Here is a 57671-nt window from a genome sequence, read left to right as displayed (position 1 = left end):
GTTTCGTCGCTGCGCTCAAGAGCGAGCACAGTGTTGGTGCGGGCGTCTACTATCCGATTCCGAACCATCGGTTGCCGTCGCTGGCGCCGTACGCTCCGGGCCTTGATCTGCCGGAGACGGAGCGCGCTGCACGTGAGGTCGCATCCTTGCCGGTGCATCCATCGCTGAGTCAGAACGACCTTGAGCGCATTGTCGCCGCGGTGAACACCGTCGCGAAGGCAGGCGCCTGATGGCTCTACGCGCGGGTCTTCTCGGCGTCGGCATGATGGGTCGCCACCATGCCCGTGTGCTACGTGAGGTTGAGGGCATTGACCTCGTTGCGATCGCCGATCCGGGCGGTGACCCGCACGGTGTCGCGGGTGATCTCGAGATTCTTCCTGACATCGAGGCGCTGATTGCTGCGGGCATCGATATCGCCGTGGTTGCGGTTCCGACGCGTTTCCATGAGGATGCGGCGTTGAAGCTCGCCGCCGCGGGTGTGCACACCCTCGTCGAGAAGCCGATCGCGCACACGCTCGAAGCCGGTCAGCGTATGGTCGATGCCTTCGCTGCGGCGGGCCTGGTCGGCGCGGTCGGACACATCGAGCGCTTCAATCCCGCCCTGCAGGAGTTGCGTCGCCGCATCGAGGCGGGAGAGCTCGGAGCCGTCTACCAGGTGGCCACCAGGCGTCAAGGGCCGTTTCCTGCGCGGATTGCGGATGTCGGGGTCGCCAAGGACCTCGCATCTCACGATGTCGATCTCACCGCCTGGGTGGTGCAGAGTGATTACGAGCGCATCTTCGCGCAGACCGCGTTTAAGAGCGGGCGTGACCACGAAGACATGATCACGATCACCGGACGGACAGCATCCGGTGTCATCGTGAACAACATCGTCAACTGGCTCAGCCCGATGAAGGAACGACTCACCGTGGTCACGGGGGAGAAGGGCGCATTCATCGCCGACACCTCCACCGGCGATCTCACGTTCTACGCCAACGGCACGATCCCGCTGGAATGGGAATCCGTATCCAGCTTCAGGGGAGTGTCAGAGGGCGACGTCACCCGCTACGCCTTCGCCAAGCGGGAGCCGCTGCGGGTCGAGCATGAGGCCTTCCGCGACGCCGTGCTCGGCATGGAGACGGACGTGGTCACCATGGAGCAGGGGCAGCGGACCCTTGTAGTCGTTGAGGCGGCGTTGGAATCTGCGCGCACCGGTGACTCTGTCACCTTCGTGCGCTGAAAAGGGGGAGCAATGCTTCCGGCAAAGGTCCGTCCGATCGTTCAGTGGGCGGTGGATCGGCTGCCAGAACCGATCGCCGACCGTGCGCTGCCCTGGAATCGCGCGGCGTTCCGCAACGCGGGCACGGCGCGCGTCCCAGAGGCGGAGCGGCGGCTGCTGATCGGTCCGGTGAACTCGGCCGGACAGGCGCATGCCTGGGCCGTGGCCGCGTCGCAGATCAGCGGCACTGAGGCCGCGAACGTGATGTTCCGCAACGCCGACGACACGTTTGCGTTCCCCGCGCACCAGTCCGTTCCGACCGTCTATGCAGTGCGCAACCGACGGTGGCAACGCGCCCAGAAGCGCGCGATCAATCGCGGCTTCACTCACGTTCTCATCGAATCGGGCCGACGAATGCTGGGGTCTGTGCAGCACACAGTCAACGATGAGATCGCTGGATTCGAGCGCCACGGGGTGAAGGTAGGGCTGCTGTGGCACGGCAGCGACATCCGCCGTCCCAGCGCGCATGCCCAGCTGGACGACGATTCCCCGTTCCGTAGTGGCCGATACATCGAGCAGGAAGTTCTCGAGGAGATCACCCTCCGCAATCAGGAGCTCATAGCTCAGACCGGGCTTCAGAACTTCGTGTCCACGCCGGATCTGCTCCACTTCGTGCCGGATGCCACGTGGCTGCCGGTCGTCGTCGACGTACGGCGATGGGCGGCCGCGGCCGCGAATCCCGTGCTGCAGCGCGCGCGTCCGGTGGTCGTGCATGCGCCGAGCCGTGCGGGGCTGAAGGGCACAGCGTTGATCGCTCCAACACTGCACAGACTGCATTCCGAGGGGCACATCGAGTATCGCGAGGTGAAGGATGTGCCAGCGGAGGAGATGCCTCGTGTATACGGCGAAGCCGACATCGTGCTCGATCAGTTTTCCCTCGGCATCTACGGCGTCGCCGTCTGTGAAGCCCTCGCCGGAGGCAGAATTGTCGTCAGTCATGTCTCCGATCAGGTTCGTGACATCGTCCGGAAGGAGACCGGGCGTGAGCTGCCGGTGATCGAAGCCAGAGCCGAAGACCTCGAGACCGTGCTGCGCGGTATCCTCGCCGATCCGGTCCGTGCCAAGGAGATCGCCGCTCAGGGGCCCGCATTCGTCGCCGATGTCCACGACGGCGCGCGCTCACGCGCAGCCCTCTCCGCATTCCTCGGCCGGTGATCAGCTTCGTCCGGGCGGGCATGGGACACTTGAGGGGTGTGTGAACTGAACAGGCAGGGACAGCGCGTATGAAGCTCGTCATGAAGTCCTACCGCGATCTCATGGGGTATCTCCCGGCGGATGCTCGCGCTTATCTCGTGCGGTACATCGTCATCTCCTGCCTGCTGACTGTGCTGGACATCGTCGCGATCATGCTGCTCGCGCTGAGCCTTGCGCCGATGATCGCCCGCTCGCCGATCGCGCTGCCCGTTATCGGCGTGATCGATGACGATATGTACATCTGGCTGATCGGTATCGTCGCAGTGCTGATCCTCATCAAATCGGTGCTGGCGCTGATGCAGCAGTGGTTCGCGACCCGCCGCTTCGCGGCGTTCGAGCTCGAGATCGGTCGGCAGCTGTTCGACGCGTACATCAAGGCGCCGTGGACCTATCGGCTCGGTCGGAACACCGCGCAGATCGTCCGTATCGCCGATGTCGGCATCGCGAATGCCGTCAGTGGCTTCCTCCTCCCGATCGTCCAACTGCCGAGCATGCTCGTGAGCTTCGTCCTGATCCTCGGCATCATCGTGGTCGCACAACCAGTCACCGCACTGATCACCGTCGTCTACCTCGGACTCATCATGGCGGTGCTGTACTGGGTCGTCTCCGGCCGTAGCGTCGAAGCCGGACGGGTGTCCAGAGACTATTCGTTCAAAGTCGCAACGCTCATGACCGAGATGATGCAGGCGCTGAAGGAGATCACGCTGCGGAACAAGACGGGCGAGGTCGCCGAGATCGTCCAGTACAACCGCGAGTTCAGCACCCGCGCACGCGCGAATCTGAACTTTCTCGGGGCGGTGCCCGGTTTCGTGCTCAATGCCGCGCTGGTCGGAGGCTTCGTCCTGGTCGGAGCGGTCGGATACATCGGCGGTGGCGGCGGCGAGAGCGGAATGCAGGAGGCGCTCGCTGGAGTGGCACTGTTCGCGGTCGCCGGCTTCCGCCTGGTTCCGTCGTTGACGGGCTTCCAGTCGATCGTCACCAGGACTACCGCGAACGTGCCTCACGTCGAGGCCGTCATCTTCGACCTCCAGGTCTCGGAGAAGTACCTGGAAGTGGCCGAGAACCTCGGTCAGGACCCGATCCAGGGATCACCGAAGGTGCTGAAGCTGGAGGGCGTGTCGTTCGGATACCCCAAGCACGAGAACACACCTGCTGTGCACGGGATCGATCTGCAGATCCCGATCGGAGGCTCGCTCGCTCTGGTCGGCTCATCGGGTGCAGGGAAGTCCACCCTTGTGGACATCCTGCTCGGGTTGCTCGTCCCGCAAGAGGGAACGATGACGCTCGACGGGCAGGATTTAAAGGACGTGCTCGCGGCGTGGCGCGAAAGCGTCGGCTACGTGCCGCAGGACGTCTCGCTGTTCGACGGCACCGTTGCGCAGAATGTCGCGCTCGCATGGGACGACAAGTCCATCGATTTCGACCGCGTGCGCTCTTCGCTCGAGCGCGCACAGCTGTGGGAGACCATCGAGAAGCGAGAGGGCGGAATGCACGGACGCATCGGCGAGCGAGGCATCTCACTCTCGGGCGGCCAGCGTCAGCGTCTCGGCATCGCGCGTGCGCTCTATGGGGATCCGCTCATCCTCGTCCTCGATGAAGCCACCAGTGCGCTCGACACCAAGACGGAGTCGAAGGTCACAGAAGCGATCCGAGGTCTGAAGGGGCAGGTCACGCTCATCTCGGTGGCCCACCGCCTGTCGACGATCCGCGACAGCGACCTTGTGTGCTTCATGCAGGACGGCACGATCGCCGATCGCGGCACATTCGATGAGCTCGTCGAACGTGTGCCGAACTTCGCCGAGCAGGCCCAGCTGGCAGGGCTGGCGTGACCAACCCCCTCGTCGAGATCGTTATCGCCTGCCATGACCAGCGTCGGCCGTTGGAGCGCGCCGTCACCTCGATCGTGCAGGATGCCGACGTCCGTGACCGCGTCCGAGTCACGGTAGTCGCGCACGGGATCGATCCGGAGCCGCTGAGCGAACGTCTGGCGGGCATCGCGGGCGACGTGCGCGTTCTTCCGTTCGCGGACGGCATCCGCAGCGCCGCGGGCCCCTTCAATCACGGCCTGGCGAATGTCGAGGCGGAGTACTGCGGTGTCATGGGCTCCGACGACTTCCTTGAGCCGGAGACGATGAGCCGCTGGGTGCAGCATGTCACCGCGGAACGGCCCGATGCGGCGATCGCGCAGATCCGCCTGCAGGGCGATCCCATCATGCCCAACCCTCTCGTCAGACTCGGTCGGCTTCGTCACCTCGATGCGGCGAAGGACCGGCTGTTCTACCGCACCGCTCCGCTCGGACTTATCCGCACGGCGCGCATGCGGGAGCTGGGGCTGCGGATGGCCGAGGGTGTCCGGGTCGGGGAGGACTTCGAGTTCGGCATCCGACTATGGGCGCAGGGCGGCAGGATCGACTTCCTCGGCGGGCTCGGATCGTACGTCATCGGTCAGGATTCCGACGAGCGCACCACGCTCGCGGTGATGACCATGGAGGAACGGTTAGAGCCGATCGTTCGGCTGTTGGACGATGGCGTGTTCGCGTCGCTCACCGCGGCGCAGCAGAGGGCACTGGCCGTCAAGCTCATCAGGGTGAGCATCGTCGGTAACGCGCAAGCGTTGGCGACAGAACTCTCCGACCTCGATGTGCAGCGTCTTGCTGCGCTGCTGCGACGTCTCCTGGAGGCGGTCCCTGCGGCAATCCGTCCGTTCAACCGGCAGGACAGGCTCGTGATCGATGCGCTCCGCTCCGATTCCACCGCTGCGGCCCTCGTATCGGCGGCGGCGCAGGGGCGGGGCACCGGCCGATCGCAGCGCTGGCTGACCCCCGATCTCATACACAGCTTCGATCGAGAGTCGACATTGCGCCGTTATGTGCTGTACTTCTGCAAACGTGAACGAGGGAGAACCACGTGACAAACCGACCGACCATGCTGATCCTGTCGTTCTCGCCGATCGCGGGTGACGCTCGGGTCCTGAAGCAAGTCGCTCGCTTCACGCGTGACTACGACGTCACCACGCTCGGATACGGACTCCCGCCCGAGGGCGTCGTCGAGCACATTTCGATGCCGCGGGACATCCGCTTCGACGATCGGGATGGCAGGCTCATCCTGCTCAAGCGGTACCGCTCCGTTTACTGGCGGCTGTCCGCCGTCCGCTGGTCGCGCGCGGCGCTGAAAGGGCGCACGTTCGATGTCATCATCGCGAACGACGTTGAAGCAGTGCCGGTCGCGATCAAGCTGAAGCCCCGGCACGGTGTTCTCGCCGATCTGCACGAGTACAGTCCGCGACTTCACGACGACAACCCGCAGTGGTTCGCCAAGATCACGCCGTGGTTCGAGTGGGTCGTTCGTCGTTACGTGACCAAGGCGGATGCTTGGACGACGGTGAGTAACGGCCTGGCTGCCGAGTACAAACGCAACTTCGGCTTTCACGCGGAGCTGGTCAGTAACGCGACGCCGTACCACGACCTTCACCCCACTCCGGTGCCGCGGCCGATCCGTCTCGTCCACAGCGGGGCCGGCCTCGTCAACAGGCAGTTGCACCTCATGGCGGAAGCCGTGGCGACAGCGGGTGTCGACGTCACTCTTGACTTCTACCTCACGCCCAACCACCCCGCCTATATGGAAGAGCTCAAGGAGTACGCGGCGACGACGGATCGAGTGCGCGTTCTGGACCCGGTTCCGTACTCCGATCTGATCCGCACGTTGAACGACTATGACGTCGGTGTGTTCATGCTGCCGCCGCGGACCTTCAACTACCGGCATGCGCTTCCTAACAAGCTGTTCGACTTCGTGCAGGCTCGGCTCGGGATCATCGTCGGCCCGTCGCCGGAGATGGCGGCGTACGTGCGCGACTACGGTGTCGGCGTCGTCTCCGACGATTTCACTGTTGACTCGCTCCGTACTGCGATCGAGAGCCTGACCGTCCAGAACGTCGAGGAGTTCAAGCGCAATGCGGATGCGGCCGCGAAAGGACTCGCCGGCGAGCTGCAGGTGGAGAAATGGGACCGCATCATCTCCGAACTCATGTCGAAGGAGCGCCGTTGACGCGTTCTCGTCTGCTCATCATCTCGTTCTCGACGATCGAGGCGGACGCGCGTGTGCTCAAGCAAGTGCGCAGACTCGGTGAGGAGTTCGAGGTACACACCGTAGGGTACGGCGCGGCACCTGTCGGAGTCGCTTCGCACGCCCGCATTCCCGATGAGTTCCCGATCTGGCGCTACGACCGTACGTTACTGATCTTGCGTCAGTTCCGCCGGGCTTACTGGGGGAACCGGGCGATCGCATTCGCCGTCGATGCACTGGCAGGAACCCGGTGGGACGCGATCATCGCGAACGACGTGGACGCGGTGGGTCTTGCCCTGGCCCAGGAATCTGCACACGGCGTGCATGCGGATCTGCATGAGTACGCGCCGCGCCAGAAGGAAGACGTGCTGCGCTGGCGTGTGTTCATAGCGCCGTTCGTGCGATGGATGTGCCGCGAGTTCGTCGCACAGGTGGATTCGGTGAGCACTCTCGGCCAGGGGATCGCCGACGAGTATCAGCGCGAGTGCGGAATCCGGGCCGAAGTCGTGACGAATGCGACTCCCTATCATCAGATCAGTCCTACGCCGGCGGGATCCACGATCCGCCTCGTACACAGCGGCGCGGGCCTTCGCGATCGGAACCTGCTGCTGATGGCGCAGGCAGCGGTCGACACCACCGCCGACGTGACTCTCGACTTCTATCTGACCGCGAATGATCCTGCGTACATCCAGGAGCTCCGCGCCTTCGCTGATACCTCGGCCGGGCGCGTGCGCGTGCTCGAACCGGTCGCATACAGCGAGCTGATCACAACGCTCAACGCCTATGACGTGGGCGTCTTCCTCCTGCCGCCGGTGAACTTCAACTACGCGTGGACGCTGCCCAACAAGCTGTTCGACTACGTTCAGGCCCGACTCGGAGTGCTCATCGGCCCCTCGCCGGAGATGGTGCGGGTCGTTGACGAGCACGGGCTCGGCGCAGTGACAGACGCGTTCACCACCGACGCACTCACCCGGGTGCTGGACGGTCTGTCCTCCGAGCGGGTCGCTCAGTGGAAGCAGGCGTCGGATGCCGCCGCACGCTCACTCTCAGGCGAAGTACAGGTCGAGATCTGGGTACGCGCAATCCGGCGCCTGCTCGACGCGCCGCCGGCGGAGAGCATGCGATGACCCGCCTGCTCCTGTTCACCAACGAGTATCCGTACCGCACCGGCGACGTCGTGTTCGTAGAGAAGGAGATCGCTGCGCTCCGTGAGCGCTTCGACGACATAGTCGTGTTCTGTCACGCGCGCGACACCTCTGCGGGCATGTTGGAGCTTCCCGAGGGGGTCCGGCTCGGCGGTAATCTGTTCGACCCAGCGCCGGAGGATGCTCCTCGCCAACTCGTGGAGTGGGGACCCATCGGGCTGTTCCTCGCCGCAGCGTGGCGTGAGCTGTGGAGCGGTCGTCTGCTGCGGCATCCGAAGCTGTTCGTGCTCGCTGCGAAAGTGGGGATCACGCAGGCGCATCGCCGTGCTGTGCGCGAAGCGATTGCCGGTGACTCCGACACTGTGGCGTACGGCTTCTGGGCAATGGGTGGCGGCCTCGGCGTGCCGTGGCTGCGGGGCGTGCGTGCCCGGGTCGTGCGCGTGCACCGCTACGACCTGTACGAGGAGCGCGCCCCACAGCAATACCTGCCCTTTCGGCCGTTCCTCTTCGCGCGAGCCGATCGGATCCTGGCCATTTCCTACGACGCCGAGAGATATCTGCAGCGCCGCCATCGCGAGACCCGCGGCAAGGTCGCGCTGAGCAGACTCGGGGCGTATGGCCCGAGCGAGACGCCTGACCGGCAGCCGGGATCCGTGCGCACGATTGTGTCGTGCTCCGCGGTGAGTGAGGTCAAGCGCGTGGAACGGATCGCCGAGACCGTGCGATTCCTTCCGGGCCTCGACACTGAGCATCCGCTCCGCTGGGTGCATTTCGGGGATGGTCCGCTGATGCCGCAGCTGCGTGCGGTCTGCGCGAACCCGCCGGCGGGGCTGGAGATCGAGCTGCGCGGCCAGGTGACGAACGAGGCGATCACCGAGTTCTACGCGACCGAAGGCGCCGATCTTCTCGTGAATCTCAGCTCTTCAGAAGGGGTGCCGGTCAGCATCATGGAGGCGATCGCTTTCGACATTCCGGTGCTCGCGACGGCTGTGGGAGGTACTCCGGAGATCGTCGGCAGGGCGCTGCGTACGGGCGAGTTGGTGGATGCCGACGCACCTGCGCAGCAGGTCGCAGAGACGATGCGCGCCATGCTCGACGCCCCGGTTGATGTCTACTCTCCGCGGGAGCTGTGGGAGCGCGACTACGACGCCAGGCGCACGGCGGCGATCGCCGCAGAACTCGTTTGGACGGCGGGACGATGAAGATCCTCGTCGTCACGACCTGGCTGCCGACCACCAGTCACCCGGAGACCGGGGTCTTCGTGGCGCGGGACATCGAGATGCTACGCGCCGATCACGACGTCCACGTCATCCACCTCTCGGCGAGCCCGGACGATACCACTGTCGACTTCCCGGTGACGCGGCTGCCGATGTCACCGTCGAATCCACTGAGCATCGCGCGCGCGGCGAAGGTGATCGCCGAACGCGCAGCGACGGTCGATCTCGTTCACTCGATGGCGGCATCCGCGCTGCTGCCGTTCCAGTCGCTGCGTCTGAGCCGCCCCTGGGTGCACACCGAGCACTGGTCGGCGCTGCTCGCGCCCTCGACGGCGCCGCTCGCCGCGCGTGCGGCGATTCCGCTCACCGCGCGGCTGCTCGCCCGCCCTGATGTGGTAATTTCCGTCGGCCATGACCTTGCCTCGGCCGTCGCCAAGCGGCGCAGTGGCCCGACCGTGGTGATCCCGAATGCGGTCATCCGGCCGGTAGTACTGCAAGAGCGGCCCGCGCACAGCAACGTCACGCTCGTCGGCGTCGGTGGGCTGGTCGCGCGCAAAGGGCCTGACATCGCAATCGGTGCGCTCGCAGAACTCGTCTCGCGCGGGGTCGACGCTCGGCTTGTCTGGGTCGGTGACGGCCCGATGCGCGAGGCGTTGGCGCGCCTGGCAGAATCGCTCGGCGTCGGCGACCGGTGGGAGTTGCGGGGCAGAGTGGCACCGGAGACGGTTCCCGAAGTCGTCGCCGAAGGCGATGTGTTCGTGCTGCCAACACAGATGGAGACGTTCGGCGTCGCGATCGCCGAAGCGCTCGTGGCCGGTCGACCGGTCGTCGTCGGTGCGGAGGGCGAACAGGCTTCCTTCGTCACAGAGCCGGATGGGGTGCTCGTCGCAGAGCGATCCGCAGCGGCCTACGCCGATGGCATCCAGCGCGTCATCGCCCTGAACGAGGGCCGCGCGGCGGCCGACATCGCCGAGCGGGCGACGCAGATCTTCGATCCCGAGGTGCGTCGTCGTGCGACAGCAGATGCCTACACGACCGCGCGCTGGCATGGAGTGACGGCCGACGTCGAAGTCGTCATCGCTGCGCACGACAGCCGCCGCCAGGTCGACCGCGCGGTATCTTCTGCGCTGAGCTCGATCGCGGTGGCGCGAGTGTTCGTGATCTGTCACAACGTGGACGTGCAAGAGATGGCGGCTTCTCTCGGCGCGGTAGCCGAGGACGAGCGGGTGGTGCTCGTCGCCTTCCGCGACAGCGTGCGCAGCCCAGCCGGTCCGTTTAACGCCGGTATCGAGCTGTGCACGGAAAGTTTCATCGCGGTGATGGGCTCCGATGACGAGCTGACGCCCGGAGCGATCGACGCCTGGCGGCGGACTGCCTCCGCGACAGGCGCAGACGTCGTCATCGCGCCTCTGCGGCACGCCGGTGGCGCAAGTGTGCCGACGCCTCCGACCCTGCGATATCGCGGCTTGCGTGGCGCACGGGATCGACTGTCCTACCGCACCGCTCCGCTGGGCATCTTCTCTCGCGCACGATTTGGCGGCCTGCGCTTCACCCCGGAACTCGCGACCGGCGAGGATCTCGCTTTCACGACGCGAATGTGGTTCTCCGGAGCATCCATCGTCCGACACCGCGGCGCCGGGGAATACCTGGTTCACGATGGCGAGGACCGGGTGACCTTCACCCCTCGTCCGATCGACGAAGAGCTGCGCGCCGTCGAGATGCTGCTGGCCGATGAGCGCACTCGCGCGCTGCCAGCGGCGGATCGGACCGCACTCGCCGCGAAGCTGTGGCGGATCTCCGTCTTCGGCGCTGTGCACTATCGCGCCGGACGCTGGACTCCTGAGGACCGTGCAGCGCTCGCCGGTCTCGTGCAGGAACTGCGCGTTTTCGCGCCGGCCGCTGTCGGGATGCTTTCGCGGGCGGATGCCGCCCTGATCGCGGCGTTGGCGGAACCTCAGACGGGAGACGAACGGGTCGATGAGCTGTCGCGTGCGCGGCGTCGCTTCCTGTCTCCGTCGGCGCTGCTTCCGCTACGGATCAGCTGCGTGTTCGCACGCGAAGCCCCGCTCAGGTTCGCCTTTGCGACCTGGTGGTCGCTGCGCTCCTGAGTCGCCCCGGATTCGACGTTCGGGAAGCATCCGTAGACTTGTGCCTCGTGAAGATCGTCAGCGTCGTGGGCGCACGCCCGCAGTTCGTCAAGCTCGCCCCCATTCATAAGGCCGCCGTCGCCGCTGGGGTGGAACACGTCATCGTCCACACCGGACAGCACTACGACCCGATGCTCTCGGACGTTTTCTTCGACGACCTCGGCATCGCCGCGCCTGACGTGCATCTCGGTGTGGGAAGCGGCTCGCACGGCGTGCAGACCGGCGCGATGCTGGCGGCGATGGATGCAGTGTTCGATGAGTACCGCCCGGACTGGGTACTCGTCTACGGAGACACCAACTCCACGATCGCTGCGGCACTGAGCGCAGTGAAGCTGCACATCCCCGTGGCGCACCTGGAGGCGGGCTTGCGCAGTTTCAACCGGCGGATGCCGGAGGAGCACAACCGTGTCATGACCGATCACGCGGCCGACCTGCTGCTCGCACCGACGCAGGTCGCCGTCGATCATCTCGCGAACGAGGGTCTCGCCGCGCGCACGGTGCTCGTCGGCGATGTCATGACCGACGTGCTCTTTGAAATCCGCGACGCAGTCTCCGATCGCCCCTCTGCGCTCGTCGAAGAGCTGGGGCTGACCCCGGGGGAGTACTACGTCGCCACGATCCATCGCGCGGAGAACACCGATGACCCTGAACGGCTGGCCGCCGTAGCCGCGGGGCTCGCGGGTCTTGACAAGCCGGTGATTCTGCTCGCTCACCCGCGCGTAGTCGCGAAGGCTGCCTCTCACGGGGTGGAACTCACGCAGGGCGCGCTGCTCGGTCACACACCACTGGCTTACCCGGACCTCATCGGGGCAGTGGCCGCCAGCGCTGGCGTGGTGACGGACTCCGGCGGTCTGCAGAAGGAAGCTTTCCTACTGCGCATCCCGTGCACCACGGTACGCCCGGAGACGGAGTGGGTGGAGACCGTGGAGATGGGCTGGAACGTCCTGGCGAACTCGGCGGGGGAGATCGCCAGGGGCGTCTCTCGCCCGCATCCCACTGCCACCGATGCCGCACCGTACGGCGACGGGCATGCCGCGGAGCGCGTGCTTGAAGTTCTGCAGGAGCGCGCACGGGGAGTACAGCAAAAGTGACGTCCGCTCGCACAGCCACCGCCCCGACCCGTCGCTGGTCGCTCGATCTGACGCGAGTGGTTTCGGTCGTCGGCGTCGTCGCGATCCACGTGTTCGGGGGGATGGTCGGCAACGCCGAGATCCGTGGTGGCTCCGGGTGGTGGGCGGCGGTGATCGTCGACATCGGATTCGTGTGGGTCGTGCCGGTGTTCGTGATGATCTCAGGCGCGCTCGTGCTGGAACCTCGGCAGTATGCAGCAGGGCCGGCGTCTTTCTACCGCAAGCGACTGCTCAGACTTGCCCCGGCATTGGTGTTCTGGTCGCTCTTTTATTTCATCGTGATTCGATCTGGGGTGTCGCAGGCGCCGGTCACGCGAACAGAACTGGCGTCTTTCGTGCTCGACGGACGCCCATACACTCATCTGTACTTCCTATGGCTGATCATCGGCATCTATGCCGTCGCTCCCGTGCTCGCGGCGTTTCTTCGTGAGGGTGGGAAGGCGCGCGCGCTGACCTTCGCGGCAGTCGTCCTGGCAGCCACCGTGATCACCGGTTCCTCGTCCAGCCTCCTCGGGATGCTCGGGTCCGAGCGACCACTCACGCTCATGGCGCTCACCCAGTGGGTGCCCTACGTCGGTTTCTTCCTGGCGGGCTGGGCGCTGCGCGATATCGTGCTCCGCGGTTGGGCGCTGACGGCGACGGTCGCCGGCACCGTCATCGCGCTCGTCATCCCGATCATTCAGTACGGAGTGCGTCCCGCATGGTCGCTGCTGGATGCCGTCGCGCCGGTCAGCTACTTCGGGCCCTTCGTCGCGGCGGCATCGATCGGGGTGTTCGTCTGCGCGAACAGCCTGCTCGCCAGCTGGCGACCAGCGGTCGGTGTGGGCAAGGTGCTGCGGGAGCTCTCCGACTCCGCGTTCGGCGTCTTCCTCGTCCACTTCGCGATCATGGTCATCCTGCGAGATCTCGGGCCAGTTTCCGGCGTGACGTCGTCCTTCGCACTGAGTGCTCTCCTATGGGCGGTCGTCGTCATCTTGTCGTTCCTCATCGTGATCGGGATGCGGCGCGTACCGTTCCTGCGTCGCCTTGTCTGACGCCAGACGACGTTCGGGCGGCGGTCTTCACACCCGCGCAGATCCTGTTACCGTGTGTGGGGTCCACGGACGCGCACAGCGCCCTGGCACGGAGGGGCGGAGATGTCGAAGGCTCGTGTATTCGCGCTTGTTCTGAGCGCGCTGATCATCGGCGGCGCGGTTTCGGTGGCACCATCGACGACGCCAGCATATGCAGCGCCCTCGGCCTCCCGTGTCTCCGGAATCGATCGCTACGGCACCGCTGCCGCGGTGTCACAGGCAGCATTCAACGATCCCTCGAAGGTCGATGTCGTATACATCTCGGCAGGCAACTCTTACCCCGACAGTCTGAGTGCGGGGCCAGTGGCGACGAAGCGAAACGCGCCAGTTTTGCTCACACACGAGAATGGTCTCCCACGGGCGACCATCAATGAGCTCCGACGCCTGGCGCCGGATGAGATCATCATCATCATCGGCGGATCGGGTGTGGTGCCAACGGCTGTGGGCGATCAGCTGAAGAAGTTCGCCCCGATCGTCACACGCACCGGCGGGATCGATCGTTATGAGACGTCGCGCAAGGCAGTGGAGCAAGGATTCCCCAACGGTGCGAGCACGGTGTACCTGACGACCGGTCGGTCCTTTGCCGATGCGGTCTCCGGTGGCGCGCTCGCAGCCGCAAAGGGAGCACCACTGCTCCTCGTGGAGCCGGGCCAGGAGCATCTGGACGAGGCGACCAAGAAAACCCTGTCGGAGCTAGGAGCATCCGAGCTGGTGGTGATCGGCGGTGAGGGTGCACTTCCGGCCCAGCTGATCGTGGAAGCCAAGTCTGTGACCGGGGCATCCGGAAAGCGTCTGGGCGGTGTCGATCGCTACGAGACGAGCGCGATCGTCGCAGCTCAGTTCGGGGCGACCTCGGAGGTGCTGCTGGCGACCGGAACTGACTTCCCTGATGCGATCGCAGCCATCCCGCTGGCGGCGAAACGTAGCGCACCGATCCTCCTCAGCGTCCCGTACTGCGTCTCGGCGACCACGGCGACGATCACGAAACGCTCGAACGTGCAGAATCTCACCCTCATCGGTGGGCCGGGCGCGCTACGTGGTCTGGTCGGTACTCAGCACGAATGCTTGAGCACGTCGGATCCGAACAGCAACTGGGTGTTCCTGAACAAGAGCCACCCGCTCACCAATCCGACTCACGTCCCAGGAGACATGCGGCGAGTCAATGTCGCCAACGTCGGCGGCGGATCGATGCGCAACGAAGCAGCCGGCGCGCTCGAGCAGCTGATCGGTGCCGCGAACGCCGAAGGTGCCGGTGCCATGGCCAACACCAGCGCGTACCGTTCGTATTCGACCCAGCAGTACCTGTATGACAACGCCATGCGTCGCGAGGGGCAGGCCCAGGCTGAGCTCGGCACCGCGCGCCCCGGCTACAGCGAACATCAGACGGGACTGGCCGTTGACGTCGTGGCATGCGGCAACGGGTGCACCGGACTTGACGGCTTCGGATACACGCCGCAGAGCCGCTGGGTCGTCGCGAATGCGCATCGCTTCGGCTTCATCGTTCGCTATGAGGCCCAGTACCAGCACATCACCGGTTACAAGAGTGAGCCGTGGCATCTGCGTTACGTCGGCGTCGCACTTGCGACGGACTACAAGGACGGCGGGTTCCACACGCTCGAACAGTACTTCGGATACGGTGCGGCTCCGGGCTACTGATCCCGACCGTAGACTGGAACCCATGCGCATTGCTGTCGTGGCCCTAGGCAAGATCGGGCTTCCCCTCGCCGTCCAGTTCGCCTCTTCGGGGCATGACGTGATCGGCGTCGATGTCAATCAGAAGGCTGTCGACACCATCAACGCGGGCCTTGAGCCGTTCCCAGGCGAAGCACACTTGCAGGAGAAGCTTTCCGAGCTCATCCCGGCCGGAACGTTGCGCGCCACCACCGATTACGCCGAGGCGATCCCCGGTGCCGACGTGGTCGTGCTCGTCGCCCCGGTGTTCGTCAACGACGAGACGTGGGAACCCGACTTCAAGTACATGGATGCTGCAACCGCGTCGCTGGCCGAGCACCTGACACCCGGCACCCTGGTCTCCTACGAGACGACCCTGCCGGTGGGTACCACCCGCAACCGCTGGAAGCCGATGATCGAAGCGGGCTCCGGGCTCACCGAGGGTGTCGACTTCCATCTCGCATATTCTCCGGAGCGCGTTCTCACTGGCCGTGTGTTCGCGGATCTGCGCAAGTACCCCAAGCTCATCGGTGCACTGTCCGATGAGGGCAACCGTCTTGCTCGCGAGTTCTACGAGGCCGTGTTGCAGTTCGATGAGCGCCCCGACCTGCCTCGCCCTAATGGTGTGTGGGATCTCGGTAGCACTGAGGCTTCCGAGATGGCGAAGCTTGCCGAAACCACTTACCGTGACGTGAACATTGGGCTGGCGAACCAGTTCGGTCTGTTTGCCGCGGCCAATGGCATCGACGTCTACAAGGTGATCGAGGCCTGCAACTCGCAGCCATACAGCCACATCCATCGTCCGGGAATCGCCGTCGGCGGTCACTGCATTCCGGTGTACCCGCGGCTGTATCTGTCGACCGATCCTGATGCCGACATCGTCCGCGTCGCCCGCCAGCTGAATGCATCGATGCCTGAGCGCCTGGTCGCGCAGGCTGCGGGCATCCTCGGCGACCTCACCGGTCAGCGTGCCGTCGTTCTCGGCGCTGCATACCGTGGGGGAGTGAAGGAGACTGCCTTCTCTGGCGTCTTCCCAACCGTCAAGGCGCTGAAGGACCGTGGCGCCGAGGTTGTCGTGCACGACCCGCTCTACACCGATGAAGAACTTCGTGGCTTGGGTCTTGAGCCATATGCGCTCGGCGGCAACGTCGACCTTGCTGTGCTGCAGACCGATCACGCCGACTACCGCACGCTGGGCCCGGCGCAGCTGCCCGGGGTGAAGCTGCTCGTCGACGGTCGCGCTACGACGGATGCTGCGCTCTGGGCAGGCACGCCGCGAATCGTCGTCGGCACGGCTGCCTGACATCGGGTTTGAACCGACGAAACCCCGCCGCGAATCGCGGCGGGGTTTCGTGCGTGTGGCGCGGGTTCAGACTTCGAGGTAGGCGGCCAGTGCCTCTGCACCGTCGCGGGGGACAAACCCGGCGGCGGTGATCTTCGTCAAACCCAACACGCTGTTCAGCGGGCGCGGAGAGACCGGGGAGGTCGCGTTCGCGAAGTACTCCGCGGTGGTGACGTCACTGACGCGTGCGGGCTCGCTGCCGGTGAGGCGGAACACCTCGCGGGCGATGTCTGCCCAGGAAAGAGCCGCGCCGCTGCTGGTGACGTTGTACGTGCCGTAGGCGGCATCCACATTGAGTAGATGCTGGATCGCGGCGGCGACGTCTTCAGTGAACGACAGCCGCCCGATCTGGTCGCTGACGACGCTCGGATCGATGCCGCGTTCGGCAAGAGAAGCCATTGTACGAACGAAGTTCTTGCCTTCGCCAATTACCCAGGAGGTGCGCACGATGTAGTGGCGTGCGGCGGTCTGCGCGGCGAGATCGCCTGCCGCTTTGGACTGTCCGTAGACGCCCAGCGGGCTGAACGCGGCGTCCTCCGTGTATGGCTCCGAGGAGGAACCGTCGAAGACATAGTCACTGGAGACGTGCACGAGCGTGATGCCGTGATCGTCAGCGACCCGAGCCAGCGCAGACACTGCGGTGGCGTTGGCCTGCCAGGCAGCCTGGCGGCCCTCGGCGGTCTCTGCCGTGTCGACGGCCGTGTAGGCGGCCGCGTTGATGATCGTGCCGTAGTCGCGCCAGTGGCGCGCCTGGGCAAGGCCGGGAGCGGTCACGTCGAGCTCTCCACGGGTGACGTATTCAATATGTGTGGCATCGCCCAGTCGGGCGTGCAGTGCGAGGCCGAGCTGTCCGGCCGCGCCGAGCACAAGCGTCTTGCGCGGCGCGATCGGTGTTACACCGGCAAGGCGCGGATGCACTTTGTCTTTGTCTGAGATCTCGACCTCAGACAGCGGGATCGGCCACTCGATGGCGGCCGTCTCGTCGGCGAGGTTGAGGAAGGCATACTCTGCGGCAGGCGACCAGTGGTCGTTGACGAGATACGCGTATGCGGTGTCCGGCTCCAGCGTCTGGTACGAGTTACCCACCCCGCGCGGCACGAAGATCGCCCGTGACGGATCGATCTCGGCGGTGAAAGCCACACCAAACGACGGGCCCTCACGCAGGTCTACCCATGCACCGAAGATGCGCCCCGTAGCGACAGAGACCCACTTGTCCCATGGTTCAGCATGAATGCCGCGCGTGGTGCCCACCGCGTCGTTGAAGGAGATGTTGTTTTGAACCGGACCGAAGTCCTCTAGGCCCAGCGCCGTCATCTTCTCGCGCTGCCAGTTCTCCTTGAACCAGCCGCGAGAGTCGCCGTGCACGGGCAGTTCGAAGAGCACCAGGCCGGGGATCGTCGTCTCGATCTGCTGCAGCTTCTTGCCGAAGATGTCGCTCACTGGCCTTTCCCTGCGTAGAAGGCTTCTGTGGCGTCTTTGCTCGGCGCCCACCAGCTCTCGTTCGAGCGGTACCAGTCGATCGTCGCGGCAAGGCCGCTTTCGAAGTCGCCGAACGAGGGTGTCCAGCCGAGTTCGGTGCGCAGCTTCGTCGAGTCGATCGCATAGCGCAGGTCGTGGCCGGCACGGTCGGTGACGTGGTCGTAGGCGTCTGCGGGTTGTCCCATGATCGTGAGGATCAGCTCGACGACGTCCTTGTTGTTCTTCTCGCCGTCGGCGCCGATGAGATACGTCTCGCCGTTCACACCCTTGTCGAGGATCGTCAGCACGGCGGAGGAATGGTCATCGGCGTGGATCCAGTCGCGCACGTTCTCACCCTTGCCATAAAGCTTCGGGCGGATGCCGCGGATCACGTTCGTGATCTGGCGGGGGATGAACTTTTCCACATGCTGGTACGGGCCGTAGTTGTTCGAGCAGTTCGAGATCGTCGCCCGCACCCCGAACGAACGCACCCAGGCACGCACCAAAAGGTCGCTGCCAGCCTTGGTCGACGAATACGGTGACGAAGGGTTGTACGGGGTTGACTCGGTGAACCGCTCCGGGTCGTTAAGCTCCAGATCCCCATACACCTCGTCGGTGGAGATGTGATGCAGGCGGGTGTCATGCTTGCGCGCTGCTTCGAGGAGCGTGTACGTGCCGACGATGTTCGTGTCCAGGAACGGACGTGGGTCATCCAACGAGTTGTCGTTGTGTGACTCGGCGGCGTAATGCACCACCGCATCCGCTTCCGCGAACAACTCATCCACCAGAGGTGCGTCGGTGATACTCCCGTGCACGAACGTGACCCGATCCTCGGGGAGCCCAGCGAGGGAGTCCCGGTTTCCGGCATACGTCAACGCATCCAACACCGTGACATGGTTGTCGGTGTTCTCGATCACATGGTGAACAAAGTTCGACCCGATGAATCCGGCCCCGCCGGTCACGAGCAGACGGCTCATGCGTGTCCTCTCTTCAACAGATCCAACAGGTATGTGCCATACCCAGACTTCACAAGCTTCTCCGCACGCTCACGCAACTCGTCATCGGTGAGATACCCCTGACGCCACGCGACTTCTTCCGGCACACCGATCTTCAACGCCGTGCGCCGCTCCATCGTGCGCACATAATCGGCGGCATCCGTCATCTGATCGAACGTTCCGGTGTCCAACCAGGCGGTTCCCCGCGGCAATACCTCGACCTGCAATTTGTCGCGCTCCAGATATGCCCGGTTAATATCCGTGATCTCATACTCGCCACGCGCGCTGGGCTTCAGTTCGCGAGCGATCTGCACCACATCGTTGTCATAGAAATAAAGGCCAGGGACGGCGAAATTGCTCTTGGGAACGGCGGGCTTCTCCTCCAGAGAGATCGCCCGGCCCGTGGAATCGAACTCGACGACACCGTACGCTTCTGGCTCCGCGACCCAATACGCGAACACCGCACCACCATCGATGTCAGCGAAACGCTGCAACTTACTGCCCAGCCCAGGCCCGTACAGCAGGTTGTCGCCAAGGACGAGGGCGACGTTGTCGTCACCGATGAAGTCCGCACCGATCGTGAACGCCTGCGCCAAACCATCCGGAGACGGCTGCTGCGCAAATGTCAGATTGATCCCGAACTGCGAACCATCACCCAACAACCGCTCGAAATGCTCCGCATCATGCGGCGTCGTGATCACCAGAATGTCCCGAATACCCGCCAACATCAACGTCGACAAGGGGTAATAGACCATCGGCTTGTCGTACACCGGAATCAGCTGCTTGGAAACGCCGAGAGTAATGGGGTGCAGCCGAGTACCCGAGCCGCCCGCAAGAATAATGCCCTTCACGAGTCCATCGTGCCACACGACTCGCAGCAGGCACGCGCGGATCCCCAGGCAGCACCGACTATTCTGGTTTTCTGATCAAGGTCTGAAGGGTGCATACCACGTGGAAATGCTCGGTTTGTTGTGGCCTGCGCTCGTCCTCCTCGGTGTATACGCAGTACTTGGGTGGTCGCTTGCGTTGTTGACGGGCCTGCGCGGCCTCTGGGCCGCGGCTACCGCCCCGGTCTTCGCCACCACGGTCATCGGGCTCGGATCCACGATCGCTGGCTGGCTCGGCATCGGCTGGTCAGTCCTGCCCGCACTTGCGACCGCGCTGGTGATCGCCGTCGGAATCGTCGTGGTCAGGCGGGCGACAGGGACGAAGGACACCGTCCGGTTCCCGCGGCGCTGGCGCTGGTGGACGGTCGGGGTGCTCGTAGTCACGGGGCTCGCAATCGCCCTGTTGGTCGTGCGGGTGCTGCAGACCCCGGACGCGATCTCCCAGTCGTTCGACAACATCTTCCACCTCAACGCCATCCGTTACATCGTCGACACCGGCATCGCGTCATCGCTGGAGATCGGTCAGATGACGAGCCCCGGCGGTGGACTGCCGTTCTACCCCTCGGCGTGGCACGCGACCGTCGCGATCGTCGTGCAGTTGTCGGGGGTGGCTATCCCGCTCGCCGTCAATGCTGCGGCGATCACGACCGCCGCAGTGACATGGCCGTTGGGCATTCTGGTGCTGTCCAGGACCCTGCTCGGATCGTCGCCCTCGGTGATGGTCGGAACGGGGATCGTCGCGGCCGCCGTGCCCGCCTTCCCTCTGCTGCCGATGGATTTCGGCGTGCTGTACCCGTACCAGCTCGCACTCGTGGCGCTGCCGGTGACGCTCGCGGCGACGGCGGGGCTTCTCGGTCTTGGACGATCAGCGCGGCAGCTTGCCCCAGGCTGGTGGGGCTTCATCATCATCGGCTCGTTGCCGGGTGTCGCGCTGGCGCATCCCGGTGGCTTTGTCGGCTGGCTCGCGCTGAGCGCACCCATGGTGATCGCGTTCGCCGTGCGTCTCTGGCTCGCCTCGACTCGCTCCAGCCGCCGCGTCTGGATCATCATCGGGGCGATCGGCTACGCAGTCCTAGGTATCGCACTTCTACGCGCGCTACGCCCCCCGTTGGCGACGCGGCAGTGGCCTACCGAATCGGGGCTCGGCGAGGCGCTATGGCGGGTTCTGTCGGTGACGCTGTTCTATCCCGCTGGCGCCTGGCTCGTCGGTATCTCGATTCTGGTTGGCCTGTACTGGGTGGTGCGTGAGCGCAGCGCCGAGTTGATCGTCGTGGCGTCCCTGTGGTTTGTCGGTGCACTGCTGTTCGTCGCGGCGCTCGCGTTCCCCTGGGGAAACCTCCGTGACGCCCTCACCGGCAGTTGGTACAACAACTGGCCGAGACTCGCCGCGCTGTTCGCTCTGGCGCTCGTCCCGCTCGCTGCCCTCGGGATCTCGCGAACGGCGGATGCCGTGGGCACTGTGCTCCGTCGCCGACGCGTCTCCGGTGCGCTGCAGCTCACCGCGGCGATCGTGGCGGCGCTGCTCGTGTTCGTCGCCTTCCACCTGCAAGTGACACCCAAGGCGCAGGAATGGGCGAGCGACGTGTATGGCTATGACAGCGGCTCATATCTGCTCACCGCTGATGAGCTGGCTTTGTTGGAGCGGGTGGACGACATCGTTCCAGAAGACGCAGTGATCGCCGGCAGCCCCTTTACCGGTGCCGGTCTCGCCTATGCACTGTCGGATCGACAGGTGCTTATGCCGCATGCGCTGATGGATATCTCGGAGGAACTCGAACTCGTCAACGAGCATCTCGCGGATGCGGCATCGATGCCCGAGGTGTGCGATGCGCTCGACGCTCTCGATGTCGATTTTGTGCTCGACTTCGGCAGCGACGAGGTGCATAGAAAAGACCTGAACCCGCTCCCAGGTGTGCAAGATCTCGGGGACTCACCTGCCGTGCGACTGGTCGACAGCGAAGGCGATGCCAGACTGTACGAGGTGATCGCCTGTGGGCGAGGTTGAACGAACAGAGGAGAACGAGCGGATGACGCAAGAGCACGATCGCGTCCTCGTTCTCGTCCCGGCGTGGAACGAGAGCCGCAACGTCGGCACCACAATTCGGGAGATTCGTGCGGCCTCAGCAGAATTCGACGTCGTCGTGATCGATGACGGCTCCACGGATGACACCGCGCATGTCGCGCGCGCAGCAGGAGCTGTCGTGCTCTCGCTACCGTTCAACCTCGGAGTCGGCGGTGCGATGCGCGCCGGGTACACCTACGCCGCCCGTCAGGGATATCGTCGCGCAATTCAGGTCGACGCAGACGGGCAACACGACCCCGCCGACATCTCGCGTGTTCTCGCGGGTCTCGAAGGCGCCGACATCTCGATCGGCGCGCGTTTCGCCGAGGTGGGGGAGTACACGGTGCGCGGACCACGCTGGTGGGCGATGCTCGTCCTTGCGCGCGCCGTCTCGCGGATCGCCAAGACACGCCTCACCGACGTCACCAGCGGGTTCCGCGCCGCGAACCGCCGGGCCATCGAACAGTACGTGAGCTACTACCCGGCCGAGTATCTCGGCGATACGGTGGACTCCCTGGTGGCTGCCGTCCACTCCGGACTCACTGTTGCGCAGGTGCCGGTGGCTATGCGCCCTCGCGTGCACGGCACGCCCAGCCAGCATCCGATCGGTGCCGCCGTTTACCTCTTCCGGTCGGCTTTCGCGCTGCTACTCGCCGTGATGCGTAATCCCGGCCATCACTCTGAGCCGAAGGTGAGCGCCACATGATCATCGTCGCCGGCATCGTGCTCGCCGTCGTCATCATCGCAGTCGTGCTGTGGATGCTGCTGACGCGCCGCCTCCGCGAGAAGTATGCCGTGCTGTGGCTGGTGATCGCGCTGGTCGTGTTGGTCGTGGGTATCTTCCCCGGAATGTGGGAAGGTCTCACCCAGCTGCTCGGAGTGCAGCTGCCATCGAATCTTCTGTTTGCCGCAGCCCTCCTGTTACTTCTCGGCGTGACGTTTCACCTGTCGTGGGAACTCAGCAGCGCCGAGGATGAGATCCGCCGGCTGGCAGAGGAATCCGCTCTGCTTCGTGCCGAGACCGAAGCACTGCACCTGCGGCTGCAACGGTTGGAAGGCCTATCGGAAGACGCTCAGCCCTCGGACTGAGCGACCGCACGGGTAGCGGCGCGTCGACCTCCGCTGACAGCGCCGGCGAGCCAGCTTGCGCGATACTCAGTCACGAAGCGTCGGGGTACGTCGCCAGAGCGCTCTGATGCCCGCAGGAGGCCGTTCAGTGCACTCCAGCGTCGTCCGCTGCCGAACAGTGTGTCCATCTCGCCGGCGGCGGTGCCACGACGGGCGCGGAGGGTGTCGACCATGATCTGACGCCAACCGACGTAGGTCCAGAACGTCATCCTCGCCAGCGCGCGAGGGGAGCGTGACCCTTCGTAGCGCTCGGCGAGGCCGAGAATGTTCCGCACGGAGGAAGCGATACCTGCCTTCTCCAATCGGCTCGGATCCCCGAAAACGTTCGCGGCATGCTGCACATAGTCCTGTACGACATCATCGACGACGCGGGTGCCGCGATGAGTGCCAGCGACGACGGCGAGCCAGTGATCATGTGTCGCCACGCGCGTCGACACTCGAGGGAACGGCAGCGCATCACCGAGGATCTCGCGGTCGAAGACGCACAGGGAGCCGGTGAACTGATTCGACAGCACAGTGAGCACTGCGCCTCGGTCTCGGCGATCGGTCACTCCGGTCACCTCGCCGGACGGATGCTGGACAAGCCGCGCCTGTCCGGAGACGAGGGAGACGTCGGTGAGATGAGGCAGCAGCGTCGCCAGTTTGTCTTCGTCCCAGCGGTCATCCTGGTCAGCAAGAGCAATCCATGCGGCATCCGCGGAGACAGCCTGCAGACCGTGCTCGAAGTTGAGATAGAAACCGCGGCGGGAGTCATCGCCGATCACCCGGAAGCGGGAATCGTCGCCGACGATCTCGGTGACCAGCGCCGCCACTGGTGCACGATCACCGTCGACGGAGATGATGCAGTCCCAGTCCCGCACGCTCTGGTTCTGCAGCGAGAGTAATTGCACACGGAACAGTTCGGGATCGGGGGAGTACGCGGCCAGCACGATGGTGCCGTGGGGGCGTTCGGTAGTCATCGAGCGCCTTCCTTGTCTGAGGTTCGCATCAGCGAATGAGGCTAGTCTAGGTGGGCGATGAAACCGAATCTCCAGCCCGTGTGGGCGGTCTTCTCAACCTATCGTCCCGGCGAATCTGCGGAGCGTGCGGTTGCCTCCGTAATCGATCAGGTCGAGGGCGTCGTCGTCGTCGACGATGGGACAGGTGCTGCCGCTGACGAGGTCTTCGATCGGCTGGCCGCGCTGGGCATTACCGTTGTCCGCGAGCCGGAGAATATCGGAATCGCCGCGGCCCTCAACGATGGCATCCGCACTGCGCGTGAGCACGGTGCTGAACAGATTGTGACCTTCGATCAGGACTCCCTCGTCCCGAGCGGCTTCGTCGACGCTCTCGTCGACGCGGCTGAGGCCGCCAGGGCGGACGGCGTCCGGGTGGGCGTCGTCGTGCCCGAGTACTTTGCCGCGGTTCGTCAGGCGCGAGGGGATGCGGCTCCCGTATACAGCCCTGCGGCCAATGTCATTCAATCGGGGATGCTGATTCCGGTCTCCGTCATCGACGCCGTTGGTGAGTTGCGAGCTGACTTCTTCATCGACCTGGTCGACACCGAGTACGAGCTGCGGCTGCGGCGAGCAGGCTTCGCGGTTCTTGCCGCGAGCGGCATCCGGCTCGGGCATGCGCTCGGCACGCAGTATCGCCGGGAGCTCTTCGGGCGCCAGGTGCGGCTGCCTGGAATCCCGCCGGAGACCACGTTGAGCACGCCGTTCCGTTACTTCTATCGAGTGCGCAACCGCATCATCCTGAACCGGATGTATCTCACCGCAGCCCCGGGTCAGATCCTGAAAGATACCCTCCTCGACGGCATCCACTTCGTGAACGCGCTCTGGGTGGCCCGCCCGAGACGTGCACTGTGGCGCCTGTACCGCGCGGCGATCAACGCAGCTGTCCGCGGTCGGATGGGGCGGATGCCGGAGGCACTTGCGCCCATCGCCGCGACCATCACGTGGAACGCCCCGGTATTCGATGCTCCGGTGCTCGAGGAGGAGCAAGCATGAGCGTCGCCGGCATCCGCAGCGTGGCGGGCCGCCTGAGCGGATTCACCGTCTCGGTGATCATCGTGACGCTGCTCGGCATCGTCGCGATCCCACTGCTGACGGATGCCGTCGGCAAAGCTACGTGGGGCACGCTGGCGTTCATCCAGACCGTCGCCCAGTTCGGCGGCATCCTCGTCGCGTTCGGCTGGGGAGCGGTGGGCGCGGCGACTGTCGCGGGTATTCAGGAAGATCGTCGACCTGCGTTCTTCCGTCGGTCGCTGCAGGCCCGCGCCGCGCTCTACGCGTGCGTCTTCCCGCTCCTCGCGCTGCTGTTGATCTTCCTCACCGGCGGTGAAGTGCTCATCTCGATCCTTGGCGCCGCCGTCTATCTACTGCCGTATCTGGGTGCGAACTGGTACTTCACGGGCGAGGGACGCCCGAAGCGGCTTCTGCTCTTCGATACGGTGCCCACTGTCATCGGCGGTGTGCTCGGGTTGGTCAGTGTCTGGATCACCCGCGAGCTCTGGGTGTACCTGGTCTTCCAGGGCCTCGGCTACCTGGCAGCGGTCAGCATCTCCGCGCTCGTCGTGCGACGCTCGCCGCAGGACGACGACTTCGAAGATCGCACACCGCTGAGAACGCTGCTGGCGACGCAGCGGCATGCCGTCTCGGCAACACTGGTGACCAGTCTCTACGTCACACTTCCGATGATCGCCGTGTGGATATTCCTGCTGCCGTTGCAGCCGATGTTTGCGCTGGCCAATCAGCTTTTCCGGTATGCATCGATCGCGCTGCTGCCCATCCAGCAGTTCTTCCAGAGCTGGGTGCCGGCGAACGATGGCGGGCGTCCCCGGCGGATGCGTATCGCGACCGTCGCGGCCATGGGCATCGGGATCATCGGCGGCGCGCTGATCGCGTTCCTCAGCCCCTGGGTGTCGACGCTGCTCTCGGTCGGCGAGAACCCCGTGCCGCTGTCGGTCTCGCTGCCGCTGGGCGTCGCGTTCGTCGGCATCGCGATCGCTGCAGTGGTCGGCTATGCGTGCCTGGTGAGCCTGGGGCGCGTGCGCGCTCTCGCCGTGTCGACGATGATCGGCGCCATCGTCGGAGCCCCGCTGATCATCCTGTTCGCGGTGCTCGGCTCGGTGCCGGCCGTCGCCTGGGCGGTCGCGATCTCCGAGCTGTGCGTCGCCGGATACCTGCTGACGGTGCTGCGAAGAGCATTGCGCGAGCACCCGGTGCATCCCGTTGATGCCAGGGAGGAGAGCGCATGACCGACGTGCGAGTCAGCGTGTGCATGGCGACCTACAACGGCGAGGCGTACCTTCGCGAGCAGCTCGATTCGATCCTCGTCGAGCTGGAGCCTCAGGACGAAGTGGTCATCGTTGATGACGCGTCGTCAGACGGCACTGTCGCGTTGCTGTTGGCCATCAGTGATCCCCGTGTCCGCGTGCACGCCCGCGAGACCAACCACGGTTACGTCCGCACCTTCGAGGAGGCGCTGCAGCGCGCCACGGGTGACGTCGTCATGCTCTCCGATCAGGACGACGTCTGGGTGCATGGTCGGCGGGCTCTGCTGGTGGCGGCCACGGCAGAGCGGGCTGTCGCGGCGTCCAACCTCGTACTGCTCGGCGATGGTGCGCCGCTGCGTTCGCCGCTGACCGGACGGGACTGGCTGCTGCGTGCTGCGGACGGTCCGCGTCGGGGCCGGAACCAGTGGAAGATCCTGATCGGCGATGCGCCGTATTTCGGATGCGCCATGGCGATCCGTCGGGAGTTCCTTTCGGTCGCCACACCGTTCCCCGAATACCTGACCGAATCACACGACCTGTGGCTCGCGACGCTCGCGAACGCGTGCGGCGAGCTCGTACACGTAGAGCAGCCCACAGTGCGCCGACGCCTGCACGAGGCGAATGCGTCTAGTGAGCGCCCGCGCGGGCTGCGTCAGGCGCTGCAGTCGCGGGTATTGTTGCTGCGGCTGTGGCGCGAGGCGCGGCGGCGCGCGCGACGTCGCTCGCGTACCTGATCCGTCTCTACGAGGCCGCAGCAGTCGCCCGGACGGCCGTCTTGCCGCGGGCGAGCCGCATCACGGGACGCTCGACGAAGAACCAGCTGGCCGTTGCGAGGAGCGCGGTGACGATCGTCGTGATGAGGATGTACACGACGATTCCGAACTGGGCGCCGCCGAAGATCAGCACCAGCTGCTGCATGGGCCACGCGTAGATGTAGAAGCCGTAGGAGACGTCGTTGCGCGCGATCCACTGCGGCTGCGGCACGATGGTCGACAGATACAGCAGCGCGTAGCAGAGGAACGGCGCCGCGAGCGGGCCGCCGGCAGTCGGTACGAACACCATCAGGATCGCCGCCACCGGTATCGATACAAGGCCGATCAGCGGAACGAAGCCCCAGCGCTGCACGACCAGGTAGATGAGCGATCCGGCGAGGAAGTACGGCAGTAGCCGTGCGAGCAGATCGAAGTCGCCGTCCAGGCCACCGGAGACGCCATTGGCCGTGAGGATGCGCACGACGACGGATCCCGCCCACAGTGAGGCGACCAGCAAAACCGAGCGGCGGAAGACGGCCAGCGCGCCGAACACCCAGACGATCAGGTAACAGATGAACTCGAAGTACAGAGTCCACAGCGAGCCGTTCCAGGCATTCGGATAGGGGACGTCGCTCAGCGAATTGCCGATCGCGTACTGGTCGATGTGCAGGAAAAGGTTGCCCCAGATGTACTCCAGCGGAGTGGGCCCCGTCGTCAGATATCCAGAGAGCGTCCCGTGAGTGGCGAGTTGTGCGATCGGGGCGAAGATGAGGGCCGTGATCGCCAGACAGACGAGGAACGCCGGCATGATTCGGGCGATGCGGTGAACGAGGAAGGTTCCGGCATCTGTACCCAGTCGAGAGCGTGTGATCAGGAAGCCGCTGATCACGAAGAACCCGATGACCGCCCATCCGCCGAGGTTCTCGCCGTTGAATCCTGGCGACCAGTCGTAGCCGGCGGTGAAAAATGCATGCGCGACGAGCACGAGAAACGCCAGAATCAACCGGAACAGGTTGAGGCTGTTCGAACGGTACGGAAACTCGCGCGATTCGTGTAGCGGACGGCTCACTTCAGAAGATTCCGCTGGGCCATCTCATCGAGGGAACGCTGGTACGAATCCTCTTCGACAGGTTCGGTCAGAACCCACTCGGCGAACTTAGCGACCCCATCGCGGAACGAAACGGCGGGGGTGAAGCCGAGCAGATCGGTCAGCCGGGACGTATCGGCGATGTTGTGACGAATGTCACCGAGCCGGTAGTTTCCGGAGATGCGCGTCGGAACTTCGCGGCCAAGGGACGCGAACAGCGCCGCCACCACCTCATTCACCGTCGTGCCGACGCCGGAGCCGACGTTGAACACTTCGCCCGCGGCTGCCGGGAGGGTGGCTGCAAGGAATGTCGCCTCGACGATGTCGTCGATGTAGACGAAGTCACGGCTTTCCTCGCCGTCTTCGAAGATGTTGATCTCTTTGCCTTGGCGGATGAGAGTCGAGAAGATCGAAAGGATGCCGGTGTACGGATTCTTCAGCGACTGCCCTGGCCCGTACACGTTCTGGTACCGAACTGAGGTCGCCTCGATGCCGATCGTGGGTGCGACTGTCAGCACCATCGACTCCTGCATCTGTTTGGTAATGCCATACACCGAGGAGGGGTGAAGAGCGGCCGATTCATCCGTCGGGATGAGCTCGAGCGGTCCTTCGCCCGGGTGATGCACGTCGAAGTCACCGGCAGCCATGTCTGCGTCTGAGCGGTGATCGGGGTAGACGACGCGACCGTCTTCGGTGCGATATGCGCCTTCGCCGTAGATCGATCGGGAGGATGCGATGACGATGCGGCCGACGGAGTGTTCCTCGTTTGCGAGGAGGTCGAGAAGCTTGGCAGTGCCGCCGACGTTGGCGTTCACATAGCGGTCGATCTCGTACATCGACTGTCCCGTCCCCGTCTCCGCCGCGAGGTGGATGACGATGGTGGCGCCCTGCAACGCCCCACGCAGATCGTCGGTGGAGGTGACGGTGCCCTCGATCACACGTGCGACACCGTCGAGTGAACGCAGCAGGGGAGAAGTGGTGGCGGGCGTCTGGCCGTGAATCTGCGGGGACAGCGAGTCCAGCACGGTGACCTGGTGCCCATCCCGTGCGAACCGGTGCGCCAGGTGAGAGCCGATGAATCCGGCGCCGCCCGTGATGAGTACGTGTTCGGTCATGGGGTAAACCTCTCCAGTCGAGCGATCTCGCTTCGGATGCCGACAGCGTGTTTCAGCGCCGGTTTGTTTCAGCGCTGCTTTGTGTTAGGGCGCGAAGATATGAGCCAGAGTCGACTTTAGTCCAGCGCGGTTGCCGTGCCGGAGGACACTCGGTACCTCGGTGATCGCGTGCAGGCGCCCCATCAGTCGGATCCTGGCAACTCGCGCCGTGCGTGGCCAACCTTTTGCTGCGGCGAGCGAGCGAGCGGTCGCGTAGTACGACCGTTCGTCCTGGAAGCGACGCCCGTCCAACAGCGTCTTCTGGGATGCGCTGGAGCCGTGTCGCCGGTAGGAGAACGCCACCGGTGGTGTGTAGACGAGGGAACCGCCGTCCAGCGCGATATCGACCAAAAGGGCAAGATCCTGGATGATCGGTAGGCCATCGCGGAAGTCGATGCGGCGCAGCGTTTCGGTGCGGAAGGTCAGGGAAGGCCAGTACAGCCAATCGCCACGCAGCAGGCTGGTCGCCATCACTTCGCCGCTGAGGATCGTCTCGCCCCCGCGCGGGGTGAGCACACTCCGCTTGATTCGGTCGGTGAGTGGCCTGATCGTGGCGCCGTGCTCGTTGATCACTTTCACGCCTGGCTGGACGACATCGACGGACGGATGCCGATTGATCGCGTCGGTGATCACATCGACATAGTGCGGATGCAGGAGATCGTCGCAGCCGAGAATCGTGATGTACTCGCTGCTCGCGCGGCGAATCGCCTCTCGATAGTTCTCGGTGATGCCGAGGTTCTTTGGGTTTCGCACGTAGCTGATGCGCGCGTCGGTGTACGCGGCCATCCGCTCTGGTACTGACTCATCGGGATAGCAATCGTCGATGATCGTCATCTCCCAGTCGGGGTTGCGCTGAGCGAGCACCGAGTCGATCGTCTCGAAAAGGAGGTCGGGGTCGCCCCAGAAGGGTACGAAGATCTGCAGAGTCATGGCAGTGTCAGTCTAGATTCCTCGCCTGAGATTCTTCGCGTTGGACGCTCACCGATACGATGGAGACCATGGATCTTCTCATCGTCGGCTCTGGTTTCTTCGGCCTCACCATCGCTGAGCGCGCTGCTGATGCTGGCCGGAAGGTCACCGTCATCGAACGCCGCTCGCACATTGGTGGCAACGCGTACAGCGAAGCAGAGCCGGAGACGGGCATTGAGGTGCACCGCTACGGTGCGCACCTCTTCCACACCTCCAATGAGACGGTGTGGGAGTACGTGAACCGGTTCACGACGTTCACGAACTACGTGCACCGTGTGTACACGAACCACAAGAATGTTGTGTATCCGCTGCCGGTGAACCTCGGCACGATCAACCAGTTCTTCCAGGCCGCGTACACGCCAGACGAAGCGCGTGCGCTCATCAAGGAGCAAGCAGGCGAGTTCGACGTCAAGTCGGCGCAGAACTTCGAAGAGAAGGGCATCGCCCTGGTCGGGCGCCCCCTGTTCGAAGCGTTCTACCGGGACTACACGGCCAAGCAGTGGCAGACCGACCCGCACAAGCTCTCAGGTGACATCATCAGCCGCCTCCCGGTGCGGTACAACTACGACAACCGCTACTTCAACGACACCTGGGAAGGTCTGCCCACCGACGGTTACACCGCGTGGTTGGAGCGGATGGCAGATCACCCGAACATCGAGGTGAAGCTCGGCGTGGACTTCTTTGACGAGTCGCAGCCGTTGAACCGCAAGGCGCTCGTGGGGCAGCTTCCGATCATCTATACCGGCCCGGTGGATCGCTACTTCGACTACGCGGAGGGTGAGCTCAGCTGGCGCACCCTCGACTTCGAGCAGGAAGTGCTGAATATCGGCGACTTCCAGGGCACTCCGGTGATGAACTACCCGGATGCAGGCATCCCGTACACCCGTATTCACGAGTTCAAGCACTTCCACCCGGAGCGCAAGGACGTCTACCCGACGGATAAGACCGTCATCATGCGCGAGTTCTCCCGCTTCGCGGAGAAGACTGACGAACCGTATTACCCGGTGAACACGCCCGCCGACCGCGAGGGCTTGCTGGCATACCGCGAACTGCAGAAGGGTGAGAGCGGTGTCCATTTCGGTGGTCGCCTTGGCACTTACCAATACCTCGACATGCATATGGCGATCGGCTCGGCGCTGACCATGTGGAACAACACCCTCGCCTAAGCTCGGAACGTGAGTCACGCTGCTGTCGGGGCGCCGGGTACGCCCCGGCGATACCTGCATTCACTGTGGTTGCTTTCTGCCCGCGACCTGAAGGTCCGGTACTCGACGAGCTTCCTCGGCTACCTCTGGTCTGTGCTGGACCCACTGGTGATGAGTGTGATCTACTGGTTCGTCTTCACGCAGGTGTTCAAACGTGATGTCGGCGAAGACCCGTACATCATCTTCCTCATCACCGCCTTGCTGCCCTGGGTATGGTTCAACTCTTCAGTGCTGGATTTCACCAAGGCATTCAAGAGAGACTCGCGCCTGGTCCGCTCGACGAACATCCCGCGCACGATCTGGGTAAACCGCATCGTGCTGAGCAAAGGCATGGAGTTTCTGTTCTCGCTCCCCGTTCTTGCACTGTTCGTGATCATCAATTCTTTGGTCGAGACGAACCCGGACAAAGTCGTTCACATTGGCTGGGGGATCCTGTGGTTCCCGGTAGCCATGGTGTTGCAGGTTGTTCTGCTCGTCGGGCTCGGGATGCTGGTCGCCCCGCTGTGCGCGCTCTACACGGATCTGGAGCGCACGACTGGGCTGATCCTTCGGGCACTTTTTTATGCGACCCCCATCATCTACAGTGTCTCGAACCTCCCCGGTCCGTTCGAGACGATCGGATCATTCAACCCGCTGGCGGGTATCTTCACGCTTTACCGGATGGCGTTCTTCCCTGATCTGTGGCACTTGAACACGGTTCTGATCAGCGTCGTGATGACCCTCGCGATCTTCGTTCTCGGTTCATGGGTGTTCCGCACACTTGAGCGCCCAGTGCTGAAGGAGCTGTGATGGCGGCCGCGATTGAAGTCCAGGGACTGGGCGTGAATTTCCGCCGCAACCGGCGTGGACGGCGGAGCTTCAAGGACCTCTTCGCCGGCGCGTCACGACGCAGCCGTCCGGGGCAGTTCTGGGCGCTGCGCAATGTCTCTTTCACTGTGCAACCTGGTGAGTCGATCGGTGTCGTCGGTCGCAACGGACAGGGCAAGTCGACGTTGCTGCGGCTCGTCGCGGGTGTCCTTCTCGCGGACGAGGGCTCGGTGACCGTCAATGGCGGCGTCGCGCCGCTGATCGAGCTCACCGGCGGATTCGTCGGTGACCTCACTGTGCGCGAGAACGTTCGCCTCACCGCCGGCCTGCACGGGATGTCGCGTGGCGAGATCTCCCGCCGCTACGACGGGATGATCGCCTTCGCAGAGCTCGAAGAATTCCAAGAGACGCCGTACAAGCACCTCTCCAACGGCATGAAGGTGCGTCTTGCCTTCTCAGTCGTATCGCAGCTGGATGAGCCGATCCTGCTCGTCGATGAGGTGCTTGCGGTCGGCGATAAAGGCTTCCGAGACAAGTGCTACAAGCGCATCGACGAACTGCTCGCCGAGGGGCGAACGCTGTTCTTCGTCAGCCACAACGAGCGCGACCTGCGACGCTTCTGCACGCGCGGCCTGTATCTCGACAAGGGCGCCCTCGTGCTGGATGCCGGTATCAACGAGGTCCTCGACCGCTACAACGCCGACTCCGCCGCCCGCTGATCCCTGGCTGCGAGTGCCCACTCGCGACCAGAGGAAGGCAGGGGAGCTAGAGCCCGACTACGGCGCGAAGGTTTTGCAGTGCTGCGGTCGCGGCATCCAAAGCGGGGGCGGGGTCAGCGCCGTTCTCGTACGCGACGGTCAGGTCGGCGAGGCGATCGGCGTACAGTGCGACTGCGTCAGTCCATGCGCCAGCGATGGCGCTCGGGGCCGGGCTGTCGGAGAATCGATTCGCGTCCTGCTGCAGGTTGCCTACGACCTGCGCCGGGTCCTCGCCACCCTCGGCGATGATGCTGAGTCCGGTCGATGCGTCATCGAGTCGCGGCTGCATTCCAGCAGTGAACGTCTCGATGTCGGGATCCGGCACCGGGGGCTCGGTCGGAACCGGCTCCTCGGTGGGTTCTGGCTCCGGTGTCGGAGTGGGGGTCGGCACTGCCGTCGGAGTGGGTGTCGGCGTGAGCGCAGGAGTGGGTGTCGCCGTCGGTGTGGGGGTCGGCGTCGCGCTCTCCGACGTCGTGGGGCTTGGCGTCGGCTCAGGACCGCCAGCAGGAGGCAACAGGTAGAACAGGAGCACGCCGACAATCGCGAGGGCGAGGACCGAGAGGATGACGATCAGCCAGATGCCCCCCTTGTTGCTCTTCTTCTCTTCGGGGAACACCCACACTGCTTCGGGCTGGTGCTCTTGGCTCATCAGTTCTCCAATGCGGGCATGGGCTGCCAGGTGCGGTCGCGACCGATCTTGCCGCCATCGCGGACGCCGCGGAACAGGTTGCTCGTGCCGCGAACCGTGCGTTCGACGAAGAAGAGGCGGATCAGCTCCTTAAAGAAGGTCGCTGTCGTGCCCAGGCCGAAGAGTACCGGGTTGTAGTTCTCGTGCACACGGTAATAGTGCTTGATGAAGGCGCGGTTGCGCATGATGTAGTACCGGTATGCGTTGCTGGAGGCGTTCATATGCCGCACGCCCATGTCCCACTGCTTGATCTCACGGGTGCGGCGCAGCACGAACTCGTTCACGATCACGGCGGTCGTCAGCCTTGAGGCAAGCCACCCGTACATCTGGTCATCCCAGTAGATGAAGAAGCGCGGATCGGGCAGTCCGATCTGCTCGACGATCGAACGGTGGATGAACATGCCTTCGAAGCATCCGCTGTTCATCTCCTTAAAGCCGGAGTCATCGAATCCAGCAGGAGCGAACGGGATCGGGATGCCCATGCGGTCGGCGATCCGATACTGCCAATAGAACTCGCTACCGTCGAAGTCCACGCGGCGGCCCTGGATGCTCTTGAAGCGCGGCGCCCAGGACCCCATCTTCGCGAGGCCGTCGGGGAAGACCTCGACGTCATCGTCCATCATCCAGATCCACTCCGAGCCGAGCTCGTACGCGGTACGCATGCCTTCACTGAAGCCGCCGGAGCCGCCGGTGTTCGTCTCTAGCTTGCGGTAGACGATCTCGGTGCCAACGCGGTCGCGGAACGACTCCACGACCTCGGTCGTGTCATCCGCTGACGCATTGTCGATGATGACGACGTGGCCAGGCTTCGGATCCATCACGGTGATGCTCTCCAGCAGGCCCGTGAGCAGATGTGAGCGGTTGTACGTGACGATGACTATTGTCGCCGACGCGGGGGTGAATGCAGCGGGAGCCGCGGTCATGCCTTCTCCTCGAAGATCTGCTGCCAAGATTTGTTCGACACGAGTTCAGGCAACGCCTGACGATACTGCTTCTGGAGCTCGGGCCAGCGGCGCTTCAGCTCTGAGTGCAGGCGCAGCGTGTCACGCAGCATCCGGCGATATTTCTTACGGTCCCTGGTGTAGATGTTCTTGCCAGAGCCATCCGCGGCGCTGACCAGTGCGCTGTCGAAGGCAGGCACACGCCACCAGTGCGCGTCTTCCTTGCCGAACTCGACCTCGGGCTGGGCTATGTTCGCGGAGTTCGGTTTGTGCAGCCAGTGCGCCACGAGTGTCGTGAGGGTGAAAATGCGCAGCTTCACACCGGTCGGACTGTCGAAGTCGTTCTTCGAGTACTGCTTGTAGACCTGGCGTCCGCGCCGAGAGTGCAGCACCGTCGATGGGTCGCGGTGCACGGTCGTTTCGGGATACGTAGCGGAGAGTGCACGCGCCGCGGGCATGGCTGTCGCGAGGTTCTCGCGCATATGTGCCGGCCCCGAAAGTACATCACGCAGCGCCTGCGCGCGTAGCGCCACCGGGTAGTACTGCATCATCATGAGGTGCTTGAGGTCGACACGGCGGCTGTGTTTGAGGAGTCGGCCGCCGTGTGGGACGTTCGAGTGCAGGAGGCCTGCGACGATGCGGTTGCGCGCGTGGAAGTACGCCTGCCAGTCGATCGAGTCGTCTTTGTTGACCCAGGACACGTGCCAGAGCGCGACGCCAGGCATTGACACTGTGGGGAAGCCCGCTTCTCCTGCGCGCAAGCAAAATTCTGCGTCATCCCATTTGATGAATGCCGGCAGCGACAGTCCGACCTTGCGGATGGCGTCGAGCGGGATCAGACACATCCACCAGCCGTTGTAATCGGCGTCCATGCGCATGTGCAGCAACTTCGACTGTCGAAGGTTCGCGGTGCCGAAGTCGTGCGGCATCTTCTCCTGGTAGAGGTTGCGCCACATGAAGGGGCCCTCGTCGACCACCTCGGCCCAGCCATGCAGCTTGGGCCGGTCGAGCAGGTCGAACATGTGTCCGCCCACGAGGATCGGGTTCGTCGCGTATTGGCCGAACACGATCGAGCGTCGCAGCGACTCCGGCTCAATTCGCACATCGTCGTCGAGCAACTGAACGAAGTCGCTCTCCGGGCGCTGCAGCGTCTCGTGCATGGCGCGGGCGAACCCGCCTGAACCACCGAGGTTCGGCTGACGGATGACCTGAAGCATTTCGCCGAGCGAACCTGCGACGTCGTCGAAGCCGTCCTGCTCGGAGACAAGCTGTGTGCCCTGGTCGACGAGGAAGATGCGATCTACGAACTCCAGTGCATCGGGAGATGCGGCCAATGCTTGAAGCGTCTCTACGCAGTAGTCGGGCTTGTTGTACGTCGTGATTCCCAGTGACGCCTTGCCCGTGCGCGTCGGCTCCTGCTCTGTGGTCCATTCGGCGCCCTCGAGCACCGCGCTCTTCTCGTCGGCGACGATGTCGAACCAGAGCCAGCCACCGTCACTGTACTGAGTGAGGTCGAGATCGAAGTGCGTGGTGGCGTCGCCCATCACCTCGCGGGTATCGACACGTTGGCGCACGCCGGAGCCATTCGAGCGGTACACGAGAACCGTCGCGGGGCCGGCGGTGCGGACCGTGAGCCGCACCTGTCGCACGCTGGTCCAGTGCTGCCAGTACGAGGCAGGGAAAGCGTTGAAATATGTGCCGAGCGAGACGCGGCGACCCGAGACGATGCGCGCGCGGTGCCGACCGAGGATGTTACCGAGATGCGCGCGGTTGGAGACGCGGACGGGTTCCTCGCCGATGACAGACCATGTCTCGGGGTCGGCGTATAGCGGCAGCAGATCTGGGTCGCGATCGAGCGGGAATACTACGTTCTGCAAGACGTGGGCCACGTGAAGATCTCCGAGATTGCTTCGCCCCGCCCGAGTGGGCGCATGCTGGAATCAGCGGGCACCGAGTAGCCTACCTTCTGCTCTTGAAGATCCCTGGAGAGCGCGCCACCACCAGGCGGAACGGTGCGCAGGCTACGATTAGCGCGATGAAAGCTCTGATCACCGGCGGCGCCGGATACATCGGTTCAACTGTCGCGACAGCATGCCTGGAAGCGGGCATCGAGACGGTGATTCTCGATGACCTATCCACGGGCCGAGAAGACTTCGGCAAGGGCCGAAACCTTTATGTCGGCGACATAGCGGATGCCGAACTCCTCGAGCGCATCGTGACAGACCATCCTGACATCGACGTTGTCGTGCACTGTGCAGCGCGTGTCGTCGTGCCGGAGTCGGTCGCAGACCCGCTGGGTTATTACGACACGAATGTCGGAAAGACCGTCATCCTGCTGCAGAACCTCCGCAAGGTCGGCATCGGCCGTGTCGTGTTCAGTTCCTCTGCCGCCGTCTACTCCGCAGACGGCGGCGAAGGGGTCGATGAAAGCGCGCCGCTTGCGCCATCGAGTCCGTATGCGACCACGAAGTCGATGGTCGAGAGCATTCTCTCCGACACCGCACAGGCCGGCGGCCTGCGCGCCATTGCCCTGCGCTACTTCAACCCGATCGGCGCAGACCCGCGCCTTCGCACCGGTCTGCAGAACCCGACGCCATCCCACGCACTAGGAAAGATCATTCAGTCGCGTGCAGCTGGCGTTCCGTTCACGATCACCGGCACCGACTGGGCCACTCGCGATGGCTCAGGGCTGCGCGACTACATCCACGTCTGGGATCTTGCCCTTGCCCACGTCGCAGCAGTCCAGCGTTTCGACACGATCACCACAGCATCCGATCCCTACCTGTTGCTCAACATCGGTACCGGCGACGGCGTCACCGTGCGTGAGCTCGTGGCGGCATTCGAGCGTGTCACCAAGGAACCGCTGCCTGTCGTGGAGGTTGAGCGCCGTCCAGGCGATCAGGCCGGCGCCTACGCGATCGTTGACCGGGCAGCGTCAGTGCTCGAGTGGAAGGCGGAGCGTTCCATCGATGATGGCGTCCGCGATGCCCTGGCCTGGGCTGAGAAACTGCGTTCGCTCGACTAAGTCTCCCGCCCTCGACAGGGCCTAATTCTGGGGCCGCAGGGTCGGGATGACCCCGGTGTTCGCCGCATCGATGTTCTCGCGCCAGGAGCGCGACTGGCCAGCGCGGAGCGCGCACAGCACGAGCATGAACCATCCGGCGCCGAAGATGGTGAAACTCTCGAACATCGAGTCAACAGCGAGCGTGACGAGCACGAGCGGTGTCCACGCATACACGACCGAACGCCGCACGCTGGCGACCAGCCACGACCTGATCAGCGCCGCGCTGCCCAGAAGCAGGAACAACAGCAGGCCGGCGATCCCCAGCTGCAGCAATACGTCGAAGAACGCGTTGAGTGCTGTCTGGTGGCGATCGTCCAACAGATAGTTGATGTAGGTGAACGGGTATTCTCCGCGCTGCCACGGGCCGAACCAGCCCCAGCCCTGGAATGGCTTGACGGCAACGAAATCAAGGATCTGATTCCACAGGTCGGCGCGGGCGGAGAAATCAGAACCTGCGCCCATCCAAGCGATGATCGGATGCCGGAACGCAAAAGCGACGATGAGCGCTGCTGCGACCAGCGCGCCCAGCATCCATTGGACGATAGTGCGTCGCCCTGGCGGTGTATGGCGCACAATCGTCAGCGCACCCGTGGCCACGCCTACGACGACGGCGAGCACGAGAACAGTAGGCGATGCGGAAAGGAGTGCGAGGAACGCTCCCAGTGCGATCGATGGGACAGCGATGGGGGCAGCGAGGGACTGCGTGCGCCATTCGATGAAGAATGTGATGAGAGCGATGACCGCCACGAAACCGAGCATGTTGCGGGTGCCGAAGATTCCCTGGATCGGCCCGCCCATCGCGAGATTGCCCTCGATGTCGAGAAACGCGATCGGAACGTCGATCAGGAGGCCGGAGAGGACCTCGACCCCGAGCGATAGCGCCAGCAGCGCCCGCAGCGTGTCACCGATTGCGCGCACGGTCTGCAGAGTGTCGCGGATGTGGCCGATCGTGATCGCGATGAACGCGAAACCGAACAACCACAACCAGCCGATGACGGTGTCAGAGCGATCTGTCGTCCAGAACACGCTGAGCAGAGCCAGCGCGAGAAACGCGAGCAGCGATGAAGGGGCAACGCGAAGCAGGGAGAGCTCCTCGCGTCGCACGAACAGGATCGCTGCTCCCAGCACACCCAGCAACAGGATGATCGTCGCGAACGTCGCCGTCGACGTCATCCGCTCGATCGTGAACGAACCGAACGTCGCGGTCAGGGCTGCGATCGTGTACGCACGTGCCATCTCGACGGAGCCGAGCAATCGGCTGAGTCGAACCTGGGGTGACATCACGGGATGCGCCGCGCCGTCTGGCCGCGCTCCGTGACGTGGGACATCTCGTTGAGGCCCACTCCCACAAGCGGCACCGACTTGATCTTGAACGAGAACAGCACCAGCATCAGCCAACCCCAAAGCATGATGGGGGTCGACTCGGCAAGCCCCTGCACAAGCAGGATGACGGTGAACAACAGTGGCAGCAGCGTCAGCGGGGAGTAGGGCCGGTTCGCACGAAGATCCCAGCGCGGTCGATCGGCGGCGAAGAACCAGGCGCGCCACAGCAGGCCGAAGTACGCGGCTGCCATCAGCAGCACACCGACGACTCCGAGCTGCATGAGCACGTCAAGCCACATGTTGTGCGCGTGGAAGACAGTGATGCCGTGGTCGGTGATCCATCCGTCAAATGACGGATCGGTGGGGATCCATGGGCTGGAGAAACCATTGCCGAACACGGGGTGCGTGGCCGCCCGCTCGAGAACCTTCGTCCAGATGACATCGGTGCGGCCCGTGAGATCTGCGCTGCGACCGAGCGCTTCGAAAAGTGGTTTGTGGAACACGATCAGCGCGGCGACCACGACCGCGACACTGGCAACACAGGTGACGTAGATACGAGTGCGTGCACCAGGCGTGCGAGTGCGACGGATGAGCAATGCCACCGCGAGCACGACGGCCGCAGCGATCGCACACACGTAGGTGGTTGCAGAGGAAGCGCGCAACATCAGGAAGGCGGCGAGCAGCATCCAGAGTGCGAGCGTCGTGCGCCAACGCGCGTGAAGGGCCCACTGAACGCCGAACGTGACGATCGCGAACAGGCAGATGATCGCCAACACATTGGAGTTTCCGACCAGTCCCTGAATGCGCCCGCCGTCGAGGAGGTTGTCGCGCACCCAGTACAAGTGCGAATCGATCTTGCCCTCTGGCAACGTGACGAAGTTCGGCAGCAGTGGAGCGCGCAGCACAAGCGACACCCACAGCTCGAGCGCAAGGGATAGGCCGAGGATCCACTTGAACGCAGAAGCGAGCGCACGCACGATCTCATGCCAGCTGAACGCGTGGGCAATCAGCAGCGCGTTCACCGTCACGGCCGCGAGAAGGAGCCAGGTGATGATCGTGGCACCTCGCCACTGCGACCAGGCGACGGAGAGCAGAGCGAAACACACATATCCGAGCGCAGACCAGGGGAGTCGCCGCCATGGGAACGGGTACGGCCGCGCCTTCGCGATCATCGGAACGCCGATCGCGAGAGCGGCGAGCGTGAGAAGGATCATCACGATGCCGGCACCGTACTGGCCGACGAGGTTGTAGATCGCGGTGTGTGCGAAGGCGACGATAAACACGATGATCGCGTAGCCGCGCAACAACAGATGCCCCGTCGACTCGCGCTCCGGCGCGGTGGGCGGGGCTGCCACGGGATGCTTCGTGTACTGCGCCATCGGATTCAGGCTACCGCGACCGGCCCACAGATCGCTGCGGCACGGCGGGATGGATACCCTGGAGTCATGCTGTTGAGTCTGTCGAATGTGCCGCGTGACTATGCCTGGGGATCCCCCTCGCTCATTGCCGAACTGGAGGGACGCCATCCCACTGGGATTCCGGAGGCCGAAGTGTGGTTCGGTGACCACCCCGGCGACCCCGCCGATGTTGTCGGCGGGACGACGCTGGATGCCGTGACGGGCGGGACTCTGCCCTATCTGCTGAAGCTGCTCGCGGCAGCAGATCCGCTGTCGATCCAGGTGCACCCGACCATTGCCCAAGCGCGCGACGGCTGGGCGCGTGAGGCAGGGCTCGCTGCGGACGACCCCGCACGCAGCTACCGAGACGAGAACCACAAGCCAGAACTCATCGTCGCGCTCAGCGACCGCTTCGAGGCACTGAGCGGTTTACGGCCCGTTGCCGCGACCCTGCGATTGCTTGATGCACTGGGCTCGTCGGCCGGCGTCACGGCGCTGCGCGAGAAACTCAGCGGCGGTGATGGTGTAGATGACGCCGATCTGCTGCGCGATGCGGTGGGCTGGCTGTTGTCTGGCACTGCGCAAACTGAAGTCGATGAGATCATCGCTGCGCTGGGCGAGGCATCTTCAGATGAGTTTGCAGCGGAGCTGACCGCCGGGCGAGCGATTGCGCAGCGTTACTCAGGCGACCCTGGAGTCGTCGTCGCACTTCTGATGAACTTCATCGTGCTGGGCCGGGGTGAAGGCCTCTTCTTGCGCGCTGGACTGCTGCACGCCTATATCTCAGGCCTTGGGGTAGAGATCATGGCTGCCAGCGACAATGTGTTGCGTGGCGGCCTCACGCCGAAGCACATCGACGTCGCTGAGCTGTTGTCCGTGCTAGACACCACCCCAGGTGAAGTGCCGGTGCTGCGGCCCTCGGCATCCGAGGCGGTCACCGTGTACCCGGCTGACGTCGCCGATTTCGTGCTGCGACGCGTGACTCTTTCCGGTAGCCCCGTCGCCGTCGACGTGTCAGGACCGGCCATGGTGCTCGCGACCGGGGGAGCGGTGTCGGTGTCCGGCGCAGGCGACGAGGTGTCGATCCCCGTCGGTACGGCGGTCTTCGCCACCGCAGAAGAGACGGTGCTCACCCTCCGCGGTACAGGTGAGGCGTTCGTCGCTCAGCCCGGAGAGTGACGGCGTACTGCGGGTTTTGGGCGACACGCCGCAGACACGCCGTAAACCTTCAACGAACTCTTGAGGGTTTACTATCCGCGACTTGACCGGAGCGAATGACACGGGTGTAATTAGTAACGCACAGCCCGGTGGGGGGCATCTGTAAGGGCAAGGAGAACGATATGACGGGTTACCGTTCCGACGTTCCCGAGAACTGGTTTGTTGATCCGGTCAATCTCGGGGTTCCCGGGGTCAGGCGTGTTGAGCCTGATGATGACAGCGCGCTGTCTTGGCAAACCGACGCACTGTGTTCCCAGACGGACCCCGAGGCGTTCTTCCCCGAAAAGGGCGGCTCGACCCGAGACGCGAAGCGAATCTGCTCCTCGTGCGATGTGCGTGGCGAATGCCTTGAATACGCGCTGAACAACGATGAGCGCTTCGGTATTTGGGGCGGTCTCAGCGAGCGCGAGCGTCGCAAGCTCAAGCGCCAAGCCGGCTGATTCTTCATAGCTTCGCAGGCACGCCGGACGAGGTGACTGCTACCCGTGAACCCAGCGCATAGGCTGACCAGGCTATGCCAACCCGAGTTCATGCCATCATCGTCGCGCGCCCCGGTTCTTCGTCACGCGCGCAGCTGCTGCGAACGCTTGACGCGCTGAGTCTGCAGACCCGCCCCGCCGACGCTGTCACCCTCGTCGTCTGCGGCGATGGGGCGTCTGCTCGAGAGAGCGCAGCAGTCGGTCGCCTGGTCGAGGGCATCATTGAGGCCCGCAGCAGCACATCGTTCGCTGAGGCTGTTGAATTGGCCAGGCCACGCGTTGCAGAAGGCTCTGCCGTCTGGCTGCTCGCGCACGACACCGCTCCACACCCGCAGGCGCTCGCTCAGCTCGCCGGCGCTCTGGAACGCTCTCCCTCGGCGGCGATTGCCGCGCCGAAGCTGGTGAATGCCGACTATGACCGGGAACTCGTTTCGCTCGGCGTGACCATGACCACGCTCGGCCGCTCGGTCGAGCTCGCCGCGGGTGAGCTTGACCAGGGGCAGCACGACGGCCCAGATGATGCCCTGGGATCCGACATCCGCGGTGTGCTCATCCGCAGCGAGGTGCGCGACCGTCTGCGCCCCGACGTTGCTCTTGCCGGTGCCGATGAAGGACTTGACCTCGGTGTGCGTGCGAGATTGGGCGGCGGGCGCGTCGTCCTCGCCGCGAATGCGCGAATCTCCGTGCACCCTGACGGACCCGCCGCTCTTCCACAGAATGCCGCGCAGCGCGCATTCGTCACCCGACTCGCACAGCTGCATCGCCGCCTCGCGTACGCACCGGCGGTGACCGTGCCGCTGCACTGGTTGACGCTGCTGCCACTCGCGCTCTGGCGAACGATCGTGCATCTGGTCGGAAAACACCCTGCATCGGTGTTCCCTGAGTGGGGCGCCGCGCTGACTGCCATGGTGCGCTTTGGTGCCGTGGCGCGGTCACGCCGGCGCATCCGCTCGTTCCGCACGGCCACCTGGTCGAGCATCGCACCGCTGCGGATAACTCGCGCTCAACTACATCGCCGCCTCGATGATGGAAACGGCAGCGAGGGGGGAGCGGTCAGCGAGCTGAACTTCTTCTCCGGCGGTGGCGCCTGGGCAGTGCTGGGCGCGCTCGTCGTGAGCATTGCATCGTTCACGACCCTCCTGGCCTGGCCCGCAATCGGCGGCGGAGCGCTGCTGCCAATGCGGGATACAGTCGCCGGGCTCTGGCAAGACGCCACGTGGGGTCTTCGTGGCGTCGGTGTCGAGGTCACCGGACCGGCTGACCCGTTCGCCAGCCTGATCGCCGTGGTGGGAACCCTGTGGGGAGGCGCACCGTCCTTCGCCATGGTGCTGCTCTGGCTGCTAGCGCTCCCGCTTGCTGTGCTCGGTGGATGGTTCGCAGCGACCCGAATCACCGATCGCAGCGGAATGCGCATCTTCGGTGGCGTCGCATGGGCTCTGGCGCCGACGTTCCTCACCGCTCTCGTCCAGGGGCGTCCTGCCGCGGTCCTCCTGCATCTGATCCTGCCGTGGCTCTTCCACGCTGCGGTCGTCGCTCATCGGTCTTGGGGCGCGGCCGGTGCAGCATCCATAATTCTCGCCGCGGTTCTCGCCTGTGCCCCTGTGCTCGCGCCGGGTCTGGGGTTGCTCTGGCTAATCGCGATCGTCCTCGTACTCGCTCGTGGCTGGTTCCACGGCGCGGTGCGGCTGCTGTGGATGCTCGCGCCGAGTGTCGTGCTCTTCCTGCCCATCGTCGTATGGCAGTTGCAGTACGGAAGTGTGTGGGCGATTTTCGCTGACCCAGGAGTCGCATGGGCGGGCCCTCAGGCCTCCGCTGACAGCGCAGGGCGGATGCTGCTGGCCACCGGATTCCCGACTGAAGATCTCGCCGGCTGGATGCAGCTCGTTGACCCCAGCATTGCGGTCTGGGCGCCGATCCTCATCGCCCCGATCGCGCTGTTGGCGCTCGCCGCGGCAATCGCACCGCGCTGGGCTGCAGGCATCATGCTGCTCGTCGTCGCACTCACCGGGCTTGCGACGGCATTCCTGGCTGTCGGCATAACGGTCTCCTTCTCGCAGGGCATGCCGGTGCCGATCTGGCCGGGAACCGGATTGAGTCTCGCCTGGGCCGGCGTGGTCGGTGCAGCCCTCGTCACCCTGGACACGGCCATCACCCTTCCCCGACTACGTGTAGCGGCCGTCACCGTCGCTGGGCTGTGTCTTGCTCTCTGCGCAGTGCCGGCGCTGACAGCGCTGCACGCCGATCGCACCGTGCTGACCAACGGGCCGACAAGCACGCTGCCGGCATACGTCGCCGCTGAGGCGCGGGGGGATCGCGAGATCGCAACTCTCGTGCTCACGCCACAGAACAGCGGCGGCCTGGCCTCAGAAGTGGTGTGGGGCGCGAGCGGCACGGTCGGAGCGCAGACGACGATGCTGAGCACGGCGACGGAGCCGCAGGGCATCGACATCAGCGCGCTTGCCGTCGACCTGCTCTCCACGCGCACCTTCGACGCCCCGGGAGAACTTGCTGAGCATGGCATACGTTTCGTGCTGCTCGACCAGGTCGCCGGCGAAGAATCGGATGCCGCACGCGCTTTCCGCGTCGCCTCTGTGACGGCCCTCGACCAGCGGGCCGGCTTCGTGAAGGTGGGGGAGACGGACAAGGGCGTGCTGTGGCGCTTGGACGCTGCCGCGGCCGATCGTCCTGGCCTCACGAGCGCCGAGGCCCGCACCTTGCGCGCGGTCACGACACTTCAGCTCCTCATCTTCTTCGGCGCCCTGCTGCTGTCGATCCCGACGCGGGCATCGCGCCGTGCTGCCCGCGCGCAGTCGCGGATCGTCGGGCGTTCGCAGGACGAGCCACTGGTGCTCCCAAAGCGCGCGGATGATTCCTTCGACGAGGAGCATGAGGGCGAGGATCTGGAGCCTGTGGTTTCCGACGAGGAACCAGCCGAGACGGCTACCGACCAGGTGTCGGACCCGGCGTCCGACCAGGTGTCCGACCCGGTGACTGACCAGGTGTCCGACCAAGAGCCCGACCAAGTGTCCGACCAAGCGGAGGAGGAGCGATGACTCAGAAGCGTGCGATCCGTGTTGTCGCGACGGGTGCCCGACTGGCTGTCGGGGCGGTTGTCGCTGCCCTGTGCGTGGCTGGTGTCACCGCTGCCGTCGCACTCGAATGGCCCGGTGTTGAGAACAAACCCGCTCAGGTGTCGGTGCGACCCGCCGCCGGTGACACCACTCTCGTCTGCGGCGGAGCATTCCGCGCGATCGGCCGCGACGTGCAGAACGCACAGCAGATGTCGTCTGCCGGAGATCCCCTGCTCACCGTCGACAGCAACGGACCGCGTACGGACTCCGAGATCGCGGCATCCGATCTGCTGGATGCCGCTACCGGGCCGAAGCGCTTCGTCGGAAGTGCCGAGCAGAACGGAGCATCACTGATCGCAGCATCCGAGTCGATCTTCCTGGCCACATCCGATCTCTCCGGGCTGGCTGCCAGCACCTGCCGTGAACCGAGCACGGAGTCGTGGCTGTTGGGCGGAACGGTTGAAACCGGCACGAGCGATCTCATCATCCTGTCGAATCCGGGCGATGTCACGGCGACGGCGACTTTGACGGTGTTCGGCACGGAGCAGACTTCGACCGAAACGTTGGTGCCAGCGGGCACGCAGCTTGCGGTACCGATGGCATCGATTGCCGCGGGGCTGCAGCAACCGGTGGTGCGTGTCACGGCAGCAGGAGCCCCGCTGCGGGCAGTGCTGCAGTCTTCGCTCATCCGCACGCTCGACCCGTCCGGAATTGATGTGCAAGACACCGCGGGCGTGCCGCGCACAGACCTCACGTTCGCTGGTGTTCAGGTCGTTACGGGCGAGTCCGACTCTCCGGTCGCACTGCTGCGTCTGATGGCGACTGACCAGGCCACCACGGCCACCGTTACGGTGCGCTCGGCGGACAGTGAAGTGCAGACGCTCTCGGTGCCATTGGACGCAGCCACACCCGCCGAAGTGAACCTCGAAGGTCTACGCGCGGGCATCTACAGCGTCACCGCAGAGGCGGAGGCGCCGATCCTCGGCGCCGTCTGGCAAAGCAGCGGTGCAGGAGCCGGCACCGACTTCGCCTGGATGACTTCTGCGCCGGAGATCGATGGAGACGTGCTCGCCGCAGTGCCCGCGGGTCCGAACCCTCGGCTGCACCTGGTGAACTCGGGCGAAACGGATGCAACCGTCACACTGGCTCCCACCAATGGCGCCGCAGGGGATGAGGTCACGGTTCCGGCTGGCGGCTCGGTCGTGGTCGATGTCCTGGCAGACACGACCTACGCGCTGACGATGAATGGAGCGGATCTGCACGCGGCAGTCGTGCTGTCCGACGTCAATCAGCTGGCAGGCTGGCCGCTGTGGCCCGCGGCATCCGCGCAGGACGCCATCATCGTCTATCCCTGATCCGGGCCAAACTCCCACGGCTCTTTGCCGACGTACTCAGCGGCGGCGCGGAATACCGCGCTTTCGATCGCGATGCGACGGTGCACGTCGTCGTCGTGTCCTGGGGGGAGCAATCGCTCGATCGGGATTCGAAACAGCACGATCCGGCGCTCTTCCCGATCGATGCGCCAGCGAGGGATGCCTGCCTCGTCGGCGTGGAGTGGAAGTCCGCCGATCTCGAAGCGCACTTCCTGCAATTCCGGCCAGGTACCGCGCAGAAATTCGACAGCATTTCCGATGGTCAGATCGAATCGATCGATCCGGCCGTCCAGAGGTGGCAGGGGCGGGCGCAGTACCTCGCTGCGGCCAAGGCGCCCGTGTCGTCCGTGTCGAGCACCGCGGCGAGGAGCTGCGGCACCGGGCTCAGAACGGTGACGGGGCATGGTGAAAGTCTATGGCGTCCCGCGCGGCATCCGGGCGTGATGCTGCCTACCCTCTACGCTGACAGAGATGAACGCCCGACTCTGCTCGAAGGTCACCTGCGCCCGTGAAGCGGTGGCTACGCTGACCTACGACTACGGCGATCAGATGGCTGCCCTCGGGCCACTCGGAGGCTCTGACCATCCACACGCGCACGATCTGTGTGCGCAACATGCTGAGCGGCTCTCGGTTCCGGCAGGCTGGATCGTCGTTCGACATGAGGCCCTGCGCGCATGAATTCGGTGTATCCACGCTAATAAATTGCTTGCTTGGAAAGCAATTATGGCTATGATGATTCCGGACGCACCATGGTGGCGCTTCCGGAGAGGCTCCCGTGATCGTCTGGCGTCGATGGATTTTCCCGATCCTGCTCGTAATCGTATTCGGCGCGTGCGCTGTCGGCCTGGTCAAGCTCGCATTCTTCCCTGAGACCAGCGAGGCGATGGTGAGCCCAGAAGCGGGCATCACTGACCCATTGATCCCCGTGGAACGAGCCTCGGTAATCAATGAGCTGTCATTGAGCGGCAATGTCGCACGCGACGAGGCCTACCCTGTGCGCAGCGAGATCAACGGCACTGTGACCACGGTTCACGTCGGCAATGGCGCGGTCGCTGCTGGACAGGTGCTGTTCACTGTGAAGCAGGACGATCCAGTGCGCAACATCGACATCGTGGCGCCCGAGGCAGGAGATCTCTCTGAGATCGCTGCTATCAAGGGCCAGCAGGTTTCGGTCGGTGTCGATGTCGTCACTCTGACCCCGGCGCGGTATCACCTAGTCGCCGCCGTCGAGCCCGTCCAGTTGTACCGACTCGTGAACACCCCCGCTGAGGCGACCGTGACGATCACCGGAGGTCCCGCTCCCTTCGTCTGTACAGGTGTGCAGGTACAGGTCACGGCCGATGGTGCCGCGACCGTGCAGTGCGCTCTCCCTGCCGACCAGACGGTGTTTGCCGGTCTTCCTGCGCAGATGGATCTTGCTTTGGGACAGGTGGATGACGCAGTCGTTGTCCCGGTGACCGCAGTGCAGGGTGGCTCTGGCACCGGCGTTGTCTGGATCGACGCGGGTGACGGCGGCGAGCCGGAGGAGCGCACAGTGTCGCTTGGCGTCAACGACGGCGCAATCGTCGAGGTCGTGGACGGACTCGAAGAGGGCGAGATGGTGCGCCAGTTCGTGCCCGGTTTCGTCGCCCCAGTCGAGGAATTCTGCTATGAAATCGAGCCCGGCGTCGAGCAGTGTGACAGCGGGATGAGCTGGTGACGCTGGTCGCGCTGGACAACATCGCCAAGAGTGTCCTCCTCGCCGATGATTCGCGACTGGAGATCCTCCGCGGAATCAGTCTGGAAGTGGATGCCGGTGATCACGTCTCGATCGTCGGGCGCTCGGGTTCAGGCAAGTCCACGCTGCTGAACATCCTCGGCATGCTCGATGCGCCCACCGAGGGTTCGGTGTCATTCGAGGGTGTGCCGGTGCGGAAAATGCGCAGCAGCAAGCTCGATCGGCTGCGTGGCGCGAACGTCGGCTTCGTCTTCCAGCAGTTCAACCTGCTGGCCGGACGCACCGCGATCGACAACGTCATGATGCCATTGAGCCATGCGAAGGGACGGATGTTCTGGAAACGTCGTGAACTCGCCGCGGACATGCTGGAGCGCGTGGGCCTCGGACACCGCATCGACCAGCTTGCTGACCGCCTGTCCGGCGGTGAGCAGCAGCGCGTCGCGATTGCCAGGGCGCTCGTGCGCAAGCCGGTGCTGATCCTCGCGGACGAGCCGACCGGAGCACTGGACATCGACACCGGTGCATCCGTCATGGCGCTCCTGGACGAGGTCGCCACCGAGACGGATGCCGCGCTCGTGACGATCACGCACGATCTGCACGTCGCTGCGCGCGCACGACGGCACTACCGGTTGGAAGCGGGGCAGCTCTCACCGGTCGACCTCAGTCGCGCCTTTGAAGCGTCCACTCTTGCCGCAGCAGTGCCAGGCGTAGACGCTGCGGGCAGCGCGCCCGTCTCAGTCGCAGCAGCACTGAGCGAGACGCCGGAGGTCATCGCATGAGCGGCTTCTTCGGTTCCCTTGCCGATGCGTGGTCAGAGATCCGCGTGCACAAGCTACGCGTATTGCTCAGCCTGATCGGCATCGCGGTGTCGGTTGCCGCGCTGACCGCGGTCGTCGCGTTCTCGGAGTACCAGCGGCAATACCAAGTCGAGCAGTCCGATCGCTTCGGCGGGCGCGCGGCCACCATCGCGGTCAGCATCATGAGTGAGGATGGCAGCGTCGTCGACTCTGACGCCTTCGATGAGCGTTTCGCGGGGGTGAGCGAACGCTTCGGATTCACGCATACTGCTCGGATAGCCGATGGCTTGATGTTCAGCACTCAGCTGCCAGACGGCGTTGTAGACGTCTACGGCAGGCTCCTCGATCCGCTCTATACCGAGATGCATCGTGAACAGCTGGTCGAGGGACGTTGGTTCCGTGCCGGCGACGAGGAATCGCTTGCGCCGCCGGTGGTGATCACCGAGCCGCTGTGGGATCGCATCGGTCGGGTGCCGGTCAGCCAGCATCCGACCATCACGCTCCTCGGGGACGCCGGTGGCACCTATCAGGTGGTGGGTGTGGTTCCGAAGCAGGGCGAGTGGGACACGGAGCTGCGCATCGACGTGCTCTACGACGCGTATGCTGCTCGCGTCGACCAGTTGCCGGAGGGCGCCTACCCACGCCACGAGGTGTGGGTCACAGAAGCGCAGGCGGCCGAGATCGGCCCTGTGCTCGCGATGGATCTGCGCGCGGGGCTTCCGGCAGGTCAGACGATCTCGGTGAGCCGTACTGACTGGGCGTCGCAGCCGGGCATGGAAGATTCCATGCGCACCTTCGAGCTGATCACTGGAGGTATCGCCGTTCTCATCCTCGCGCTCGGTGCGTTGAGTCTGATCAACATCCAACTCGTTGCCATGCGGCAGCGAGTGCGGGAGATCGGTGTCAGACGGGCGTTCGGTGCCACCTCTGGTCGCGTGTTCGTATCCGTGTTGCTGGAGAGCCTGGTGGCAACGACCGTGGCAGGCATCATCGGCATCGCGATCGTCGTCGCCGTGCTCCGCTCTGACTGGGTGGTTCCGGCGATGTTCCCTGGAATGCAGGATGTTCCGCCGTTCCCGATGCGTGCGGCGGTCACGGGGCTTGTGGCATCCGTCATCGTCGGTGCGATCGCCGGATTCATTCCCGCGATGGTTGCCCTCCGGGTGAAGGTGATCGACGCGATCCGCTTCTGAAGCGGCTGATGCAGGCTCAGACGCCGACGTGGCGACCGGAGAGCTTCTCCGCTCGCGCGTCGGCGATGGCCAGCGCACGGCGCTCGCGCTCGCGTCGTAGCACCGTGATGGCGATGAGGAGCTGCTCAGGGTGGGCTGCGGGCTGCGGTGAGACATACTCGGCCGTCTCGGTAACGAGCTCGTACGCGATCCGCGCACGAGCGGACGGCGACATCCGCTCGGCGTGCTGCAGAAACTGGGTGATGCGTCGGGCGAGCCGGTCCGGCATCCGTGCGACGTCAGCGATCTGTGCCCAGCTGGCGAGGGCAGGCGGCATCACAGCGATGAGCGGGACCAGCTTCGGGGTACGCACCCGCTGGCTGTAGGTTCCGGCCACGAGGTCTCCCAGTCGCTGCGAGCGCGCAGTGAACGCGCCGGAGAGCAGTGCGATGGCGCCGAACGTCATATAAGTCTCGAGCACGCCGATCAGTGCACGGATGAACGCGTGGCGGAATCCGGTCGCGCCGCCGTCCAATCGGACGATGCGTCCGCCGACGGCGAGTTTTCCGAGGCTGCGGCCACGCAGTGCCAGCTCGATCACGATCGGCACGACGACGAAACACACCACCAGCGCCAGGACATTCACGATGCCGTCGATCGAGCTAGTGACGATGCCGGTGGCAAGCAGCCACGTGCGCAGCCACAGGAACAACAGAAACAGCGCCCAGCTGACGACCATGTCGATCAGGGCGCCGAGGGCACGCATGAAGAACCCGAGCGGCTGGACATCGATGGCGACGGCTTCGCCGGAGAGGACTTCGTCCGCGGTGTCGATCGGCGTAGACATGAGTACAGTAAATCAGGTGGATGCTGATGCTTTGAGCGATGCTCGCCGTGCCGAGTGGGAACGACTCGACGAACTCAGCCGCCAGCGGCTGGACGGCGCGGGGGTTGACGAACTCATCGTGCGCTACCGTGCAGCATCGGCGGATCTCGCTGAGCTGAAGACTTCGGTGGGCGATTCTCCGCAGGGCGCATACCTTTCGTTGATTCTCGCGAAGGCGCGACTGCGTCTGACGGGCACATCCGACAGCATCCTCACCCAGATCGGCCGCTTCTTCACCGACCAGTTGCCCGCGGCGCTGTACCGGCTGAGGTGGACCACGCTCGTCATCGCGCTCGCATTCATCGCGATCACAGTCGGCGTCGCGGCATGGATCTCCGGTGACCCCGCTCTGGTGGCCGCGCTCGGGCCGGCAGACTTCCTCGAGCAGTATGCCGAGGAGAGCTTCACCGAGTACTACACCGAGAACCCGGCGGCAGTCTTCGCGGGAATGGTCTGGACGAACAATGCCTGGATCGCCATGCAGTGCGTGCTGTTCGGCGTCACCGGGATCTGGCCGGTCTACGTGATCGCGCAGAACGCGTTCGGCCTCGGCGTCTCCGGTGCGGTCATGGCAGCTCACGATCGCCTCGACGTGATGGTGTTGTACATCCTCCCGCACGGGATGCTGGAGATGACGAGCATCTTCGTCGCCGCGGCCGCCGGATTGCATGTCTTCTGGGCGTGGGTGGCTCCTGGCCACCGCAGCCGTGCGACCGCCCTGGCGGCGGAGGGGCGTGCCCTTGCGACCGTCGCCATCGGACTGGTGTTCGCGCTGTTCCTCTCCGGGCTGGTGGAAGGCTTCGTCACCGGCTGGTCACTGCCGTGGCCGATCAAGATCGGTATCGGCGCCGCTGCGCTCGGTGTCTTCCTCGCATACATGCTTCTCGTCGGTCGCCGGGCCTACCAGCGCGGCGAACGCGGTGACCTTCTTGAGTACGAGGCGGGTACGCCGCAGCTCGTCGCCGGCTGACCGGCGCGGCATCCGGCAGTATCCGTCGCGAGCCTCCCGTCCGTCCGTCCGTCCGTCGCGAGCCATCCCGCCCGGCCGTCCGTCCCGTCCGTCCCGAGCCATTCGCCCGCTGATGGCGGAAGAAAAACCCGGCTCCGGGATGAACCGGAGCCGGGTTATTTCCCGCAAGGTCGCGTCGGCGGATGCCTCGGTGAGGATGCGCTGAGACGAGGATGCGCTGAGACGAGATGCGCAGAGGCGTCAGATATTCTTCGTGCCGTCGAGGAGCGCCTTGTATGCGAAGCCGGCGATGAGGGCACCGACGATCGGGAACACCAGGAAGACCCACAGCTGGGACAGCGGGCCGACTCCACCGTAGATCGCCGCGGCGATGGAGCGGGCGGGGTTCACCGAGGTGTTGTCGACCGGGATGCTGATCAGGTGGATGAGCGTCAGGGTGAGACCGATCGCGAGACCGGCGAACGGAGTGGGGCGCAGCTTGTGCGTCGTCCCCAGGATGACGAAGAGGAAGACTGCGGTCAGAATGACCTCGATGATGATGGCCGACCACATTCCGAAGCCACCGGGAGAGTGTTCGCCCCAGCCGTTGCTGGCGAAGCCTGCATCCTGCGCGCCGGCGAGCCAGCCGTCCGGACCGAACAGGCCGATCAGTACGAGGAGTGTGCTGGCGATGATTCCGCCCACGATCTGCGCGATGACATATCCCGGAACGTCACGCCAAGGAAGACGTCCTGCAGCGGCGAGGCCCAAGCTGACGGCAGGGTTGAAATGCCCGCCAGAGATCGGACCGAAGGCGTACACGCCGACCACGACTGTGAGGCCGAAGGCAAGAGCGACCGCGACGTAGACGGCGGAGCCCGAACCAGGATCGGTGAAGTGGTTGGAAGCGAACAGAGCGGTGCCGACACCGCCAAATACCAGTAGGAATGTGCCGAGCGCTTCGGAGGTGAGTTTAGCTCCGAGCGAAGGCACGGGAGATGCTGCTTCGACGAGTGATTCACTCATGGGATTCCCTTTCATCAGTTCGTGTCAGAAACGACCGAATCAGGGCACATCATCCACCTTGGCGGGAATTCAACGCGGGAGGCGCGCCGACGCCTACTCAGCGTTCACACAGGTTCGCCAGAGCGCAGATACGACGAAGGGGCCGGATGCCGAAGCATCCGACCCCACCGAAATCAAGTGACTACGCGCCGGTGCCCACGGGCTCGGCTTCGCCGATCGGGAGCCCTGCCAACTCGCGCACCGCGTTGGCGATCGCCTGGTCGACCTGGCCCCAGTACCAGAAGAAGCGCTCCTGGATGGCGGGGACGCTGAGCCCGTTGTACTGGCCGACGAGCGTCTCGATGAAGCGCGCGCGCTCCTCATCGGAGAACACGTCGTTGAACAGCGTGCGAGCCTGCCCGAAGTCATCGTCCTCGGAGTGCAGAGTCGCCGCGCTGCGCAGAAGAGTGCCGTCGTCTTCCCAGCTCGCCTCGACGCCACGTGCCGGGTCAGCCACGGGGCCGCCTGCCACGCCATACGAGTTCGGCGTGTAGACGCGGTGTTCCGCCGTGTTGAAGTGGTACTGCATATTGCCCTCGTGCATGTAGTTGCTCACCTGGGCGGCATGCGGCTGGTTCACTGGCAGCTGGTTGTAATTGGTGCCGATGCGGTAGCGCTGTGCGTCGGGGTACGAGAAGACCCGGGCCATCAGCATCTTGTCGGGCGAGATGCCGGTGCCAGGAACCTGGTTGCCGGGGGAGAACGCGGCCTGCTCGATCTCGGCGAAGAAGTTCTGCGGGTTGCGGTTCAGCGTGAACGTGCCGACCTTGATGCGGGGGTAGTCCTTCTTCGACCAGGTCTTCGTGAGGTCAAACGGGTTGAAGCGGTAGTCCTTGGCCTCTTCGTACGGCATGACCTGTACGCAAACATCCCAGGACGGGAACTCTTCGCGGTCGATGGCCTCGTACAGGTCGCGACGGTAGTGGTCGGCGTCCTGACCGGCGAGGCGCTCTGCCTCGTCGGCGAACATCGGCTCGACGCCCTGCTTCGACATGAAGTGATACTGCACCCAGAAACGCTCACCCGCGGCGTTAATCCACTGGTAGGTGTGCGAGCCGTAGCCATTCATGTGGCGCCATGAGCGTGGCAGCCCACGGTCTCCCATGAGGTAGGTGACCTGGTGGGCAGACTCGGGCGAGAGGGTCCAGAAGTCCCACTGCATGTCGGCGTCGCGCAGCCCAGAGCCGGTGAGGCGCTTCTGCGAGTGGATGAAGTCGGGGAACTTGATGCCATCACGCAGGAAGAACGTCGGGGTGTTGTTGCCGACGATGTCGAGGTTGCCCTCAGTCGTGTAGAAACGCAGCGAGAAGCCGCGGACATCGCGCCAGGTGTCGGGGGAACCCTGCTCACCGGCGACGGTCGAGAATCGGATCAGCGTCTCGCTCTTGGCGCCGGGCTGGAAGACGGCCGCGCGGGTGTACTGCGAGACGTCCTCGGTGATGACGAGTTCGCCGAAGGCGCCGCCGCCCTTGGCGTGCGGGTTGCGCTCCGGCACACGCTCACGGTTGAACGATGCGAGCTTCTCGACCAGGTAACGGTCGTGCAGCGCGGTGGTGCCGTCAGCACCGGCAGTCAGCGAATGGGCGTCGCTGGCAACCGGGGTGCCGGTCTGGGTGGTGGTGAAGGATGGGGAGGTCATTCACTTTTCCTTTCGCAGTCAGAACAGATGGCTCGGTAGGTCACAGAGGCTTCGATGATCCGCATCCCGTGATCGTGGGATGGGTGCAGGCACGGGGCGGCGCCGAGAGCGCAAGCGACATCTTCCACACGCCCGCAGCGCACGCATTGCAGGTGGTGATGGTTGTCATCTGCGTGCTGCACTTCGTATAGGGCACTCGCTGCATCGGGAAGGCTCACCCTGCGCACGATGCCCGCATCGGTGAGATCTCCGAGGATGCCGTGGACGGTGGGCAGAGCCACAGCGCTGTGTGTATCGCGCATCGCGACGTGCACCGAATCGGCAGAGGTGTGCGGGCGAGCGATCAGGGCATTGAGCACGGCCACGCGCTGGACCGTCACGCGAAGCCCGGCGGCGCGCAGGCGCTCCGGTGCTTCCAGCGCGACGATCGGGTCCATATCCCCATTATGTCACTGTTCTGAATCATTCACAAAAAGGAATCATTCAGAAAAGGCTCAAAGACGCCCCGCAGCTTTCAGGTCGAGATATCGGTCAGCGATCTTCGGTGGCAGGCTCTCCGGATCCGCTGTGATCGCCTCTCCACCCGCACGCCGGATGGCATCCGCAACGTTCTCGGCGTCTCGCAGGGTGCGCTCCGCGGCCGCAGCGAGATAGATCTCCTCGCGAGAATCTCGCTGTTTCGCAAGCTCGCCGATCGCGTCATCGGTGACCGACCCGACCAGCACAGTTGTCGAACGAGATGGATTCGGGAACGCACCGAGAAAGCCACGTGCAGATTCCGCGGCATCCTGCGCGGTGAGCACGACGACCAGCGACGGTCGGTTCGTCAGCGTGCGGATCGCTGCGAAGGCACCGCCCCAGTCGGTGTCGACCAAGCGTGCGTGCACCGGGGCCATGGCGTCCGTCATCGCAGGCAGGAGTCCGGCCCCGTCGATGCCGGTCACGCGTGCGCGCACAGCGCGGTCGTACATCAGCAGATGCACATGGTCACCGGCGCGGGTCGCGAGGGCCGCCAGGAGGAGGGATGCCTCCAGCGAGGCATCCAGCCGGGTGCCATCACCGACGCGGGCGGCGGCTGTGCGCCCGGTATCGATCAGGATCACGACCTGGCGGTCGCGCTCGGGGCGCCACGTGCGCAGCATGGTCGTTCCGGCGCGCGCGGTCGCACGCCAATCGATTGAACGCACGTCGTCGCCACGCACGTACTCGCGCAGCGAATCGAACTCGGTACCCTGACCGCGCACCTGGATGCTGGTGTTGCCGTCCAGCTCACGCAACCGGGCCAGGCGCGAGGGAAGGTGCTTGCGCGACGCGAAGGCGGGCAGCACGCGGACCGCCCCACGTACCTGGTGGCGGGCCTGACGTCCGCCCAGCCCGAGCGGCCCTCGTGAGCGGATGAAGACGAACTCGCTGGCGAGTTCACCGCGGCGCCGCGGAAGGAGAGGCACAGTGACCCGTCGGCGCTCGCCCGGAGGAATCGTGGCGTGCAGTCGCTGGGAGCTCGCCCCTGCTGTCGGTTGCCACCCATCGCGGATGAGTGCGTTCAAGGTTCGAGTGCCGTGATTGTGTACGGAGATCTGCGCCTCGACAGCTTCGCCCATCCTGGCTCGACCGGGAACCTGTCTGGTCACCGTGACCGTGCGTGCGCTCGCCGAGGTGGCGACGTCGACGATGAGGAGTGCGGCGCACAGCAGCACCCATCCACCCAGCACAGCCCACACAGGCATGCCCGCCGCGGTGAACGCGACGAGAGGGATGACCCCGAGCCCGAGGGCCAGGGCGAGGCGAGGCGAGATGAACACCTTAGATCGGCACCCGCGTCTGCTGGATCACGGAGGCCAGAACAGCATCCGCGGAGACGCCTTCCATCTCTGCATCAGGGCGCAGCTGCAGTCGATGACGCCACACCGGAACGAGCATCGTCTGCACGTGATCAGGGGTCACGGCGGTGGATCCGTTCAGCCACGCCCAGGCTTTCGCTGCGGCGAGCAGCCCTGTCGAGGCACGCGGACTCGCTCCCAACAGCACAGACGGCGACTGGCGGGTGGCACGAGCCAGATCGACCACATAGCCGAGTACTTCGTCTGTCACCTCGACGCGAGCTGCGGCATCCTGCGCGGCGCGGATTTCCTCCGCGGTCACGGTGGCCTCGACGCCAGTGAGCGCACGGGGTGAGAATCCACTGGCGTGCAGGCGCAACACACTGACCTCGGCGTCACGCTCGGGCATGCCCACCACGAGCTTCATCAAGAACCGGTCAAGCTGTGCTTCGGGGAGGGAATACGTGCCCTCGTGTTCGATCGGGTTCTGGGTCGCCGCCACCAGGAACGGGTCCGGCAGATCGCGACTGATGCCGTCGGCTGAGACCTGACGCTCTTCCATCGCCTCGAGAAGGGCCGCCTGAGTCTTCGGAGGTGTGCGGTTGATCTCATCCGCCAGCAAGATGTTCGTGAACACCGGTCCCTGGCGGAACTCGAACTCGCCGGTGCGTGCGTCATACACGAGCGATCCGGTCACATCACCCGGCATCAGGTCGGGGGTGAACTGCACACGCTTGGTGTCGAGTCCGAGCGCACGGGCAAAGGATCGTACGACGAGGGTCTTGGCGACGCCAGGCACACCCTCCAGCAGGACGTGTCCGCGCGAGAGCAGGCACACCAGGAGACCGGTGACCGTGCCGGCCTGTCCGATCACGGCCTTGTCGACCTCAGCGCGCACGCGATGCATGGCCTGGCGCAGCTCGCCCTCATTGAACGTGATTGATGCGGTGGTCACGGTGTGTTGTTCCTTTCCACGTGAACGGCGGTGTCGACCGCCGCTTCGAGTTCGGCAAGTCGTCGAGCGGTATCGATCAGATCAGCGTCGTTCGCAGGCAGGGCGCCTGCGAGCAGCTGGTGGAGTGAGCCACGAGGGATGCGCAAACGGTCGGATGCCGCGTCGGCCACTTCTTCTGGCGTGGAGTGCGCGGTGAGCCCGAGCCGCGCGGCCAGCCGTCGCATCGAGCCGTCGCGCAGCGCTTCGGCAGCATGTGCGGAATCAGCGGCCTTCGCAGTGAGGCGAGCGCGCCCCTGCATCGTCTCGGAGGCTCTGACGGTCACTGGCAGCGTCTCAGCGACTAGTGGACCGAAGCGC

Annotated in this window: 52 protein-coding genes (2 of these 52 only partly in view); 32 read left to right on the top strand and 20 right to left on the bottom strand. The window is 64.7% G+C overall.

Features of this window, described 5'->3' with window-relative positions; genetic code table 11:
• The 13 genes from AC1C2O_RS05620 to AC1C2O_RS05560 all read left to right on the top strand — a co-directional run.
• Positions 1-230, top strand: partial view of a DegT/DnrJ/EryC1/StrS family aminotransferase gene (locus tag AC1C2O_RS05620; protein ID WP_495429455.1) — the final stretch only. The gene continues 868 nt to the left of window position 1, outside the view; only the last 230 of its 1098 coding nucleotides appear in the window; the start codon falls outside the window, past its left edge; it ends in the stop codon at positions 228-230.
• Complete coding sequence (locus tag AC1C2O_RS05615; RefSeq protein WP_495431682.1) at positions 227-1219, top strand: Gfo/Idh/MocA family oxidoreductase; 993 nt, start codon at positions 227-229, stop codon at positions 1217-1219. The genes AC1C2O_RS05620 and AC1C2O_RS05615 overlap by 4 nt, the downstream gene beginning before the upstream one ends.
• A gap of 12 nt (positions 1220-1231) precedes the next feature.
• A complete protein-coding gene (locus AC1C2O_RS05610) occupies positions 1232-2413 on the top strand; it encodes a glycosyltransferase family protein (protein ID WP_495429454.1) in 1182 nt (393 codons plus the stop codon).
• Between the two features lie 80 nt (positions 2414-2493).
• The gene (locus tag AC1C2O_RS05605; RefSeq protein ID WP_495429453.1) at positions 2494-4281 is read left to right on the top strand and encodes an ABC transporter ATP-binding protein; all 1788 of its coding nucleotides are present in this window, start codon (positions 2494-2496) and stop codon (positions 4279-4281) included.
• Positions 4278-5363: a glycosyltransferase gene (locus tag AC1C2O_RS05600; protein ID WP_495429452.1), complete on the top strand. Its 1086-nt coding sequence runs from the start codon at positions 4278-4280 to the stop codon at positions 5361-5363. Before AC1C2O_RS05605 ends, AC1C2O_RS05600 begins: the two co-directional genes overlap by 4 nt.
• Positions 5360-6496, top strand: coding sequence for a glycosyltransferase (locus AC1C2O_RS05595; RefSeq protein ID WP_495429451.1), 1137 nt, complete (start codon positions 5360-5362; stop codon positions 6494-6496). The genes AC1C2O_RS05600 and AC1C2O_RS05595 overlap by 4 nt, the downstream gene beginning before the upstream one ends.
• A complete protein-coding gene (locus AC1C2O_RS05590; protein WP_495429450.1) occupies positions 6493-7641 on the top strand; it encodes a glycosyltransferase family protein in 1149 nt (382 codons plus the stop codon). Before AC1C2O_RS05595 ends, AC1C2O_RS05590 begins: the two co-directional genes overlap by 4 nt.
• Positions 7638-8861, top strand: a complete 1224-nt coding sequence (locus AC1C2O_RS05585; protein ID WP_495429449.1) for a glycosyltransferase — start codon at positions 7638-7640, stop codon at positions 8859-8861. The genes AC1C2O_RS05590 and AC1C2O_RS05585 overlap by 4 nt, the downstream gene beginning before the upstream one ends.
• Complete coding sequence (locus AC1C2O_RS05580; protein ID WP_495429448.1) at positions 8858-10984, top strand: glycosyltransferase; 2127 nt, start codon at positions 8858-8860, stop codon at positions 10982-10984. The genes AC1C2O_RS05585 and AC1C2O_RS05580 overlap by 4 nt, the downstream gene beginning before the upstream one ends.
• 47 nt (positions 10985-11031) lie before the next feature.
• Entirely contained in the window at positions 11032-12114 is a 1083-nt protein-coding gene (gene wecB / locus AC1C2O_RS05575; RefSeq protein WP_495429447.1) for a non-hydrolyzing UDP-N-acetylglucosamine 2-epimerase, read from the top strand.
• Positions 12111-13187 (top strand): acyltransferase, encoded by a 1077-nt coding sequence (locus AC1C2O_RS05570; RefSeq protein WP_495429446.1) that lies wholly within the window; start codon positions 12111-12113, stop codon positions 13185-13187. Before wecB ends, AC1C2O_RS05570 begins: the two co-directional genes overlap by 4 nt.
• Positions 13188-13289: 102 nt before the next feature.
• Entirely contained in the window at positions 13290-14882 is a 1593-nt protein-coding gene (locus AC1C2O_RS05565) for a cell wall-binding repeat-containing protein (RefSeq protein WP_495429445.1), read from the top strand.
• 22 nt (positions 14883-14904) lie between these two features.
• Positions 14905-16200, top strand: coding sequence for a nucleotide sugar dehydrogenase (locus tag AC1C2O_RS05560; RefSeq protein WP_495429444.1), 1296 nt, complete (start codon positions 14905-14907; stop codon positions 16198-16200).
• Between the two features lie 66 nt (positions 16201-16266).
• Here AC1C2O_RS05560 and AC1C2O_RS05555 read toward each other — a convergent pair whose 3' ends face one another.
• The 3 genes from AC1C2O_RS05555 to rfbA are packed head-to-tail and all read right to left on the bottom strand — an operon-like array spanning position 16267 to position 19543.
• On the bottom strand, positions 16267-17679 hold the full coding sequence (locus AC1C2O_RS05555) for a sugar nucleotide-binding protein (protein WP_495429443.1): 1413 nt from the start codon (positions 17677-17679) through the stop codon (positions 16267-16269).
• Positions 17676-18674, bottom strand: a complete 999-nt coding sequence (rfbB, locus tag AC1C2O_RS05550; protein ID WP_495429442.1) for a dTDP-glucose 4,6-dehydratase — start codon at positions 18672-18674, stop codon at positions 17676-17678. The genes AC1C2O_RS05555 and rfbB overlap by 4 nt, the downstream gene beginning before the upstream one ends.
• Positions 18671-19543 (bottom strand): glucose-1-phosphate thymidylyltransferase RfbA, encoded by an 873-nt coding sequence (gene rfbA / locus AC1C2O_RS05545; protein WP_495429441.1) that lies wholly within the window; start codon positions 19541-19543, stop codon positions 18671-18673. Before rfbA ends, rfbB begins: the two co-directional genes overlap by 4 nt.
• A gap of 106 nt (positions 19544-19649) precedes the next feature.
• Here rfbA and AC1C2O_RS05540 point away from each other — a divergent pair, with 106 nt between their 5' ends.
• Genes AC1C2O_RS05540 through AC1C2O_RS05530 form a run of 3 tightly spaced genes read left to right on the top strand, consistent with a single transcriptional unit; the run spans position 19650 to position 22730 of the window.
• Positions 19650-21584, top strand: coding sequence for a DUF6541 family protein (locus AC1C2O_RS05540; protein ID WP_495431681.1), 1935 nt, complete (start codon positions 19650-19652; stop codon positions 21582-21584).
• Positions 21585-21606: 22 nt separating this feature from the next.
• Positions 21607-22347: a glycosyltransferase family 2 protein gene (locus AC1C2O_RS05535; protein ID WP_495429440.1), complete on the top strand. Its 741-nt coding sequence runs from the start codon at positions 21607-21609 to the stop codon at positions 22345-22347.
• Positions 22344-22730 (top strand): DUF2304 domain-containing protein, encoded by a 387-nt coding sequence (locus AC1C2O_RS05530; RefSeq protein WP_495429439.1) that lies wholly within the window; start codon positions 22344-22346, stop codon positions 22728-22730. The genes AC1C2O_RS05535 and AC1C2O_RS05530 overlap by 4 nt, the downstream gene beginning before the upstream one ends.
• Here the strand turns inward: AC1C2O_RS05530 and AC1C2O_RS05525 are convergent.
• On the bottom strand, positions 22715-23728 hold the full coding sequence (locus AC1C2O_RS05525; protein WP_495429438.1) for a glycosyltransferase: 1014 nt from the start codon (positions 23726-23728) through the stop codon (positions 22715-22717). The genes AC1C2O_RS05530 and AC1C2O_RS05525 overlap by 16 nt on opposite strands.
• 57 nt (positions 23729-23785) lie before the next feature.
• Here AC1C2O_RS05525 and AC1C2O_RS05520 point away from each other — a divergent pair, with 57 nt between their 5' ends.
• The 3 genes from AC1C2O_RS05520 to AC1C2O_RS05510 are packed head-to-tail and all read left to right on the top strand — an operon-like array spanning position 23786 to position 26762.
• The gene (locus AC1C2O_RS05520; protein ID WP_495429437.1) at positions 23786-24760 is read left to right on the top strand and encodes a glycosyltransferase; all 975 of its coding nucleotides are present in this window, start codon (positions 23786-23788) and stop codon (positions 24758-24760) included.
• Positions 24757-26010 (top strand): lipopolysaccharide biosynthesis protein, encoded by a 1254-nt coding sequence (locus AC1C2O_RS05515; protein WP_495429436.1) that lies wholly within the window; start codon positions 24757-24759, stop codon positions 26008-26010. The genes AC1C2O_RS05520 and AC1C2O_RS05515 overlap by 4 nt, the downstream gene beginning before the upstream one ends.
• Entirely contained in the window at positions 26007-26762 is a 756-nt protein-coding gene (locus AC1C2O_RS05510) for a glycosyltransferase (protein WP_495429435.1), read from the top strand. The genes AC1C2O_RS05515 and AC1C2O_RS05510 overlap by 4 nt, the downstream gene beginning before the upstream one ends.
• Positions 26763-26769: 7 nt before the next feature.
• On the opposite strand, the gene AC1C2O_RS05505 is transcribed toward AC1C2O_RS05510, so the two are convergent.
• From AC1C2O_RS05505 to AC1C2O_RS05495, 3 genes are all read right to left on the bottom strand, one after another.
• Positions 26770-27849: an acyltransferase family protein gene (locus AC1C2O_RS05505; RefSeq protein WP_495429434.1), complete on the bottom strand. Its 1080-nt coding sequence runs from the start codon at positions 27847-27849 to the stop codon at positions 26770-26772.
• Complete coding sequence (locus AC1C2O_RS05500) at positions 27846-28982, bottom strand: NAD-dependent epimerase/dehydratase family protein (RefSeq protein ID WP_495429433.1); 1137 nt, start codon at positions 28980-28982, stop codon at positions 27846-27848. The genes AC1C2O_RS05505 and AC1C2O_RS05500 overlap by 4 nt, the downstream gene beginning before the upstream one ends.
• Before the next feature lie 84 nt (positions 28983-29066).
• Positions 29067-29951 carry a glycosyltransferase gene (locus AC1C2O_RS05495; RefSeq protein WP_495429432.1) on the bottom strand — a complete coding sequence of 295 codons (885 nt, stop codon included), beginning with the start codon at positions 29949-29951 and terminating at the stop codon, positions 29067-29069.
• Between the two features lie 68 nt (positions 29952-30019).
• On the opposite strand from AC1C2O_RS05495, the gene glf reads away from it, so the two are divergent.
• From glf to AC1C2O_RS05480, 3 genes are read left to right on the top strand one after another with little or no spacing between them, the layout of a single operon-like run.
• Positions 30020-31156 (top strand): UDP-galactopyranose mutase, encoded by a 1137-nt coding sequence (gene glf / locus AC1C2O_RS05490; RefSeq protein WP_495429431.1) that lies wholly within the window; start codon positions 30020-30022, stop codon positions 31154-31156.
• A gap of 9 nt (positions 31157-31165) precedes the next feature.
• Positions 31166-31984, top strand: coding sequence for an ABC transporter permease (locus AC1C2O_RS05485; RefSeq protein ID WP_495429430.1), 819 nt, complete (start codon positions 31166-31168; stop codon positions 31982-31984).
• Positions 31984-32721, top strand: coding sequence for an ABC transporter ATP-binding protein (locus AC1C2O_RS05480; protein WP_495429429.1), 738 nt, complete (start codon positions 31984-31986; stop codon positions 32719-32721). Before AC1C2O_RS05485 ends, AC1C2O_RS05480 begins: the two co-directional genes overlap by 1 nt.
• Positions 32722-32767: 46 nt before the next feature.
• On the opposite strand, the gene AC1C2O_RS05475 is transcribed toward AC1C2O_RS05480, so the two are convergent.
• The 3 genes from AC1C2O_RS05475 to AC1C2O_RS05465 are packed head-to-tail and all read right to left on the bottom strand — an operon-like array spanning position 32768 to position 36278.
• Complete coding sequence (locus AC1C2O_RS05475) at positions 32768-33409, bottom strand: hypothetical protein (protein WP_495429428.1); 642 nt, start codon at positions 33407-33409, stop codon at positions 32768-32770.
• Positions 33409-34371 (bottom strand): glycosyltransferase, encoded by a 963-nt coding sequence (locus AC1C2O_RS05470; RefSeq protein WP_495429427.1) that lies wholly within the window; start codon positions 34369-34371, stop codon positions 33409-33411. The genes AC1C2O_RS05475 and AC1C2O_RS05470 overlap by 1 nt, the downstream gene beginning before the upstream one ends.
• Positions 34368-36278 (bottom strand): glycosyltransferase, encoded by a 1911-nt coding sequence (locus AC1C2O_RS05465; protein WP_495429426.1) that lies wholly within the window; start codon positions 36276-36278, stop codon positions 34368-34370. The genes AC1C2O_RS05470 and AC1C2O_RS05465 overlap by 4 nt, the downstream gene beginning before the upstream one ends.
• A 146-nt stretch (positions 36279-36424) precedes the next feature.
• On the opposite strand from AC1C2O_RS05465, the gene galE reads away from it, so the two are divergent.
• Positions 36425-37414, top strand: coding sequence for a UDP-glucose 4-epimerase GalE (galE, locus tag AC1C2O_RS05460; RefSeq protein WP_495429425.1), 990 nt, complete (start codon positions 36425-36427; stop codon positions 37412-37414).
• A 21-nt stretch (positions 37415-37435) separates the two neighbouring features.
• Here the strand turns inward: galE and AC1C2O_RS05455 are convergent, their stop codons facing one another.
• Positions 37436-38734, bottom strand: a complete 1299-nt coding sequence (locus tag AC1C2O_RS05455; RefSeq protein WP_495431680.1) for an O-antigen ligase family protein — start codon at positions 38732-38734, stop codon at positions 37436-37438.
• Positions 38734-40155 carry an O-antigen ligase family protein gene (locus tag AC1C2O_RS05450; RefSeq protein ID WP_495429424.1) on the bottom strand — a complete coding sequence of 474 codons (1422 nt, stop codon included), beginning with the start codon at positions 40153-40155 and terminating at the stop codon, positions 38734-38736. The genes AC1C2O_RS05455 and AC1C2O_RS05450 overlap by 1 nt, the downstream gene beginning before the upstream one ends.
• 66 nt (positions 40156-40221) lie before the next feature.
• Between AC1C2O_RS05450 and manA the strand changes: the two genes are divergently transcribed.
• From manA to AC1C2O_RS05430, 4 genes are all read left to right on the top strand, one after another.
• Positions 40222-41352 carry a mannose-6-phosphate isomerase, class I gene (gene manA, locus AC1C2O_RS05445; RefSeq protein WP_495429423.1) on the top strand — a complete coding sequence of 377 codons (1131 nt, stop codon included), beginning with the start codon at positions 40222-40224 and terminating at the stop codon, positions 41350-41352.
• Between the two features lie 161 nt (positions 41353-41513).
• Complete coding sequence (locus tag AC1C2O_RS05440) at positions 41514-41831, top strand: WhiB family transcriptional regulator (protein WP_439278646.1); 318 nt, start codon at positions 41514-41516, stop codon at positions 41829-41831.
• 74 nt (positions 41832-41905) lie between these two features.
• Positions 41906-44923 carry a glycosyltransferase gene (locus AC1C2O_RS05435; RefSeq protein WP_495429422.1) on the top strand — a complete coding sequence of 1006 codons (3018 nt, stop codon included), beginning with the start codon at positions 41906-41908 and terminating at the stop codon, positions 44921-44923.
• Positions 44920-46296 carry a DUF5719 family protein gene (locus tag AC1C2O_RS05430; RefSeq protein WP_495429421.1) on the top strand — a complete coding sequence of 459 codons (1377 nt, stop codon included), beginning with the start codon at positions 44920-44922 and terminating at the stop codon, positions 46294-46296. Before AC1C2O_RS05435 ends, AC1C2O_RS05430 begins: the two co-directional genes overlap by 4 nt.
• On the opposite strand, the gene AC1C2O_RS05425 is transcribed toward AC1C2O_RS05430, so the two are convergent.
• Positions 46287-46718: a hypothetical protein gene (locus tag AC1C2O_RS05425; protein WP_495429420.1), complete on the bottom strand. Its 432-nt coding sequence runs from the start codon at positions 46716-46718 to the stop codon at positions 46287-46289. The two genes, AC1C2O_RS05430 and AC1C2O_RS05425, sit on opposite strands and share 10 nt — an antisense overlap.
• Positions 46719-46785: 67 nt before the next feature.
• Here AC1C2O_RS05425 and AC1C2O_RS05420 point away from each other — a divergent pair, with 67 nt between their 5' ends.
• The 4 genes from AC1C2O_RS05420 (at position 46786) to AC1C2O_RS05405 (ending at position 50021) form a co-directional block, all read left to right on the top strand.
• The gene (locus AC1C2O_RS05420) at positions 46786-46992 is read left to right on the top strand and encodes a DUF3499 family protein (RefSeq protein ID WP_495429419.1); all 207 of its coding nucleotides are present in this window, start codon (positions 46786-46788) and stop codon (positions 46990-46992) included.
• 97 nt (positions 46993-47089) lie between these two features.
• A complete protein-coding gene (locus AC1C2O_RS05415; protein ID WP_495429418.1) occupies positions 47090-48013 on the top strand; it encodes an efflux RND transporter periplasmic adaptor subunit in 924 nt (307 codons plus the stop codon).
• Positions 48010-48810: an ABC transporter ATP-binding protein gene (locus AC1C2O_RS05410; protein ID WP_495429417.1), complete on the top strand. Its 801-nt coding sequence runs from the start codon at positions 48010-48012 to the stop codon at positions 48808-48810. Before AC1C2O_RS05415 ends, AC1C2O_RS05410 begins: the two co-directional genes overlap by 4 nt.
• Positions 48807-50021 carry an ABC transporter permease gene (locus AC1C2O_RS05405; RefSeq protein WP_495429416.1) on the top strand — a complete coding sequence of 405 codons (1215 nt, stop codon included), beginning with the start codon at positions 48807-48809 and terminating at the stop codon, positions 50019-50021. Before AC1C2O_RS05410 ends, AC1C2O_RS05405 begins: the two co-directional genes overlap by 4 nt.
• A 16-nt stretch (positions 50022-50037) precedes the next feature.
• On the opposite strand, the gene AC1C2O_RS05400 is transcribed toward AC1C2O_RS05405, so the two are convergent.
• Entirely contained in the window at positions 50038-50847 is an 810-nt protein-coding gene (locus AC1C2O_RS05400) for an RDD family protein (protein WP_495429415.1), read from the bottom strand.
• Positions 50848-50863: 16 nt separating this feature from the next.
• Here AC1C2O_RS05400 and AC1C2O_RS05395 point away from each other — a divergent pair, with 16 nt between their 5' ends.
• Complete coding sequence (locus tag AC1C2O_RS05395) at positions 50864-51856, top strand: stage II sporulation protein M (RefSeq protein ID WP_495431679.1); 993 nt, start codon at positions 50864-50866, stop codon at positions 51854-51856.
• Positions 51857-52096: 240 nt separating this feature from the next.
• On the opposite strand, the gene aqpZ is transcribed toward AC1C2O_RS05395, so the two are convergent.
• The 6 genes from aqpZ to AC1C2O_RS05365 form a co-directional block, all read right to left on the bottom strand.
• The gene (aqpZ, locus tag AC1C2O_RS05390) at positions 52097-52861 is read right to left on the bottom strand and encodes an aquaporin Z (RefSeq protein WP_495429414.1); all 765 of its coding nucleotides are present in this window, start codon (positions 52859-52861) and stop codon (positions 52097-52099) included.
• A 181-nt stretch (positions 52862-53042) separates the two neighbouring features.
• Positions 53043-54539 carry a catalase gene (locus tag AC1C2O_RS05385; RefSeq protein ID WP_495429413.1) on the bottom strand — a complete coding sequence of 499 codons (1497 nt, stop codon included), beginning with the start codon at positions 54537-54539 and terminating at the stop codon, positions 53043-53045.
• The gene (locus AC1C2O_RS05380) at positions 54536-54976 is read right to left on the bottom strand and encodes a Fur family transcriptional regulator (protein WP_495429412.1); all 441 of its coding nucleotides are present in this window, start codon (positions 54974-54976) and stop codon (positions 54536-54538) included. Before AC1C2O_RS05380 ends, AC1C2O_RS05385 begins: the two co-directional genes overlap by 4 nt.
• Before the next feature lie 57 nt (positions 54977-55033).
• Positions 55034-56341, bottom strand: a complete 1308-nt coding sequence (locus tag AC1C2O_RS05375; RefSeq protein WP_495429411.1) for a DUF58 domain-containing protein — start codon at positions 56339-56341, stop codon at positions 55034-55036.
• 1 nt (position 56342) lies between these two features.
• Positions 56343-57266, bottom strand: a complete 924-nt coding sequence (locus AC1C2O_RS05370) for an AAA family ATPase (RefSeq protein ID WP_495431678.1) — start codon at positions 57264-57266, stop codon at positions 56343-56345.
• Positions 57267-57310: 44 nt separating this feature from the next.
• Positions 57311-57671, bottom strand: partial view of a DUF4350 domain-containing protein gene (locus tag AC1C2O_RS05365; protein ID WP_495429410.1) — the 3' end only. Its footprint extends 848 nt past the window's final position; only the last 361 of its 1209 coding nucleotides appear in the window; its start codon lies off the right edge, out of view; the stop codon is at positions 57311-57313.

Source organism: Microbacterium sp. Y355 (assembly GCF_059445345.1).
This window is presented reverse-complemented; position numbering and strand designations above follow the sequence as displayed.

Bases quoted from the DNA above. Each gene is read 5' to 3' on its own strand.
- AC1C2O_RS05610 (WP_495429454.1), top strand. From the start codon at position 1,232: ATGCTTCCGGCAAAGGTCCGTCCGATCGTTCAGTGGGCGGTGGATCGG.
- AC1C2O_RS05605 (WP_495429453.1), top strand. From the start codon at position 2,494: ATGAAGTCCTACCGCGATCTCATGGGGTATCTCCCGGCGGATGCTCGC.
- AC1C2O_RS05585 (WP_495429449.1), top strand. From the start codon at position 7,638: ATGACCCGCCTGCTCCTGTTCACCAACGAGTATCCGTACCGCACCGGC.
- AC1C2O_RS05580 (WP_495429448.1), top strand. From the start codon at position 8,858: ATGAAGATCCTCGTCGTCACGACCTGGCTGCCGACCACCAGTCACCCG.
- AC1C2O_RS05565 (WP_495429445.1), top strand. From the start codon at position 13,290: ATGTCGAAGGCTCGTGTATTCGCGCTTGTTCTGAGCGCGCTGATCATC.
- AC1C2O_RS05560 (WP_495429444.1), top strand. From the start codon at position 14,905: ATGCGCATTGCTGTCGTGGCCCTAGGCAAGATCGGGCTTCCCCTCGCC.
- rfbB (WP_495429442.1), bottom strand. From the start codon at position 18,674: ATGAGCCGTCTGCTCGTGACCGGCGGGGCCGGATTCATCGGGTCGAAC.
- AC1C2O_RS05540 (WP_495431681.1), top strand. From the start codon at position 19,650: ATGCTCGGTTTGTTGTGGCCTGCGCTCGTCCTCCTCGGTGTATACGCA.
- AC1C2O_RS05535 (WP_495429440.1), top strand. From the start codon at position 21,607: ATGACGCAAGAGCACGATCGCGTCCTCGTTCTCGTCCCGGCGTGGAAC.
- AC1C2O_RS05530 (WP_495429439.1), top strand. From the start codon at position 22,344: ATGATCATCGTCGCCGGCATCGTGCTCGCCGTCGTCATCATCGCAGTC.
- AC1C2O_RS05525 (WP_495429438.1), bottom strand. From the start codon at position 23,728: ATGACTACCGAACGCCCCCACGGCACCATCGTGCTGGCCGCGTACTCC.
- AC1C2O_RS05520 (WP_495429437.1), top strand. From the start codon at position 23,786: ATGAAACCGAATCTCCAGCCCGTGTGGGCGGTCTTCTCAACCTATCGT.
- AC1C2O_RS05515 (WP_495429436.1), top strand. From the start codon at position 24,757: ATGAGCGTCGCCGGCATCCGCAGCGTGGCGGGCCGCCTGAGCGGATTC.
- AC1C2O_RS05510 (WP_495429435.1), top strand. From the start codon at position 26,007: ATGACCGACGTGCGAGTCAGCGTGTGCATGGCGACCTACAACGGCGAG.
- AC1C2O_RS05500 (WP_495429433.1), bottom strand. From the start codon at position 28,982: ATGACCGAACACGTACTCATCACGGGCGGCGCCGGATTCATCGGCTCT.
- AC1C2O_RS05495 (WP_495429432.1), bottom strand. From the start codon at position 29,951: ATGACTCTGCAGATCTTCGTACCCTTCTGGGGCGACCCCGACCTCCTT.
- glf (WP_495429431.1), top strand. From the start codon at position 30,020: ATGGATCTTCTCATCGTCGGCTCTGGTTTCTTCGGCCTCACCATCGCT.
- AC1C2O_RS05480 (WP_495429429.1), top strand. From the start codon at position 31,984: ATGGCGGCCGCGATTGAAGTCCAGGGACTGGGCGTGAATTTCCGCCGC.
- AC1C2O_RS05475 (WP_495429428.1), bottom strand. From the start codon at position 33,409: ATGAGCCAAGAGCACCAGCCCGAAGCAGTGTGGGTGTTCCCCGAAGAG.
- AC1C2O_RS05470 (WP_495429427.1), bottom strand. From the start codon at position 34,371: ATGACCGCGGCTCCCGCTGCATTCACCCCCGCGTCGGCGACAATAGTC.
- galE (WP_495429425.1), top strand. From the start codon at position 36,425: ATGAAAGCTCTGATCACCGGCGGCGCCGGATACATCGGTTCAACTGTC.
- AC1C2O_RS05455 (WP_495431680.1), bottom strand. From the start codon at position 38,734: ATGTCACCCCAGGTTCGACTCAGCCGATTGCTCGGCTCCGTCGAGATG.
- AC1C2O_RS05450 (WP_495429424.1), bottom strand. From the start codon at position 40,155: ATGGCGCAGTACACGAAGCATCCCGTGGCAGCCCCGCCCACCGCGCCG.
- manA (WP_495429423.1), top strand. From the start codon at position 40,222: ATGCTGTTGAGTCTGTCGAATGTGCCGCGTGACTATGCCTGGGGATCC.
- AC1C2O_RS05440 (WP_439278646.1), top strand. From the start codon at position 41,514: ATGACGGGTTACCGTTCCGACGTTCCCGAGAACTGGTTTGTTGATCCG.
- AC1C2O_RS05435 (WP_495429422.1), top strand. From the start codon at position 41,906: ATGCCAACCCGAGTTCATGCCATCATCGTCGCGCGCCCCGGTTCTTCG.
- AC1C2O_RS05430 (WP_495429421.1), top strand. From the start codon at position 44,920: ATGACTCAGAAGCGTGCGATCCGTGTTGTCGCGACGGGTGCCCGACTG.
- AC1C2O_RS05425 (WP_495429420.1), bottom strand. From the start codon at position 46,718: ATGCCCCGTCACCGTTCTGAGCCCGGTGCCGCAGCTCCTCGCCGCGGT.
- AC1C2O_RS05420 (WP_495429419.1), top strand. From the start codon at position 46,786: ATGAACGCCCGACTCTGCTCGAAGGTCACCTGCGCCCGTGAAGCGGTG.
- AC1C2O_RS05405 (WP_495429416.1), top strand. From the start codon at position 48,807: ATGAGCGGCTTCTTCGGTTCCCTTGCCGATGCGTGGTCAGAGATCCGC.
- AC1C2O_RS05400 (WP_495429415.1), bottom strand. From the start codon at position 50,847: ATGTCTACGCCGATCGACACCGCGGACGAAGTCCTCTCCGGCGAAGCC.
- aqpZ (WP_495429414.1), bottom strand. From the start codon at position 52,861: ATGAGTGAATCACTCGTCGAAGCAGCATCTCCCGTGCCTTCGCTCGGA.
- AC1C2O_RS05385 (WP_495429413.1), bottom strand. From the start codon at position 54,539: ATGACCTCCCCATCCTTCACCACCACCCAGACCGGCACCCCGGTTGCC.
- AC1C2O_RS05380 (WP_495429412.1), bottom strand. From the start codon at position 54,976: ATGGACCCGATCGTCGCGCTGGAAGCACCGGAGCGCCTGCGCGCCGCC.
- AC1C2O_RS05370 (WP_495431678.1), bottom strand. From the start codon at position 57,266: ATGCATCGCGTGCGCGCTGAGGTCGACAAGGCCGTGATCGGACAGGCC.